This window comes from Bacillus nitratireducens (genome assembly GCF_036320425.1).
GTDB lineage: Bacteria > Bacillota > Bacilli > Bacillales > Bacillaceae_G > Bacillus_A > Bacillus_A nitratireducens.
Genome location: NZ_JAUMJO010000005.1, coordinates 288,358 through 342,800 on the forward strand (window position 1 = coordinate 288,358; position 54,443 = coordinate 342,800).

Here is a 54,443-nt window from a genome sequence, read left to right on the forward strand (position 1 = left end):
TTATGTGACGAAGCCTTTTAATTATGCGGAGCTTATTCTTCGTGTGAAAAATATGAGTCGGCGTGTGAGGAAGGAGGAAGTGTCTTCTACTCATGAGGTGATCCGAGCAGGGGAATTGGTAATTTGTCCAAAGGAAAGAAAGGTACATGTGAGTGGGCAAGAAATTCAGTTAACGTATCGAGAGTTTAATTTATGTCAGTTGTTTGTTTCGAATCCTCAGCGTGTGTTCATGAGAGATGAGTTGCTTGAGAAAGTATGGGGGTTTGAGTATATCGGAAATACGAGAGCGGTTGATATTATGGTGCAAAGACTTCGAAAGAAACTCAGGAATAGTGGGGAGCATATTAAGACGATTTATGGTGTTGGATATAAGCTTGATTGCTAAAAGGTGATGATATGTCTTTAAAACGAAATATGGTGTTTGGAATAGTTGGATTGTTGATTCCAATTCTTGTTCTTTTGTATGCGGTTGTTTATATTGCACTGGAGAAGAATGTGTATCATAATGCGGCAGATTCCTTAGAAAAGTTAAGTGTGGAAGCGCAAATTTATACGATGAATTATTTAGAGAAGGAAGCAGAAGTAGAGACGCTAGGTCCTAATTCACTTTTAATCGCTTCTTATTTAGCGAAGCGAATGGATGTCCGGGTACAGATGATTGGGAAAAATGGAGATGTTGTTGCAGATACACAAAAGGGAGCATTACTTCATCGAAATATCGACATTGAGAGTTCTTTGAAGGGAAAGAAGTCTTATGTTTTTGAGGAGGGAGACCCCGCTCCAATTCTTTTGTTTTCAAGTCCGGTTTATTATGGAAACGATGTCATTGGAAGCATTCGTTTCATAAATGAGCTAACGGATGAGAAGGAAGTTTTAACGAATGTGAGTTGGACGTTTTTAATGACATCTCTTTGCTTAGTGGCCGCCGGTATTTTCTTTGCGATTCGTTTGGCGAAGTCTCTTCATAAACCAATTGATCAGTTAAGGCAAATGGCGCATCGGCTTGCGAATGGAGATTATGAAAGTAAGATTGAGTTAAATGAGTATGTGGAAATTGCGCAGCTTTCAGCGTCCTTTAATGCGATGGCTGACGGAATTGAACTACATATTAAACAGTTGAAGGAAGAGAAAGAGAAGCAGAAAGATTTCTTAGATCGAATTACGCATGAGTTGAAAACACCGTTAACAGCGATTATCGGTTATGTAGATTTAATTCCGAAGTTACAATCTAAGGAGGATGTGCAGGAGAGTCTCCGTTATGTGGCTGTAGAAAGTGAGCGTCTATTATCACTTGTAGAGGAATTACTTAAGTCTTCAAAGTACGGGAAGAGTACGTTTGAAGTGTCACCTACAGTCGTGAATATAAAGGAATTGGCGGAAGAAGCAGTTTCGATTGTGAAACTCAGGTTGCGGCAGTTTGAAATTGAAGTTATGAATGAGTTAATGGAAGTACACGTCGTTGCGGATTTTGATAAGACGAAGCAAATTTTCTTGAATGTGCTTGATAATGCGATTAAATATAGTGATGCTACGCGAGTTCGTATGAATGTAATTATAAATGAGCAGGAAGCAAAGGTTTTTGTTCATGATGATGGTATTGGTATGGATGAAGGTGTGCTTGCAGAGTGGAATGAGTCTCCGGAAGGTAAGGTGCTTCCTTCTAGTTACGGGAATGGCTATGGTTTATACATTTGTCAGGAGATTATGAAGAAGCAAGGCGGGAGTATGCGAATTGAGAGTAGTGAAGAAATGGGAACTACAATATGTATGACATTTTTACTCCCAAGACGGATGGAAGACATAAAAAACTTGAAAGCGGTTAAATGATACATTTATGAAACAATTATGCGGTATTTTCGAAACAACGTTTTTTTATCTTGGAGGTAGGCAGAAATGAAAAGGCTATCATTTCAAATTCTTGTGTTTGTCTTTTGTATGATCGTTTCTCTTATTTTGTTTTATGTTATTGAGAAGCAAATATATAATCGAATCACGATTGTGGATGACAAACAAGCCGTTTTACAAAGAGTGAATGAATCCCTTCCTACTGAAGTGAAAGTAAGGCATGAGAAGTGGGGAGAAATTGTTGTAACGGATGAAGTTCGTTTGCATACGATTGTTTCATTCTTTGACCGAATTCGAGTAGAACCGAGAGAAGCGAGGAATCAAGAACAAGTATTTACTGGAGAAGTAACGTACTTGAATGGACATAAACGTACTTTTGCAGTAGGTGACTTGTTCCAGTATGAGGCTAATGTATACGGAAAGAATGGTACGGATCCGATGATCTCAGTATTGCAAACGTATTTGTTAAGTCTGTATTATACACCAGAGCGCATTAGTAATTTCTTTGCGGAGGCAAAGGAAGTTGTAGTGAGGCAAGGGGATGTAATACGTACTATAGATCTTACGCAAATATTTGATTCTATTCGATACGCAAAGCAAATTACAGATTACGGAGAAATTCAGAAATTATTACAATCACAGGATGAACCGACTGCTTATATTACTGCCTATAAAACAGGCAAGCGTGTAAAGAATGAGCGAGAGGATATTCTTACGATTTCTGTGTATCCATCGTACTTTGTTGTGCAATATCTCGGTGATAATAACGGGAATGTCATGTATATGAAAGGCTCTCTAGCAGAGTTATTCGTAAAGGAGAATGCGTCATGAGAAAGATAGCCTTTTTCTTCTTTTTGCTAGTAATTGGAGGAGCGATGTCTAGTTGCTCTCGAGATACAACCTCTATTAAATATAATAAAAGTGGTCTCCCTATTTTGGAGGATCGTCATCTTGTTGCATATGTAGCGGCCCGCGAGGAAGTTGGTGAGGCATTGCTTTCATCATTTTGTAAACCGCGAGGATGTACGTATGAATTTATTCGTCTTTCGACAGAAGAACTTCTTCGAAGAGTGGAAGAGGAATCTGGAAATCCGAAAGCGGATATTATTATTGGCGGTACAGTAGATGCACATCAAATGATGAAGCAAAAAGATCTGTCTATTCCTGTGACGAGCCAGCATGCGAATCGTATTTCAAAAACTGTTAAAGATAAAGATGGTTATTGGTACGGTTACGAAGTAGAGAAATTGGCAATCGCAATTAATAAAGAGCGGTGGAACGAAGAAATAGCACCGCTCGGTCTACCGTATCCATCCAGGTGGCAAGATTTATTAAACTCTGCGTACACTGGAAAGATTGTTATGCCAGATCCAAATGTTTCGGGTACTGCATATACGTTTTTTCAATCACTTATTGATACTTTAGGTGAAGAGGAAGCGAAGGCGTATGTGAAGCATCTTGCAGGACAGGTTGGAGAAGTAACCGTGAATGGTTACATACCAGCAGAACTTGTGGCAAGTGGTGAATATATGATAGGCATCAATTTTATGGGAGATCAGAGAATGCTTCAAAAACGAGGCTTTCCTATTTTAAGTAACGAACCTGAGCAAACAGGTTTGTCTGTCAATGCGATTTCAAAACTAAAACGTGCACCGAGTGGTATTATTGCGGATTTATTTATTGATTATTGTTTATCAGAAGAAGCGGGTCACATTTTAGAAAAAGTTTCGTTTGGCGTACCAACGATGTTTGCGAAGAATGAGAAAGAAATAGAAGGACAGCCGGTTAGAAGGACGAACCAAAATATATCAAATAGTGGAATAATCGAGATGTGGAATAGACAGCGTCTCTCTCAAAAGTGAGAAAAGGAGACGAGAGTATATGTTTAAATGGCTTAAGCCAGCACCTGCAATTGAGAGATTACCAGCGGATATGATCGCTAAAGTATATACATTACTACGTATTCGTGTGTTAATCGGAATCTCAGTTGGATATGCTGCTTATTATTTAGTTCGCAGTAATTTTACGTTATCAAGTACGTATTTAGTACAAGAATATGGTTTTAGTACAGCTGAAATTGGACTACTAGGTTCAGTAATGGCGATTGTTTATGGATTTAGTAAGTTCTTTATGGGGAATTTATCAGATAAAGCTTTTGCCCAGCGCTTTATCGCAGTCGGATTATTCTTATCAGGGCTTGTAAATATTTGTTTCGGGTTTGCATCTTCTTTTGGAATGATTGTTACATTACTTGTCCTGAACGGTATTGTACAAGGTATGGGAGCACCACCTTGTAGTATCGTTATGACGAAATGGTTCTCAAAGAAAGAACGTGGTACGAAAACAGGCATTTGGAATATTTCACATAACGTTGGCGGAATGCTTGTGCCACCACTTGTCGGAATCGGTGTAGGCATTTTCGGTGAAAGTCATTGGCAAGGCGGCGTGTTTATTTTCCCAGCGATTATCGCAATGGTAATTTCAGTTCTTGTTTGGATCAATGCGAAGGATACACCAGAGTCTGAAGGTCTTCCTCCAATTGATGAGTATCGTAATGACTATGAAAATCTTGAAAAAGCAGATAATGCTAACAAGATGTCACCAAAAGAAATTTTAATGAAATACGTAGTGAAAAATAAATTTGTATGGTTCTTATGTATTGCGAATGCATTTGTTTATTTAATTCGTTTCGGTGTTATTAACTGGGTCCCACTTTATTTAACGACAGTTAAAGGTTTTTCAAAAAATGAAGCACATGCAGCATACGCAATCTTTGAAGGTATGGCAATTCCAAGTTCATTAATTGTTGGTCTTTTAAGTGATAAATTATTTAAAGGGAAACGTATGCCATTGTGTATTATTAGTATGGTTGGAGTTGTTATTGGTACGTTTGTATATTGGCAAGCAACTAGCGTACTTGTTGTAAGTATTGCCGTTTCTATTATCGGATGTTTAATTTACGTACCACAGTTCTTAATCGGTTTAAGTGCGATGGAATTAGTACCGAAATTTGCAGTAGGTACGACAGTTGGTATGTGTGGTCTGTTCGGTTATGTGGGCGGAAGTCTTGTAGCAAACGCAGCAATCGGTGTTATTGTTGATCGTTCTGGCTGGGACGGTTGCTTCATCTTACTATTAACAGGTGCCGTTTTATCAACAATCTTCTTGTTCATCGTTCAACGTGGGCACGAGAGAAAAGATACAAAAGTAGCGTAATAGTTAGTTAGAAAAGCTATCCAAAGATTATTTTGGATAGCTTTATTTGTATAAAATAACAATCCCTTAAAACTATCTGAAAAGATAAGGTGTCATATTTCCGATCATTAGAAGTTTTGTTGCAATATAATTGATTGTGTAAAACGTTATAAAGTGGGTGTAATAATATATATAAGTTTACTATAAAGTATCATCATGTATAAATGGCTTCAGGATAACCGATAATGTTTGTAAAAAGCATAAGAGGAGAACAATACGCTATACCATATAAAATACAAAAATCACATCTTTTAAGATTTTATAAATGTTATTATAATATAAACTCCGACAGTGAAACATTCAGCTCCGTTAATGATAACTTCAGCATTGACAGTCGAACATTCAGCTCCGTTAATAATAACTTCAGCATTGACAGTCGAACATTCAGCTTCGTCTATGATGATATCAGCTTTGACTAGCAGAGTGTTATTTTAAATAAGATAATCTTTTTATTATACCATAAGGTCTTTGTTTTTATCCGCTGTCTATGGAGGAAATGTTTCTCTGCTTGTAATACAGTGAGACAGTTGTCTACTTATTTTTAAAAGGTTTTGTAGACATGTATGATTTTCTTTTGTTCGGAATAGCTATAAGTCAATATTTGTAGACAAAAAGAATATAGTCTCAAAAAACGTCTACTTTTCGAGACATTTTTTTTGAGACTATTGTCGCATGTTTTTATTCGGGTGAAACTTTAGTATAGGGGAGATGAACTTATAAACGTAGACTTTTTAATACTAAAGTGTAGGACTTATGCTTATATGGTTTATTCATTAATCACCTTGGTTGGAACGGCTGCTTCCTGTTGCTATTAGCAGGTGGCATTTTATCAACAATCTTCTTGTTCATCGTTCAACGTGGGCACGAGAGAAAAGGTACAAAAGTAGCGTAATGGTTAGAAAAGCTACCCAAAGATTATTTTGGATAGCCTTATTTATATAAGGTAATCTTTTCCTTAAAACTATCTTAAAAGATAAGATGTCATATTTCTAATCATTGGTATTTTTGTTACAATATAATCGAATGTGTAAAACTTTGTAAAAGTAATGTAATATTATGTAATTGTTTTTCAGAAAGTTTTATACAATTCGACTGTTTATTAAACTATTAAGTTATAAAAGGAGAGAGAATATGTTACCAAATACGGTTCGTACTCCAAACAAGAAGAAGAAATGGATTATTGTCGGGGTTATTGCACTAATTGTTATTGTAGCAGCAATGAATATTTTTGTTATGCAAGGTAAGAAGAAAGGTACGGCGAAGACAGATGCTGTAAGTTTTGAGAAAGTAACGGAGCGTAAACTTAATAATACGAAGTTAATTTCGGGTCAGGTGAAGCCGGGGAATATTGAAAGCTTCTATGCGGATCCAACTAAAGGAAAAGTGAAAGATATTGCGGTGAAAGAAGGGCAAGAGGTAGAAAAAGGAACGAAACTCTTCTCTTATGATAATGAAGAAATTAATCTACAGATGAAGCAAGCTGAGCTTGATCAGAAGATGGCTGATATGCGTTATGATCAAGGGAAAAAGAAGATTGATTCGTTGAAGAAAGAAATTAAGAAGGCAAAAGATAGTGGGGCTGGGAAAGAAGTAACAGACCCAATGGAAGAGCAAGTAAGTGAGTTAGAAATAGCGCAAAAAACAACTGACCTTGAGAAAGAGAAAGGGAAGTTACAGAAAGAAGAGTTAAATAAAAAGCAGAAAGAGCTTACGATTTATAGTAATTTTACTGGTGTTGTTCAAAAGTTAGATAAAGATGCGGCACAAAGTTCATCTCAAGCGTTAGGTGGACAAGGAAAGGCGTTTTTACAAGTTGCTTCTAAAGATCCGTTCCAGGTTCAAGGTACGTTAACTGAGCTTCAAAAGTCACAAATTCAAAAGGATCAAACATTTACTGTAACTGCGAAAGCAAATAATAAGAAGAAGTGGACAGGTAAGATTACAGAGGTAAGTGAATTCCCAACGAGTGCAGAGATGGCTCAAGCTGGTGGTGTAGGCGAAGCGACTCAAAATATGTCTCAATATACATATAAGGCAAGCCTTGATAGCCAAGATGGTTTATCTCCAGGTTATCACGTTTCATTGCAAGTAAATTTAGAGAATAAGACGATGATTGCTGTTCCAAGTAAGAGCATTGTAGAAAAAGGCGATGATGCATTTGTTTATGTTGAGGATAAAGGAAAGCTTCGTAAACAAAATGTGAAAAAAGGTTCTACTGATGGAGATTGGACAGAGATTGTTGAAGGCGCAAAAGTGGGGCAAAAGGTGGTTAAAAATCCTTCCGACGACGTGTATGACGGAATGGAAGTGAAAGAGAAATGATTACGTTAAATAATATTGCTAAGACGTATTATCAAGGAAAGCTTGCGGTACCGATTTTGCATGGTATTAGTTTAACGATTCAGAGCGGTGAATTTGTTTCGATTATGGGGCCGTCTGGTTCTGGTAAATCAACGCTTATGAATATTATCGGTTGTTTAGATCGTCCAACAGAAGGCGAATATATGCTGAATGATGTGAATATCTTAACAGCAGACGAATCAAAGCTTGCTTTAATTCGTAATGAGTATATTGGTTTTGTGTTCCAGCATTTTAATTTGCTGCCGCGTCTTTCAGCAGTAGAAAATGTTGAACTTCCGCTTGTATACGGTGGCGTGAAGAAAGCAGAGCGTCGTCAAAGAGCCCTAGAAGCGCTTGGTAAAGTTGGTTTATCCGACAGAGTTCATCATTTGCCAAATGAGTTATCAGGTGGACAGAAGCAGCGTGTCGCTATTGCGAGGTCGATTGCGAATAATCCAACGTTCATTATGGCCGATGAGCCGACAGGTGCGCTTGATACGAAGTCTGGTGAGCAAGTTATGGACATTTTCACGAAGCTCAATGCAGAAGGTACGACGATTGTTATGGTTACGCATGAAGAAGAGGTCGCGGCTTATTCTTCCCGCCGTATTGTACTGCGAGATGGGAAAATTACAGAAGATAGAAGGTGTGCGGTATGAGTTTACTAGATAGTATGAAAATCGCCTTATCTTCTATTCTAGCTCATAAACTGCGTTCTGCTCTTACGATGCTCGGTATTATTATCGGCGTTGGTTCTATTATTACTGTCGTTGCGATTGGGCAAGGCGGGGAAGCAATGTTAAAGTCAAAAATTGCTGGTTCTGGTAATAACCTTATGCCAATTCAGTTTAAGCCGGATATTAATGATGAGTTTAGTATGGGTGGATTTGAAATACCGAAGTTAACGGAAGAAGATATTCTAGAAGTAAGACAAGTGAAAGATGTTTCACACGTTATTACGACAAACCAGTCATCAGAGACACTGGATGTAAATGATAAAAAAGCAACGCTGAATGTCATTGGGCTTGATAATGAATATTTTGCGGTAAATAAAGTAAAGGTCGTAAAAGGACGTACTTTAAATGAATCAGATATTTCTCATGCGAATAACGTTGTGATGATTAGTACAAAAACAGAAGAGACGTTATTTAAGGACGTAAATCCAGTTGGACAAATTATCGAGATGAAGGGACAGCCGATGCAAATTATCGGTGTGTACAGATCTGATAATGAGTTTATGGGCTTTGAAATGGAAGAAGGGTTAATCCCGCTTACGTTATGGCCTGTTTTATACGGAACGGATGATATCCAAAGCATCGCAATTCAATCTAAAAATGTAGACAATTTAGAATCCGCTGGGAAACAAGCTGTTGATGTATTAAATAGTCGTAAGCCAAGTGAAATTCCAGGTAAATATGAACTAGTAAACTTAAAAGAATTCCAAGAAGGAGTTTCTAAAGTTACTAATATCATGACGATGATCATCGGCGGTATCGCTGGTATTTCATTAGTCGTTGGTGGTATCGGTGTTATGAATATTATGCTCGTATCTGTAACGGAGCGTACGCGCGAAATTGGGATACGTAAAGCACTTGGAGCAACACGTAGTAAAATTTTATTACAGTTTTTAATTGAAGCAGTTATGTTAACACTTCTAGGTGGTTTAATCGGAATTGGTCTTGGATATGGCGGGGCATATATCGTTTCCACATTTGCGAAATGGCCACCTCTCGTTTCATGGGAAGTTGTCGTTGGAGGCGTACTGTTCTCTATGACATTAGGTATTATTTTCGGATTAATTCCAGCAAACAAAGCTGCGAAATTAGATCCGATCGAAGCGCTGCGTTATGAATAAATTGTAGTAGAGAGGGATTCTCTACTACACATTACCGTTCTAGTGGGCGGTTCGTAGCCTCTAAATGAGGATGTGAACCGCCCGTTAGAACGGGTTATATAAATAGAGGGAGGCGTTATAATGGAAATGAATATTAATACGCAAGATGCAGGTGCGAAGAAGCCGTCATTATTTGGAATGGTTACTTCTCCAGGCTTACAGTTTGAGAGAATGAAGACAAAAAGCCCAGTCTGGGGAGGGTTTTTCTTATTTCTTTTAATGGGGACAATCTTATCAGCAGCGGTAGCTTATTTAGGGTTACTTAATACTCCGGAGCTAGCGAAGCTGGTTAAGGATGATACGACGGGGATAATGAAGTGGACTACACTTGGATTTGGATCTATTGGAGGTCTAGTTGGAACAGCTGTTGGTCTTTTTGTGGTAGCAGGATTTTATAAAGTTATTATGATGTTTATGAGCAATGATACTCCATATATGAAGATATTATCTATTTATATATATGCAAATGTTGTCTTTTATGTTGGTAGTCTTCTTAATGTAGCTTTAGGATATATTCTTGGTGGGAATGGTGCTGATAAATATACAAGTTTAGGGCCTTTATTTGAACAAGGAACAATTGCATATGGTATTGGTTCTGCATTTGAAGTCTTTAACATTTGGAGCTTAATTTTAACTGGCTTAGGCTTGCATATCGTTGCTGGTTTAAGTAAAAAACAAGCAATAATTTTAATTTCTATATTCTTTATCCTTACAATTGGGTTTAGTATGTTAGGTGGCATGTTCTCTGATTTTGGTGCATAACATATTATTTTAAAAAGGTGACTCTCTCGAGAGTCACCTTTTTTATTTTTACCCCTATTTCAAATACCCCCATCAGAATTTCAAATACTGCCTAGTATAACTTCAAGTTCCGTCAGCAGTATTTGAAATTACTCACAATGAAATTTCTTTTTTTATTTTATATTGTAGAGGTACCGCGGAATACTGAAGAGGTATACCTTTTAGAAACGGGTACTTTGTGAAGCCAGAGACTTTTGCAGATACGGTTGTTTTGTATGAAGGTATGATTGTAAATCAAATAAAGAGGTTAAATATTTACCAAGATTATGAAGAGTATTATCAATGTGGTTTAATTGGCCTTTGGCATGCTTATGAAAGATATGAGGAGGAGAAAGGTAGTTTTCCTGCTTATGCGGTTGTAACGGTACGTGGTTATATATTGGAGAGGTTGAAGAAAGAATGTGTAGTGCAAGAGAGGTATGTATGCACTGATCAGTATGAGGAACGATTTGAGTGTGAAGATGTAGGAACGAGGGCGAAGGACTTTATGAGTGTGTTAGATGATAGGGAGAAGCACATCATTTCAGAGCGGTTCTTTGTAGGGAAAAATATGGGGGAGATAGCCAATGAAATAGGGATGACGTATTATCAAGTGAGATGGTTATATCGACAAGCGCTTGAGAAAATGCGAGATAGTGTAAGGGGATAAGAATAATAAATAGAATGGAAGGCAAGGGAAATATTGCGTTCCAGTCTATTTGCTTTAATACAGTAAATGTGGCAAGAGGTTTTTTACGTGTAGTGAATCTTTCATGTTCATTCGGGATAATACATGCCCAGCTTTCAAGAATTGTTGCTGCAACTTATGAGGGCTGATTAGTATTGTTACGGTAGTTCCATTTGAAAAATGAATAATCGATGTTTTAGTTTTCCTAAAAAACTCTATATCATCTATATGGTTATAGAACAACCAAATACAGTTTGGAGAAGAAGGGGATTCTGTTGGGAAAACGCAAATATATTCTCTATGATTAATTGGAATCGGAACATTTCGTTTGAAATTAAAGTTTGCTTGGACTGCATGCCGTCTACCTTGATAAGTAGAATGAACATTTGTTAGACAAGATTTCTTTATAAGTTGGATAGCTGTTTGGCAAGAGTGCAGGGGGTCACCGCTACTGTCAATAATTGTTGTCCGGTAATAAGGGTATTTGCAAGGTTCGAGCATCATTGTAGAACGAGAAATAAAAACATCATTTTCTATCCATGATTCTTAATCATCCCTTATAGAGTTTAACTCGTATATAATTATATACGAATTATGTAAAGTCACTATTAATCTTCTGTTGCGTATTGTAAATTTTTACTGTTCGTTTACAATCAATAGATGATAGTCTTTCTAATTTGTATTGCTTGTACATATATATGAAAATAGAAAAGAGTAGGCGGTGATATAGCATGAAGAAAAAGTATATTATTATGGTTCTAGCTGTTGTTCTCTTAGTTTATTTAGCAAATAGTAATCCGGGTAAGGGTGAATATACGGATTGGGCAGCAAAACAATTTATGAAGCGTAATGATGTGAGTAAGAAGCTAGACGAGGTTGAGAAAGAAAACAAAGAGGGTATACTTGGCGATATAGCATCGGCGGGAAAGAAATTGGCAAATAAGTATGTTGAGCCACAAGTTGGATTATTAATCGATCATTATACAAAGCGAAATGATTATATTTTCTTCTCGACATATAAGACAGAGTTTGATGTAGGCGGAGAGAATTATAAGTATGTTTGCGTTGGTTTTTCAAACATCTTTATCCCGATTGAAATGCCGAAGAAAAAAGACGAATCTGCAAAATAATGCAGATTCGTCTTTTTGATTTACGGAGTAATCTGAACTTCAGATATGTTTTTTTCTATGAGGCGAGCTCCTTTTTTACGAGCATTTTCACCAATTGATGAAAATACAGATGAAGAAATAATGGTATCCATCACTTGATTTACGACTAGTTCATTTACTGGTGTCATGGGATTTTCGATAGAAAAGGCTACTGTTTTTCCATCTTCTTTCACGAAAATTAACTCTAGTACTTGCATGTTTTATTCCCTCCTTTTTATTTATCCAGCAACCGCCCGTTTGGTGTGGGCTAATAATCAGTGGGGTAAGCACCCCCCACTGATTAAAGTTTCACTTTACAGGTTAGAAAGATCTGACGTGCTTACAAGTTGTACAGCTTGAAGTGATGATTGTTGTAGTGAAGCAAGAGCACGTGCTACTTCATGCACTTTGCCTAAATCTGCATTTGTTTTCACACGTTTGAATTGTTTGTTCTTTAAAACTGTTTTACCGTTTTTGTCAAATCCTCCGTTTAATACAAGGCGTAAAGTTAAATCCATTACGATTGTTTCAACTGCCATGTTTATCACCCCCTTTCACTTTATAAATAGGGGGTAAATGTCATGTTTTGGCGTGAAATTTTTTCTTTTTTTTGTTACTCTTAAAAGACTAAGAGAGGAGCTTTCGGGAGAATGAATCGTAAATGGTTATTTTGGATTCCTGTATTACTATGGATGGGGATTATTTTCTATTCCTCAGCACAGCCATATAAAAAACAGGATATGCGCTCAGATATTGAGCAATATGTAAATGCTGAGTTTGTGAAAGAGCATTTTTCATGGGTATCTATCGATTATGGCGGAGGTACACCTGTTAGCATCGCAAATAAAGGTGTAAGTGGATTTGTTGAGTTTTTCCTTCGTAAAGGTGCTCATTTTATGGTGTTCTTTATGCTCGGTTCATTGACGTATTACGCTTTTCATCGATCGGGTTATTCGAGAAAAAGATGCTTTGTATACGCCCTCCTTTTCGTTGCAGGGTATGCAACATTTGATGAAATTCATCAATGGTTTACAGGAGATCGTACACCGATGTGGCAAGATTCATTGCTTGATACGTGCGGCGGGTTAACAGGAATTATAATAAGCAATTGGTTTTGGCATAGAAAAAGGAGCTAATCTCATTTAGAGATTTGCTCCTTTTTGATTTATACGCCAAGTAATTCTTTTAGTTCGTCTGTTGATAGTTCGGTCATCCAACTATCGCTTGTAATGACGGCGTTGTTTAATGATTGTTTTCTTTCTAACATTTCATCAATTTTCTCTTCAAGCGTTCCTGTTGTAATGAGTTTATGAACGTGAACGAAGCGTTTTTGACCAATACGATATGCACGGTCTGTTGCTTGGTTTTCTACAGCTGGATTCCACCAACGGTCATAGTGAATGACATGGTTGGCAGCAGTTAAGTTCAATCCTGTTCCGCCGGCCTTTAACGATAAGATGAAGATGTCATACGTTCCGTTTTGGAACTGCTCGATCATCTTGTCACGTTCTTTCTTCGGCACACTCCCGTTTAAGAAGAGGACACGCTGACCGAAAGTTTCTTCTAGCACACGTTTTAGCATGTTCCCCATGCCAATGTATTGAGTGAAGATTAGGCAACTTTCATTTTGGTCTTTTATATTTTCGATGAGCTCCATTAACGTTTTTGTTTTCATAGAGCGTTCGATGATATCTTGTGGTTCTTCTTCTTTCAAATAAAGGGCTGGATGATTACAAATTTGTTTTAGCTTGTTCAGCATAAGTAATATAAATCCACGTCTTTCAATTCCGCTTAATCCTTCTACATTTTGTAATGTATCTTGAACAAGTTGTTCATATAAGGAAGCCTGTTCACCAGTTAGTGGACAATAAGCTTTTTGTTCTTGTTTATCTGGCAAGTTTAATGCGACTGTTTGATCTTTTTTCGTACGACGCAGTAAAAATGGCGAGATAAATCGTTGTACTTGCTGGATTTTTCCTTCATCACGGTCCTTTTCAATCGGCGTGACGAAGCGGCGCTGGAATTGTCCTAAGCTTCCGAGATACCCATGATTGATAAAGTCGAAAATAGACCAAAGCTCAGCAAGGCGGTTTTCCATTGGTGTACCGGTTAAAGCAATTTTGTGATTTGCTTGTAGGTTTCTTACTGCTTTCGACTGTTTCGTATGCGGGTTTTTTATATTTTGTGCTTCATCTAAAATAACAGCATCCCAGCATAAGGTACTAAGTTCTTCTTCATCAAGCTGAGCTAATGCATAAGAAGTTAATACAACATCTGCTGATTGAAGGAAGTCTTTAAATGACTCATCCTTAGCTCGGTTACCCCCGTAATGTAACTGAACACGTAAATTTGGTGCGAAACGCTCAAATTCTTTTTGCCAATTTCCAAGGACTGATGTTGGTGCAACAATTAATGCAGGTCCTGTTTGGAGATTATTTTCTTTAGCGTATAGTAAGTAAGTTATCGTTTGAATACTTTTTCCAAGTCCCATATCATCGGCTAATAATGCTCCAAATCCAAGCTTTCGTAAGTATAGCAACCATTCAATACCGTGTTGTTGGTATGGACGGAGTGTTGCTTGTAGCGAAGAGGGTACATCTACTTTTGGAATATCTCCAATGTGCAGAAGTTTTTGGAAAAGCTCTTCATAATATCCATCTAGTTCAATTTCAATATCGGTAAACGGACTATCGTCTTCTACAATTTCTGTTTCCGCGGTGTTAGATAAATGTTGCTGCAACACGTCTTTCATTTCTAGTCCATATTTATCTGCACGGTTCATTAGTTTTTTTACTTCTTCAATAAAGGCAGGATCAAGTCTCATCCATTGACCATTTAAATTGAAAAGGCGTTTGTTCTGCTCAACAAGTTCAAAAAATTCGCTTTCTGATAAATCAATTCCGTCCGTTGAAATGCGCCAGTCGAAATTCACGAGCGTATTCATGCCGAAGAAAGATTGTGTTTGTGCTGTACTTTGCTTCAGCTGTACACGTAACTTCGGTTTTGTTGCTTTTAAATTTTGCCACCATGATGGTAGTAAAATTGTAATACCTGCTGCGAGTAATTCATTACTTGCTTCGGTTAAGAAGTTCCAAGCTTCTGTTTCAAAGAGTTCTTCCCTGAACTTGTCGTCCTCTTTTAGCCACGGTATGAGCCTACTGAATCCTTCTTGTGTTTCAAGAATACGTTCTTCGTAATCGTGCCATCTTTTTGGCAAGGAATCGATATTCTCATATACATATATGCGATGCGCACCACGTTTTGGCGTAACGATTGTTTCGAGCTTCCACATTTCAAATTCTTCTTGTGGTTCTTGAAGTCTTAATCCAACTATAAATGGAAGATCATCTTCAATGTAACCAATTTTTCGAAGCCAATCTTCTTCATGTAGTGCTGCTTCCAATTGTCTTTTCGTAAAGTCGTAATGTTCATATAGTCTCTTTGCATCTTCCCAGCCATCATTTGAGCGACTATCTTGCAAAATACTTTCGTTCACAGCTGAAGTGAAAAGTGATGCTAACGTGTCATCTTCAATTGGGGTATTCTGAACTTTCCAAGATGGCTGATGAGACCAACGCTCCATATTGGGTACGAAGCTTCCACTTACGAAAGCGTCCCATAATTCATTTGCATCCTTTGTAAGTGCTGTAATGGGACCGTTCATTTGCATATTTGCAAATGAGTTCATCGGTTTATTTGCGATGTATTCAAATGCTTGCACATTCGTTAGCATAACGCCTTGTTTACCTTCATACGTTGCTTCTTTTAGAAACGTGCCGTAGAAGGAAGTAGAGTGCCATGTGAATGCATTTTGTTTCCAAATTGCTACGGATAAGGGAGCACCGCTATCATCTTCTCCCCAAAGGAACCAACCTTGACTAACGTGCTGGAGCCTAATTGTTACTTCAGTTTGTATGATCATCGATTAATTTTCCTTTCCGTAATTCCTCTTGTAGTGCGCGCAGACGTGAATGTAAATTAGCAATGTGAATAATGAAGGCATCCCATTCATCAGTTCGTTGCAGTCGTTTATAAAGCATACGTAATTTCTTTAAGTAACGAACGGCACGTCTATATGATTTGCGATTCCGTTCTTCAATTGCTTCTGTTGCGGCAAGGTGATAAAGAGGAAGTGCTGCTTCAGGCGCTTCTTTTTCAATATCTTTCAATGGTTCTTTCAAAAGTTCGATTGCCTCAAATCCATATAAGAGATGCAGTTCTGCCCATGCACGGTATTGTTTTTTCGCTAGTACGTATTGTTCGTAATTTGCGAAACTATACGGTAATAGTTCTTGTAAAATCATTTCTAATCCCGCTTGTTCATTCGTGTGTGTTGCATACGTTTCATACATCATTACAAATAACCGAACGATATCTTGTATGAAGACGGTATTCTCTTGTTCGAGTATTGTTTTCTTTACTTGTTTATACGTAAAGGAAAGCCAGTTTTTCCCGCGATCCCACTGCATTGCACTTAATAACTCTTCTAACCAATAAAAATAAAGGCTTACGACAGAGGCAGGCTGTTTTTCGAGTAATTCCATTGCCAATAAATCTTCGCTATTTAAAAAGAGCAGGTGAGAAGAGGCTAATGCTTTGGAAAGTGGATTAATTTTAGTATCAATCCGTGTTTCTTCTTCTTTTAGCTGCTCTTCTGTTCTTAACAATTCACCCCATATGTGACGATAAATGAAGAATCGCTCTTGTGTATAGGCATCGGTAGAGAAGAATACTTCATGCGTGAGTCGAGCTGTTTCTTGTAAAATCGGTTCGGATTCCGCCGGAAGCGCTTCTGTTTTTAAGTCCCTAACGATAGATTCAACTTTATCAACGAATAGACGAACGACGTTAACTGGTTGGTGATAAGAATATAGTTTGTTTGCTTCAAATTCTTGAATTTCTTCTAATAATTTTTGAAAGCAATAAAGTGCCGCGTGCAATTTAAATAATTCATGAATAGCAATGACGCGTGGAGCTTTCCGTTCTAATTTTGTATAGAAGTCTGTAAAAAGACTCATAAGAAAATACATTTGTTTATAAGTGAGCCGAGCCTGTTCCTTTTTAAATGATTCAAATTCATTTTCAAAGTATGTGTGCCAGCTTTTATAATCCATTTCTTCAAAAGCTGATGATTGCAATACTTGTCTTGCAGTTCGAATAGGAGGAAGGGAAGGTTTCGTATTATTTTTAAATAAAGTTAATACGTCTCCTACCTGCCCAAAACTTGAAGCTGCAGATAGTAACACAGCAAGCATATGCTCACATTGCGTTGGCGCAAAGCAATCGCAATAGCTTTCAGCGACATTACGAATCGGGATGTGAACGCTATATACACTACCTTCAGCATCTACAGTTCCTGATAGCGTATAGCCATCAAAGTCAACGTTATAGACAACACCACTACGATATAGGTGCCGAGCTGTAGCGACATGCTCCTGATCAGCAACTTGCTGCGGATCAAGCCCTTGAACGAACTCATTCGCAATCATCATAATTTCATCTTTCGTAATTGAGTGTTGCAGCATAATATTCCTCCGTACACAGATTTCTTTCCTTTACCATTATAAACAAAAAATGCTCAAAACAGAAAAAATGAAATTCTAATTACACAATTAGAAAATCATGGTAATATATATGAAGTTAATTTTGCATATTACTATATATTTATAGGGAGAGAGTTAGCTTGTCAGATTTACAGACGAAATTAGGTAGTGGAATGAATAAGTTACAAGAGGGGATAGGACAAGGAAAGCAGAAGTTGCAAATTGCACAAGAAATTGTTCAATTGAAAAAGGGAATGCAAGTGCAAATGCAGATATCGCAGAGGTTGATGACGTAAATGATGGATTCCATTATGGTTTATTATTACTTGTGATTCCGTTATTCCTTATGTTTAGCGCAGGTAGAAAGTTAGCAGAATTACCGACTACTAATATGTATATTACACTAGCGGTATGCAGTGGCTCTTACACAATTATGATGATTGTAATGAACATAATTTCTAAGTTCCGAATTGATGTATCTGGAAATGTAATGAATTTATTCGAGGCAAGTGGCACGGTGCTATCTATGCAAAATTCATTTATATATTTAACTTTGTTTAGTTTCATTGTGACATATGTAGCGGCGTTCGCTGGAATGAAATTAGCTAAGAAATAGGGGGAGAGCATATTGAAGTTTTGTGGAACTTGTAAAAATCAGCTTGCAGACCGTTTGAACTTTTGTCCTGAGTGTGGAAGTAAAGTAGAAGAAATTGCTGATCAAACAGCTTCTTCTCATTCAGAAATGAGTAGAGAAACAAAGCGTGTGAAAAGTAAGAAAAACATGTTTTTACTTATAGGTTTTGTCATTGTTGTTGCTATTTTGTTTGGCGCATATAAATTTGGTGCAAGCAAGTTTTCGAAGGAAAAGCAAGTAAATGCAATGATTGAAGCATTCCAAAAGAAAGATGTGAATGCAATCGATGAGTTTTTGAAAGTAGACGATCCAAGCTTAAAAGTGAAGACAGAAGATATTAAAGCTTACATACGTTATTTAAAGGATAATCCTTCGTACAATAAAGCATTACTGTCTTATTTACAAAAAGAAACAGTAAATCAAAAGTTAGCAAGTGATAATGCATCTTTTAAAGATGGGCAAATTATAGAAGACGGGAAAGAGTGGTTCTTATATCCGAAGTATAAGTTCAGCATGAAATCTTATTACATGAGTGTTAGCACAACTGCAAAGAATGCTGAAATATATGTAAATGATAAAAAAGAAACAGAGCTTTCTAGTGGTAAAACCTCAAAAGAATTAGGTCCATACTTCCCAGGTGCTTATGTTGTAAAGGCGAAGGCGAAGACAGAACTTACTGAATTAGAGACAGAAAAAGAAGTAGATCTAGCAGACGAAAAGAATGGGACAGTAGAAGTGAATTTGTCACTTGAAGGAAATTATGTAACCATTTCTTCCGATGAAAGCGACGCAACTGTTTTTGTTAATGGTAAGAAACGCGGAAAATTAAGTTACGGTAGCTATAAACTTGGTCCTGTACCGACAGATGAAACGGTAGAAGTACATTTAGAGAAAAACACTGATTTTGGTGTCATTAAATCTGAAAGCATCAAAGTTGGAGACCAAAGCACATATTATTTAAGGTTCCCGAAAGAAGCTTCAAGCTCAGCAGTTGGTGACTTTGTACAAAATCATATTTATAATAACGTGCGTGCAATTGCATTAAATGATTTTAGCTTAATTGAAAGTGATTATGATAAGAGCGGGAAATCGTATAAGGAAGACCGTGATTACTTGCAATATCTACACAAAAAAGGAATTACAGAAGATTTATTAACAATGGAAATTCGTAATGTAGAGCGTCAAAGTGAAACGAAATATAAAGTAACGACATATGAAGAATATCATATTCGTTATGGTGATGGCTCTGTAAAATTCAAAAGCTTTAATAATGACCATATCGTTACTGTTAATGGAAATGGAAAGATATTGTACCATTCTCTTGGAGCGAATAATACGCTGAGGTCAGAGGAAGTATCTGGTCCGACTCGTTAATATAAGAGAGAGACTGTTCAATTTTGAACAGTCTCTTTTTTATGTAGCGCCGCTATTTTCAATCTTTGCCTGTGAATCGATATTTCATGTCGAACCGTTGATATATTGTAAGTTATGATAGATATATTCGAAAAAATCATTGATATAATTTTCTCTACTCGTGTTTACTAAGGAAAAATAAAAAGGATATCACTTAGTCGGAAAATTCTACTAGGTGATACCCTTTTTTGCAATTAGGATCGTGTTTGCTTTAATATCGCTTGTACATATGGATCCTGTAATATTTGTTCTATAAGCGGTAGCATTCCTTGCTCGAATGGAATATCAATAGGAAATGGCTTTTGAGAGCCTGGCTTTATTCCATATTGTACGATTTTGTAATGTGTATTTTCTTCAGACTTGAGCACAATTAATTTATAGCGATTGTCATCATTTGCGAGTGAGAAGTCAATTGCGATAGCATCATATGTTATATCATCTTTATATATGTACGGTTTTGGTGTACCGACCCAGTCTACCTTAGCTTGTAAATTCATGGACGTCACCTCCTTATATATATTATATAAAAAATAAAAGCCAGCTCTCAACAAAGAGAACCGGCTGTAATTTAGCAGTCATTGGTTATTTTAAAATTTTCACTTTAACAGTTTTGCGTCCCCATTTTTGGGCAGCGCTATCTGATCCAAGTAGAATGTCGATACGGTTACCTTTAATTGCACCGCCAGTATCTCCAGCGATAGCTTCTCCATAACCTTCAACCCATACTTTAGATCCTAATGGGATTACTTTCGGGTCAACAGCGATCATTTTCATGTTTGGATTCGCAGTTAAATCATGACCCATAGCAGTTAATACACGGCCGCCATATGTGCCACCGTTTTCACTCGGATGAGCTGTATATGCTGTAGCTACAACTGTTAACTCACGACCACCAGATGGTTCGCTAGTTTCAGCAGCTTTCACAGCAGGCTTAGTAGCCGTTTTTACTGGTGCAGGTGCTGCAGCTTTAGCAGGAGCAGGCGTTTCTTGTTTCTCAATAACAGGTGCTGTACCTGTTAAGAAAGGAACATGAACGTAAGCTGTTTTCCCGTTATATTCAAATTGTAACCACTCATTTTGTACTTGGTTCGTTGTTTCGATCATATCATCTTTCTTAAGCGTTCCAAGAATTTCTGAGTTTGTGTTCGCTTCAGCACGTACATTTAATACGTTAGCTGTTACATAGTAAGAGTTCTTTGTAAACTCTGTACTTACGAATGCGTCTTTACCATCTAATTTGATTTGTGACCATCCGTTTTCTGTATTTAGAACATCTAATTTATGACCATTCTGTAATTTACCGACAACTTTTGATTCAGTAGTAGGGTTTTCTCGTACGTTTAGTACGTCTGTTTTTACAACAGTTTCTGCATTAGCAGATGCGGTGAAAATCCCAAGACCAAAAACTGCTGCTGTTGCTATACCAATTAATTTTTTCATGATAGCCTCCATTGCGTTTGTTTTCGTGTCCTCATTATAGCAACAGATTTTTTCGGATTTGGGGAAAACACACAATTACAAACCATTCGTAATAAGTCGTTAACACTTTGTAATATAGCTAGAATGAGAGGAAAGCGTTTTTCATTCTATATAATTAGTAGGTTTCTAGTTATATTCAAAATATTTAATACAACATATTTTTTCGGCGTAAATAAAAATGTTACAAAGTTGTTACAGAATGATTACTATACAGTTACATTCCTTGAGTATTTTACCGTTTTATGGGTAATATAGTTATATAAACATAAACATCTCGTTTGTGAAGTTATAAACACGCGCTATATACTAGCAAAAAACCGCATAATTGTTACAAGAAGAAAGGGTTGTAAAGAATAAATCTGCCCTTTTTTAAAACTGTAACACATCCTTTTTTGGGAAAATCTCTTCCCATCCGCATTTTTCTCACACAATTTGACAGTAGGATTCCAATCTCGTAGCTCTTGCAGAGTGAAAAGGTTGTACGGAAGGTAAGGCTGTCCATAAGAACTCTAATTGGTGAAGGCAAAACTAAGAGAGCCGAAAGAAAATCATCACAAAAAACTATGGTTTTCTATCCGATTTAACATATCGGAATTTATGTTATTTACAAGAAATGAAACATACGAAGGGGGATTTGATGAGGAAACTGACGAAAACATTTATTGTCTCATTAACATTATGTATTGCATTTACACTTTGGGGGATTATTCCCGAATCTATTATTGGAAAAGGTAGCTTAGGAAATGTAACGACTGCAATTCAAGCTGCGTTAGTTAGTAAGTTTGGATGGTTCTATATTATTTCCGTTTCTATTTTCTTAGGAATTGCTATTTTCTTAATTGTTTCTAAGTACGGTTCGATTCGTTTAGGTAAAGATGATGATGAACCTGATTATAGTTATATGACATGGTTTGCTATGTTATTTAGTGCCGGCATGGGAATCGGTTTGGTTTTCTGGGGCGTTGCAGAACCGTTGAATCATTTATACACACCTCCGTTTGGAGAGGGTGCGACTGAAGAGAGTGCACGTCTTGCACTTCGTTTCTCATTTTTCCATTGGGGATTACATCCGTGGGGATTATATGCACTTGTAGCATTATGTATTGCGTATTTTACATTTAGAAAAGGAAGAGCGAGTACAATTAGTGCGACAGTGGGTCCACTATTTAAAGGCGGTGAACATGGCCGTATTGCACATACGTTTGATGTTCTAGCTGTATTTGCGACAGTATTTGGTGTGGCAACATCATTAGGACTTGGGGCGAAGCAAATTGCAGGTGGTGTTAGTTATTTAACATCCATTCCGAACTCATTACCGACACAGCTAGTAATCATAGGAATCGTAACTGTTCTTTATATGTTATCTGCACAAACAGGGCTCGATAAAGGAATTAAATATTTAAGTAATGCGAATATTATTTTAGCGTTTGCACTTATGATAATTGTATTATTTGCAGGTCCAACAAACTTTATTATGAATTACTTTACTTCAACAATTGGTTCATACATTCAAGAATTGCCAAGTATGAGTTTCCGTTTAAGTCCATTAAATGAAGGCGGAAATCAATGGATTCAGTCATGGACAATTTTCTACTGGGCATGGTGGATTGCATGGTCACCATTCGTAGGTACGTTTATTGCTCGTGTGTCACGCGGACGTACAATTCGTGAGTTTGTAGTTGGTGTGTTACTTGTACCAACAGTAATCGGTGCACTCTGGTTCTCAGTTTTCGGAGGAACGGGTATTCATATGGAGCTATTTGATGGTGCGAATATATATGGACAAATTAAAGAGATGGGCACAGAAGTAGGATTGTTTGCTATGTTAGACCAAATGGGTAGTATGGGACCGGCTTTATGTGTGTTAGCTATTCTACTTATTTCAACATTCTTTATTACATCAGCAGACTCTGCTACGTTCGTTCTAGCGATGTTAACGACACATGGTAGTTTAAACCCACCAAATCGCATTAAAATGGTTTGGGGCATTGTTCTAGCGGCATTAGCTTCGATCTTATTGTATGTTGGTGGATTAGAGGCGCTGCAAACTGCGTCGATTATTGCGGCATTCCCATTTGTATTTGTTATTTTCTTTATGATTGCAGCACTATTTAAAGAGTTGCAAAAAGAAGGGCGTATGAAGCAACATAAATAATAGAAGGAAAGGGGCTGATTTTATATTAGCTCCTTTTTAATGCACCTATTAGGAAAAGGGTGATATCAGCAGTTCGAAAAGGAAAATCGATATGTTTCGACAATATTCGATATTATGCAAATTATGTTCATATTTTTGACAAAAATATGTCGGAAATGTGTTGTCACTTTTATGTATATGTGCTATATTATTTCCTGTAAGCGATTTCAAATAGTTTTAAATCGCATTCAAGGGGGACATCTAGAATAATGAAACGTTACGAAAGAAAGTGGAAGCATATTTGTTTGAAACGTGTGGCACATCGCAATGTCCAAGAAAGCACGGAACCTAAGACTGAAACGCGCAAAGAGCAGCAAGAAAAGCAACGGGTTCTACAAAAATAGCAATCACTTTTTCGTATATAAATGAAGGTCGATCGTTCGTTGGGGGATGGACGTGAAATTACTTTCAGCTAAGGGGTATTGTCTGATATATAGTATTACGGTAAAAAATAAGCACAGAGCTTACGGCGCTCTGTGCTTATTTTTTATTCCGTAAAAGCCCGATTGATGAGGGCTAATAATCAGTAGGAAATGAATAACCCCCACTGATTAAAGTTTCACTTTATTTTTCCTTTTTAAATCGTACTGTTTTATCCCAGCCAATTACTTGTTTCTTGCTCTTTGCACGTAAGTAAAGAATGAGACTGCGAATGAACAAATACGTAAAGAGCTGTGCGTACGTAAAGTACATAATGACGCTTATGAAAATGTTGATTGGTGTAAAGGTTCGTTCGACGCTCTGGGCACTAAATAATTGAGAAACATATGTAATATATGCGACATACCACATAAATAGTAATGGAATGCTGTATTGAATTTGGAATATCCCGAGCAGTCCAATTACAAACCAAACGTTTGAAATAATTAAGAATAGCCAAAATACGACATATACTAAAACTTGCTGTAAGGAATGGACGAGTAGTTTTCCTTTAAAGAAGCTTAGCGAAGAAAACATTTTTTCTAAAATATATAAGTTTCCTTGAAGCCAACGTGTACGCTGTTTAATAAGAATTTTTAAATGTTCAGGTTCTTGTTCCCATGTAATCGATTCCGGGACGATTGGTAAGAGATAGCCTTTTTGGGTAATTCTCAATGTTAATTCGGCATCCTCTGCAATTGCATAAGGATCATAGCCGCCAAGTTCTTCTAATGCGGAACGACGAAGAAGCATGTTTGTTCCGGTCAGTGAGCCTGTTTGGAATAATAGCCAGCGTCCAGATTGCATAAGGAGCTGGAAAATCTGAAATTCTAATGAAATCATTCGTGTAAGCCAATTTCTCTTTTCATTTACTGTACGAACGTGTCCAACTGCTCCAACGGCATTCTGGATGGTTTCAGCATGTTCTACGAGCATTCGCAGTGCATGTGGTTCAGGTTGATTATCTGCATCGTAAACACAGAAGTATTCACCATCTGAAATGCTAAGACCGTAGTTTAATACACGCGATTTTCCTTTCGGTTCGCCAGGTGGTACACGAATGTGATGAATATGAGCATAAGCTTTGTCGAAATCATCGCCAATTTCAGGTGTTTCATCTTGAGAGTTATCGTTTAATAAATAAACGTTTAATTTGCCCGGGTATTCAATCTTTGCCATCGCTTCTAATGTATCTTTAATAACGACACCCTCATTATGGGCAGGTATTAAAATATCTACACTTGGATAATGTTCTAGCGTACGATCTTTTCGTTTACTATTTCGATGAATTAAGCCCGCGAGTGTTAAGAGAGAGTAGTAAACGAGTAGGCCTGAGAATAGAAAGGCAGTAAAAATAAGTACATATTTGATTGAAAATGTGATGCTAATCCAAAATACGAGTACGCAGAACAGAAGGAATAAAAGGAGTATAACGAGTGTCATCATAATAATGTCTGTCCTTTTGTGTTGATTTGTTCTCGTTTTATTTTAATGTCTTGAATTGCTTCAGCAGCAAGCCATTGCTCCATTTTTGGTTGTAGGCGGTTCATTACAAGATTAGCGCCTGCATCATTTGTGTTTTGCAGTAGAATGACCAGTGTATTGCTATTGTATTCAGCGGCAAGGTCAAAGTTAGCTCTTACTGTATCAACTAATAATGAAGCTACACGATCCATGACACTTTCCTTCGTATATTTACTAAAGGAAGTGAAATCAAAGAAAATAATAATGCCTGTTTCATTGCGACGATTCATCGCAGTCTTTAATAATGCTTGTCGTCTTTCGAATTCTTGTCTTGTTAATAATTTGGATTCTCCAATGTATTGCTCAAGCACCCGCACTCGTTCAGTTAGCTCTCTATTTTTAAGGATAACCTTTTTTAATAAGTGGGTTGAAATATAAACAAGGAAGAAGTTAGCTACCATCAGGAAGTGGGTAATGATATATTCCCATTGATCTGATGTACTCCATAAGTGAAGCCACGCTTCATAAAATAAATAGAATACTGAAATAATGGTTCCCAGTATAAAGAAAATAAATGCTGTTTTATCAGCTAAAAATAGGAATAGTACATTTATGATGACATATATAATTGTAAATATGAGCGCGCGCTCATATTTCGTCACATGTACAGTAGTAAAATAAAATAAAATTTGTAAAATCCACATAGAAAGGACTTTATAGGATTTATCTTTCACGAAACGTTCCTCCTTAAAGATAATTCATGCAGGATATTTGTAGTATGCACAATTATTATTAAATGGACCGTGTAGCTGGAATTCTTTTTTAGCCTACGACATCAAATAGTATCCCTTTTTTTGCAAGAAAAAATAAACAGACATACGAATTATTGTAATATATCATCTGGATATCTATATATATGGTTTTTAGTATATACGAAAATTATATTTATAGTATACAAAAAAGTCTCCTCTTTAAAAGAGGAGACTTTATATTAAATTATAGGAACATCATACCTGCAACTGCTGCGTTTAAGAAGTTCGCTAGTGTACCAGCGATAACTGCTTTAATCCCTAATTGTGCAATTTGTTTACGGCGAGTAGGAGCTAATGTTCCTGTTACACCTAATTGAATTGCGATAGAAGAGAAGTTTGCAAAACCACAGATTGCGAATGTTAAAATCAGATTTGTTTTTGCAGAGAACTCTGCCATGTGAGGACCTAAGTTTGCGTATGCAACGAATTCGTTGATTGCAAGTTTTTGACCGATAAAGCTTGCTGCTTGTATAGCTTCACCCGGTGAAACCCCGATTAAGATTGCAAATGGTGATAGTAAGTAACCGAAGATTAAATCAAGGCTAAGTTTAATATCGAACCAAGAACCGACCCATCCTAATAAGCCATTTAATAAAGCGATTAATGCGATGAAAGCCATTAACATTGCTGCTACGTTAATAACAAGTTGCATACCTTCAGATGCACCACGTGCAGCTGCATCGATAACGTTTGCATCTTCACGTTCTGTAGAAAGTTCAACGTTATTATCTACTTTTTCTGTTTCTGGCATAATTAGTTTTGCAATTAATAAACTTGATGGAGCTGCCATAATTGCTGCTGCTAATAAGTGTTCTAACGGAATTCCCATTGCTGCATAGCCGACAAGAACTGATCCGGCAACAGCTGTCATACCACTTACCATAATAGTGAAGAATTCACTGTTAGTTAAACGTGCTAAGTATGGTTTAATTAAAATTGGTGCCTCAGTTTGTCCTAAAAATACAGTTGTTACTGAGTTTAAACTTTCTGCTTTCGAAGTTCCAAGAAGTTTACTTAATGCGCCACCAACAATACTAACAAATTTCTGCATAATACCGAAATGATATAAGATTGCAACTAATGAACTAATAAATACAATTGGAAGTAGTGCTTGAATAACGAAGATAAATCCCCAAGGTCCTTTTGCGTTGACTAAATCCCCAGCAACGAACCTAATTCCCTCGTAAGAAAAATTAATTAATCCTTGAACACCGTCAGCAGCGTGTTTTAAAACTGCTTTTCCAGCATCCCATCGTAATACGATAAATGAAAATGACATTTGTAATGCTAGCGCGATTAAAATTGTGCGCCAATTAATAGCTTTGCGGTTGGAAGATAATAAGAAAGCGATTGCTAATACTCCAATCACGCCGCCAATTCCCCATAAAACATTCATGCAGTGTATGCTCCTTCCTCATAGTAAAAAAGTGTATAAACCAGTTGTCTATACTTTTGCGAATATAACATCTTAAGTAACTTATCATAATGGACATCGGAGGTCAAACGTCTAACGAAAAGTTTAAATAAAAAGAAAATTCTTTGAAAAAACACATATAAAATGAATTGACATGAAATAGGTTATGTTTTTTGTGGAAATATATACATTGTGATAACGTTTTGGACAATTTTTATAGAATATAGTGTATAAAATAGGGAAATGAACGCATAATTTTTGCGTAGAGAGAATGAAAGGGGATTACTATATTGAGCCCTTTAAAAAAGAGCCTTCTAGTAAACTAGAAGGCTCTGAAACTATCACTTAAGGTGCTTTTGTATACCCTAAGAAATGGCTTTTCCAATAAGAGTTGTTTAATGAAACGATTGCTACACCTTTATCTCCAGCTTGGATAAACGATCCACCTCCAAGGTAAATACCCATGTGAGAAGGACCTGCTTTATAAGTATTTTGGAAATAAATTAAGTCGCCTGGCTGTGGACTTGAAGTTTTTGGTAAGCTACTCCAATATCCTGCAACACTTTGGCGGCTAATGTTATGGCCAAATTTCTTAAATACGTGGTAGATGTAACCACTGCAGTCGACACCATTAGCAGAAGAACCGCCCCAAACGTATGGCACGCCTTGCATAGATTTCGCGTATGCAAGTATAGAAGAACTGTCACCGCTATTATTGCTTGTATTGTTATTGTTGTTGTTTTGATTTTCATTAGGCTTATTATCTACTGCGCCCCCAACTGGTGTTTTAGATAGGAAACGTGTTCCGATGTAACCAGTTTGACCATTGTAGTTAATTTTGCTCCATCCAGAGTTTTCAGAGATTACTTGAACCTTCTGTCCTTGTGGAAGTGCGCCTATGATTCTATAATTTGTACCTTCGCCGCTACGTACGTTTAGTGCAGAAGCATTAATGTAGTAGTCGCCAATTGCACCTTGGTTAGGTTGCTCAGGTTGTTCAGGAGTAGTAGTGCCACCTTTAACGAATTTTACGAATTCGCTGCTAACGTAGCCTGTTTTTCCCTGATAATTAACTTTAAACCAGCTACCTTCAGATCCAACTACGTTTAATTTCGTACCATTTAATACGCCACCAATTACGCTATGGTAAGTAGCAGGGCCCGTACGAACACGTAGTGATGTTGCGTTAACGACGTAAGTGCCACCAGTTTGAACAGTTACATTATTGTTTTGTTCCTGGTTGTTACCTTGCGTGGTGTTTTCGTTAGAACCGCCTTTTGTTACGTAGTCTTTACTTAAGTAAGCTGTTTGTCCTGCATAATTGATTTTGAACCAATCTTGAACTTCGCCTACAACTTGTACGACTTGTCCTTTTTTCACAGAACCTATAGTTGTATGAGAAGTGCTAGGACCTGTACGAACGCGAAGGGAAGATACGTTGACTGTATAGTTTCCACTTGCTGGCTTTACAGTATTATTCGTATTGTTGTTTGAAGAACCTGCATTAGAAGAAACACCAGATACGAATTCGCCACTTACATAGCCAACTTTTCCATTATGGTTGATTTTCACCCAACCATTTTCTTGACCAATTACGTTTAATGTTTGTCCTTCATATACACGTCCTGAAACAGAACTAGAAGTGTTAGGAGCGGTACGTACACGTAATACATCAGCAGTAACTTTATTGTTTCCACCTGTACTTACATTGTTATTTGTTTTTTCCCCATTTTTTGATACAAATTCACCACTCACATAACCTGTTTTCCCATTATGGTTAATTTTGAACCAACCATTTTCTTCTCCAATTACGTTTAATGTTTGACCATTATAAACGCGAGAGATGATGTCGTGAGAAGTACTTGATCCTGCACGAACATGTAGCACGCTAGCATTCACCGTATAAGATGAACTGTTTGATGTGGAAGCTTGGACAGTTTGTGTAGCAGCTTTTTGTTTATTTTGTTCCGGGGCAGCTTGAACGCTATCAAGTGTAGGTGCTGCTCCTCCTGCTACAGACACTGCCGCAAGACCGGCAAGGTATTTTTTCATAATTTGTCGATTCCTTTCTGTCTGTAATGTAGTGAAGAAATATTTACCAACTGTTAAAAATTCTAAAGAGCATGTCGATTACTGTCAAGACTTATGCGGGAATCTGAATATGACAAAAAGATTACAAGAAAAAATCAAGGTATAAATCTACACCTTGATTTTTATTTAAATACATATGTTGGATGTAGAGAGAATAGAAATTATTCGTGTTTAAGAAGATGACATGTTGGATTGTAACAAGCTTTGAGAAAAGGATTTTTGTAGCATTTTTGTGATAGGGCCAACTTGACCATCTTGAATTGCAGTTCCATCAAGGTGGGTCATCGGTAAAATTTCAATAGTCGTTCCCGTAAAGAAGCATTCATCTGCTTGATAAACATCGCGAATGCTGAACAGTTCTTCTTGTACAGGAATGCGAAGGGTTTTCGCTAAGGAAAGGACATATTGACGAATAATGCCATTTAAAATAAGGTGATTGGCTGGATGTGTGTAAAGAGTTCCATTTTTTATGAGAAAGAAATTAGAACAGCTCCCCTCAGTTACAGTACCGTTTCGTACGAAAAGAGCTTCTTTACAACCTTTGCGTTCAGCTTTTGTAGCAGCTAATACATTGGGTAATAAATTTAAAGATTTGATATCACAGCGTAGCCAGCGCGTATCTGGTTCTGATATAGCACGTACACCATATTCAATCCATAAAGCTGGTCTTTCCTTCTTTGTAATATAGGCATAGATTGTCGGAGGGACGTCATATGAGAATGCATGGGTACGAGCTTGTACACCACGAGATACTTGCAAATAAATAGTACCATCTTCGTGAAAATTATTACTTTCAATTAGTTTGTAAAGTAGGATAATAAGCTCTGCTTTTGAGAAAGGAAGTGATAATTCTATTTCTTCCATGGAGCGATATAACCTTGTGATATGCGGATCTAATAAGTGAAAGTTCCCTTTATATAGGCGAATAACCTCATAGACACCATCTCCAAACTGCAAGCCTCTTTCTTCAAGTTCTATGTACGCGCTATGTTTCGTTGTATCAATAACTGCATCATTCCATAGTACAAATTTTTCGTATGCCAATTTTCGTCCCATCCTTTCGTTAGTACATGAATAAAAAGCACTCTAGTTATTTTTATGTGAGCAATTCTCTTCATATGACGTATATGTATTTGAAAATTATAGAGAAGTAGTGGTGATTTATAGCATTTTGTATATACAAATTCGAAAATGAGAAATAAGAATCCTGCTTTTTGAAATAAAAAAAGCAACATTCGTATTGAATGCTGCACAAGGAGGGTAGCTATCTTTCGTAGGGACATCGTCTTATTAAAAGTTTTAGTAAGACAATTATAAGAAAGTTGAAAACAAATGGTGCACATATTTCTCTAAGGGATCTTATCACAGATGAGAGATAAGAAATATGTGAAACCTCGTTTACATATTTTATTATAAAGATACTTCATTAATGCAGTGTAAATATTCGGTGAAGGTTATGTAATTTTAAAGTTAATGAATAGGAGAGAAAGGATAGTAGAAAATAAAAAAAGAGGCTGAGATTACTCAGCGCTCTTCTTTTCTTCTTTAATAGCTGTTTTTACTTCACCAGTTTTGATCTTGTTACTTTCAGAGAAGCGAAGTAAGTCACCTTCAATGATTTTGTCAGACATGTTCAATTCATTTTGGGCACGATCAATAAGTGGTTGAGATTCTTCTTTCGGTAATTGTACAACTTCGCCAGTAGTACGGTCGTAGAATGTACTGTTCGTGTACATGTACTTATCTGTAACGAAGCTACCGTCACGAAGAACAACGAATCCTTTATTATCAGGTGAGAATACATCATGACCGAATTGAATTTGATTCGTAGAATCTACACCAAGTAAGTTTAGAATTGTTGGTTTAATGTCAATTTCACCAGTTGGTTTTGAAATTGTTTTACCTTCTTTTTGACCTGGAACGTGAATAAACATCGGTGTTTTTTGTAAGTTCATATGGTCAAATGTAGTGATTTCTTCTTTTCCTAAGAACTGTGCCATTGCACGGTTATGGTTTTCAGAAATACCATAGTGATCACCGTAGAATACGATCACAGAGTTGTCGTAGATGCCTTCAGCTTTTAGACGCTCAATAAAGTGTTTCATTGCTTCGTCTAAATAGCGAGCAGTTACCATGTAACGGTCAAATACGCCATCACCAGAATTGTATTCATCGATTAATTTCGTACTGTCATCATAAGTGAATGGGTAATGGTTTGTTAAAGTAAGGAAGCGAGTATAGAACGGTTGCTTCACTTCTTTTAACATATCGACAGACTGATCAAAGTATTCGATATCTTTTAGTCCCCAGTTTAGTTTTGTTTCTGGCGTAATTTTGTAGTCAAGTTCGTTGTAGTAACGATCATAACCAAGTGCCGGATACATAATATTACGGTTCCAGAATGTTGCGTTGTTTGCGTGGAATACCGATGTGTGGTACCCCTGCTGACGTAAAATTTCTGGAGTTGCTGTGTATTCGTTGTTACCGTGTGTGAAGAATACAGCACCACGGTCTAGTGGATACATTGAAGTATCTACTAAGAATTCAGCATCAGATGTTTTTCCTTGCCCAGTTTGATGGAAGAAGTTATCAAAGTAATAACTTTCTTTCGTAAATTGGTTTAAGAATGGTGTAACTTCTTGTCCGTTAACTGTTGCACCAATTAAGAATGTTTGTAATGACTCAAGAGAGACAACGATTACGTTTTTCCCTTTTGCAGTACCGAACATATTTGGATCTGGTTTACTTTGTGTTGTTTTTACATAGTTTTCTGTTTCTTGTAACTTACTACCGTCGGCAAATGCTTTTTGCGAACTTGATTTTGCTTGTAAGCCAAGATCGTATGCTTGGTGTACATATAATCCTAAGTTTTTAACAAGCATAACGCGGTCGAATGAACGTGTTAATAGTTCTGGACGCTCAGCTTCTGCAAATCCTAGGTTTACGAAGAAAATAGCAATTGTTGACACGAAGTATAGGGAACGCATCGGACGTGCTACACGCTCTGTCGGTGCAAAATTTTTCTTCTTCTTCAATAAAATGAAGAATACAATAATATCCGCAAATGCAAGGATGATTTTGTAGTTAAATAATTCTTTCACACTAGAACCTAAACTTCCGAAATTAGACGTTTGTCCTAGTACTGGTAAAGTAACGAAGTCATTGTAGAATCCGTAGAACATTACGTTACCAACAAGAATGAACGTTAAGATAAAGTTAATTCCAAGTGCTATATAGTTACGTTTTTTTCCTTTTGCAAATAATGCAAGTCCCACAAACAGTAATGATGCTGCTAATGGACTAATGAATAAAATGAATTCTTGCATGAAAGATTCAAGTTTTAAATCAAAGCTAGTGCGTGTAATGATGTAGGTTTTTAGCCATACGGCCAAAGCTACGAATAAAGTGAAACGCACATTTTGAAATTGTGATTTCAAGGTTTCTTTCATTCATTTCCACCCTTTCTCTATCAGGCTTGGTCGATTTTGGAGCGAAAAATGTTAAAATAAAAAATACATAGTTTCTTTTGCCATAATTAGAGCTTCTATATTCACCCATATACGACTTTAACTATGCATACCCTTTTTTGGTTTCTTTTGCTGCTCATAAGCATAACGTCATTTCTGTATTATACAACAAAATTCATTTCTGAGAAACACTATAACATTTTACATTTTTTGTATGTGATTTGTCACCACCAGAGAAAACTTTAACATTCGTTTATATGCCCGTCAACTAGAAAATATAACAAAAATAGAAAAGAATGTTAAGTGAAATTGAAAGTTTTTTGGTTGAGAAATATGGAATAGAAAATTTAAAACCGGTATCTAGAAAACTATTATATGAAGGAAAATATAGAAAAAATAACGAACACTTGTTCTTTTTGGCTTTGTTTGTTACAATTAAATTTCATTGGTAGATTATGTGTAATTTTGATGAACTTTTACTGATAACATATTGTAGCTTATTTTTTTTGAAAAATAGGGAGGCTTTTGAATGAAACAAAAATTTTCAGTTGAAGCGTTTTGGAAAAAAGTAAAACATGTTGCGAAGCAGGCAGGGCAATCGGTAATTTATGCGAGTTTATTGTTGTTTTACGTTTTGCAAAGACCTGATGTTCCAAAACGAGTGAAAATTATTGTAATTGGAGCACTTGCTTATTTCATTGCACCGATCGATGCCATTCCAGATTTCATTGCTGGAGTTGGTTATACGGATGATTTAGGGGCGTTAACGGCTGCATTATTACAAGCGTCGTTATACGTTAATGAAGATGTGAAAGATAAGGCACGAGTGAAGTTGGCAGAATGGTTTGGTTCGGATATAGACACATCATTTATCGATCAGAAATTAGATCAATAGGTGAGAACTGTCATAGAGTGGCAGGGCGAACGTAAGCGAGGAAGTGCATTATGCCATCAGGAAGAACGCATACGAAAATAAACTTAATATCCCTTCCGGTTGTTTTGTTTATGCTCTTTTCGTATGGATTAACAAGCTTTGATTTTTTATTAACTTTTGCAATTGGCTTTTTAATAGGTACTTCATTTTTAACGCCGGATTTAGATACGTATAGTAATGCCTATAATAAATGGGGATTCCTGCGTATATTTTGGTATCCATATAAGAAGGTCATGCCGCATCGCTCCTTCTTTACACATACAATTATACTGGGTGATGTGATTCGTATCGCATACATGTTAATCGTATTTTCTCCGTTTTTATTCCTATTAAATGTAATCGCACTCGATGGGAATTTAATAGAAATTGCGAAGAAACATGAGGTTGAAATTGTAACTTTTGTAATGGGCATTGTAGTGGCGAGTACGCTCCACATTATAGCGGATAAAGTGAATACACGCCGCAAGAAAATGATGAGAAAAAAGAAGAAACGCAGAAGATAAAGAAACCGTCCCAAAAGGTATTTTGGGACGGTTTTTTCTTATTAATAGGTAGGTTATGCTTGTCGCATTTTATAGTTAAGCTTTCAGTACTTTAATACCTTTTACGATATTCCAAATGAAGTAGTATAAGCTAACGATTCCGCAAATACATAGAACAATCATTGCTCCGATTCCAAGTGTTACATCTGGCTGATCAGATCCGATGCCCATAATTCCTAAAATAACTAATCCAATAAATGAAGCGGTGCTTGGAATGATATGTGTCCATAGGGCACGCTTTGCATGTGGTTTTGTTTCAGAATCGCCTACAATCCACACGATAATAGGGAATAAGATAGGCGCGAATAGTACGCTAAAGTATGATAAAGCTGCTAATATTTTGTTTCCGTTCATATATATCACCTCATAAGTAATGTCCGTTGTTTATACCTTTAGTATGTAGTAAATTTGGCGAGCTTCCTATCGATTAACATTACAAGAATGTGACTCTTTTGTAAGATTTCTATTTTAAATAATAAAATTTTCAAAAAAATCTTTTTAAATGAAAATTGTTGTGATAAAATTAATGAAAACGTTTTCTCGAACGTTTTTTTATTTTAGGTTTAAAGGTATGATGACCTGATAGTCTATTGATGGGGTTATGTTTATTTAAAAGGGGATTATTGAGGGGGAGAGAACAATGAACACATGGACACAAGTTTATGATCCGTTCGGGAACATTTGGATTTCTGCAGCGGTCGCACTTATTCCGATTATCTTTTTTTTCTTAGCTTTAGCAGTTTTCCGCATGAAGGGGTATGTGGCAGGATTTATTACAGTTGTACTTACAATTTTGGTGGCGTTATTTGCATATAAAATGCCATTCACAATGGCAATGGCAGCGACGGGATACGGTTTCTTATACGGATTATGGCCAATTGCATGGATTATTATTATGTCAGTATTTTTATATAAAATTTCTGTGAAAACAGGTCAATTTGATGTTATTCGTGCATCTGTATTATCAATTACGAATGACCATCGTTTACTTGTTATTTTAATCGGTTTTTCATTTGGAGCATTTTTAGAAGGAGCAGCAGGATTTGGTGCACCAGTAGCGATTACGGCAGCGCTTCTTGCAGGTCTTGGCTTAAATCCTTTATATGCGGCTGGTCTTTGTCTAATCGCAAATACTGCACCAGTAGCATTCGGAGCGATGGGGATTCCGATTACAGTAGCTGGACAAGTAACTGGTATTGATCCGCATAAAATCGGGCAAATGGCTGGACATCAATTACCGTTCTTATCATTATTTGTTCCGTTCTTTATCGTATTTTTAATGGATGGATTTAAAGGGGTAAGACAAACATGGCCTGCTCTATTTGTAGCGGGTAGTTCATTTGCAATTACACAGTTTATTACAGCGACATTTTTAGGACCAGAACTTCCTGATATTACGTCAGCACTTGTAAGTTTAGTGAGTTTATCTCTATTCTTAAAAGTTTGGCAGCCGAAAGAAATTTATCAATCTAAAGAAGCGAATAGTGAAGTAGCCGCGGCGACGACAACGACATCTATGCCGAAACTAACGGTAGGAAAAGTAGTAAAAGCATGGTCTCCGTTCATTATTTTGACTGTGATGGTAGTCATCTGGAGCCAGAGTTTCTTTAAAGCGTTATTCGCTCCGGGCGGCGCTTTAGAAATTCTCGTATTTAAATTTGAAGTTCCAGGCTTGCACAATTTAGTAATGAAAGCAGAGCCAATTGTAAATAAACCGACGCCTTATGAAGCAATCTTAAAATTAGATATTTTATCAGCGACGGGAACAGCAATTTTAATTGCTTGTATCATTTCTATCTTTATTTTGAAAATGAGTGCAAAAGATGCAGTAGTAACATTTAAAGAAACGTTAAACGAACTAAAAATGCCAATTCTATCTATCGGATTCGTATTAGGATTCGCATTTATCGCAAATTATTCTGGTTTATCTTCTACATTAGCGTTAGCACTTGCAGGAACTGGTGGACTATTCCCGTTCTTCTCACCATTCCTAGGCTGGATCGGTGTATTCTTAACAGGATCAGATACGTCAGCGAATGCACTGTTCTCGAATTTACAAGCAATTACAGCGCAGCAAGTCGGTGTATCTGAAGTGCTTCTCGTTGCAGCAAATACAACGGGCGGTGTAACAGGTAAAATGATTTCTCCGCAATCGATTGCGATCGCTTGTGCGGCAGTTGGTCTTGCTGGAAAAGAATCAGATTTATTCCGCTTTACAGTGAAGCATAGTTTGTTCTTCGTAATTATTGTTGGTATTATGACGTATGTTCAAGCATATTATTTAACGTGGATGATTCCATAAAGTGAAACTTTAATCAGTGGGGGTTTTGTTCATCCCCCACTGATTATTAGTTGAGCCCCACCTAACTTCTTTGTTTTCGCTGAATTTTGAGGTGGGGGTCTTACTGCCCGTTAATGCGGGATAAACAACAAAAGAAATAAACTTTGCATTTTTCAGATTATCGTGTATGATGGGAAAGTATTGAAAATTAAATCAGTGATAAACTAGGGGTGCCTAACGTATGCGTAGGCTGAGAGAGAAGCGCGTGAACTTCTTAACCCTTTGGACCTGATCTGGCTCGTACCAGCGTAGGGAAGTTAACGGCTTTACATAATTATGTCTTTATGAGCCAGGTCCTTGTTTTTTTATGGACCTGGCTCTTTTTATTTTGGCATACGCTGGCCATATCTCGTCCTTGTCACGTACAGGGGGGCAACAAAAGTTATGAAACAATCTGTTTCAGCTGAGCAAATTGAATTGAAATCGAGTTTACCAGGAAGTAAGAAAGTATATGTGGATGGACCACGTGAAGGTATGAAAGTACCGATGCGCGAGATTGCACAAAGCGAAACGAACGGTGTCCCAAATCCACCAATCCGTGTGTATGATACGAGCGGTCCTTATACGGATCCTGCGTATAAAGTGGAGCTGGAAAAGGGGATTCCAACGCCGCGTCATTCTTGGATTGTTGAGCGCAGAGATGTAGAAGGATACGAAGGACGTGAAGTGAAACCAGAGGATGACGGTGTGAAAGTGGCTTCGAAACATACACCTGTTTTCCCGCAAATGGATCGCCAGCCGCTTAGAGCAAAGCAAGGTGCAAACGTTACGCAAATGCATTATGCACGTAATGGCGTTATTACGTCTGAGATGGAATATGTTGCGATTCGTGAAGGGGTAGAGCCTGAATTTGTTCGTAAGGAAATCGCGGAAGGTCGTGCGATTTTACCAGCGAATATTAACCATCCGGAAGCAGAACCGATGATTATCGGACGTAATTTCCATGTGAAGGTAAATGCGAATATCGGAAACTCTGCCGTATCTTCTTCTATTGCAGAAGAAGTAGAGAAGATGACGTGGGCGACTCGCTGGGGTGCAGATACGATTATGGATTTATCTACAGGTAAAAACATTCATACAACACGTGAGTGGATTATTCGTAATGCTCCTGTACCAGTTGGCACTGTGCCTATTTATCAAGCGCTTGAAAAAGTAAACGGAATTGCAGAGGATTTAACGTGGGAAGTGTATCGTGATACGTTAATTGAGCAAGCGGAGCAAGGCGTTGATTACTTTACGATTCACGCTGGTGTATTACTTCGCTACATTCCAATTACTGCAAAGCGTACGACAGGTATTGTTTCGCGTGGTGGTTCGATTATGGCGCAGTGGTGTTTATTCCATCATAAAGAAAACTTCTTATATACTCATTTTGAAGAGATTTGTGAAATTATGAAGCAGTACGATGTTTCGTTCTCTCTTGGAGATGGATTACGTCCAGGTTCGATTGCAGATGCAAATGACGAAGCGCAATTCTCTGAGCTTGAAACACTTGGTGAATTGACGAAAATTGCTTGGAAACATGATGTGCAAGTTATGATTGAAGGACCTGGGCATGTACCGATGCATTTAATTAAAGAGAATATGGAGAAAGAACTTGATATTTGTCAGGGCGCGCCGTTCTATACACTTGGACCGTTAACGACAGATATTGCACCAGGTTATGACCATATTACCTCAGCGATTGGAGCTGCCATGATTGGCTGGTTTGGAACGGCGATGCTTTGTTATGTAACGCCGAAAGAACATTTAGGTTTACCGAATAAAGATGATGTTCGCGAGGGAGTTATTACGTACAAAATCGCTGCGCATGCAGCCGATCTTGCGAAAGGGCATAAAACGGCTCATCAGCGTGATGATGCACTTTCAAAAGCGCGTTTCGAATTCCGCTGGCGCGATCAATTTAATTTATCTTTAGATCCTGAACGCGCAATGGAGTATCATGATGAAACATTGCCGGCAGAAGGAGCGAAAACAGCTCATTTCTGTTCAATGTGTGGACCGAAGTTTTGTAGTATGAGAATTTCGCATGATATTCGTGAATATGCGAAAGAAAATGATTTAGAAACGACAGAAGCAATTGAAAAAGGAATGAAAGAGAAAGCGGTAGAATTTAAAGAAACTGGTAGTCATTTATACCAATAACACGTTACACCTCTTTACTTGATTGATCACACTGTAGTACCTAACTTAAATATAGAAGAAGCCCGCTTTGCTAAGACGGTAGCAAAGCGGGCTTCTGTTGTCTATAAGGTGAAGAATAGGTGTACCCAATAGTACAAGAGGAATAATGTGACGACCGTAGTGAGAGGAATAACGATGAGAGATACGCTTAAATAATCTTTCCACTTCACTTTAATTTTATTTTGTCTTAGGATATACATCCAAATGAGGGAAGCTAGCGTACCGATTGGTAATAATAGTGAACCGATGTCACTACCAATGATATTTGCGAGATAGATAGTTTTTAATGTGACTGGATCTAGGCCCATTTCTGTTAACGTAATGGTACCAATCATAAGTGCAGGGTGATTATTGAAGACGTTAGAGAGGAGGGAAACGAGTCCGCCCATTGCAAAGCTAGCATAGAGTAGATGCTGACTTACAATTGGCTCAAGCCAACTTACAAGTGCCGCTGTTAACCCTGCGTTATGAAGCCCGTAAATAATTACATACATAGAGAAAGCGAAAATTAAAATGTGCCACGGTGTCTTTTTCAAAATATCGACTGGGTTTGTTCGTAAGTAGTACCATCTCCAGATGAGAAGAACGAGTGAACCGAGTACAGCAACAATTTCGATTGGAATCGATAAGAAGGATGCAACGAATAGAAGACAGCGCATAAGGAAGACGAAGCCTAATACTTTTAACATGAATTTTGTACGTTTTTGTTTCGTATCAACAGAATTTTTTCCTTTTAACGGATGGAAGTTTTTCGTGAAGAAAATTTCTTCGATATCATATGAAGAAACAGGTAATCTTTCCGGGAGTTTTTTCTTTAAAACTGTATACATGAGCCATGACATAAATAATAAACCTAATGTTGCAGGTACAAACATCATAGCTGTATGCATATAAAGAGTCATATTAACAATATTTAATGCGATTAAGTTTACGATATTACTTACACCAATTGGTGCACTAGATGCAGTGGCGATTAAAGCGCCGCTTAATAAATAAGGGATTTGTTGATGAGGTTTTAATTTAAGGTTTCTCAGTAGTAAAATTAGGATTGGTGTTGTAATTAAAATACTACCATCGTTATTGAATAAAAGAGTCATAAGGAAACATAGTAATTGAATATACCAATATAAACGGCGACCGGATCCCTTTGCTAAATTTGCAAGTTTCGCTGCGGACCAGTGGAAGAAGCCGAAGCTTTCTAATATAACCGCCATAACGATGGTCGCTAATATTGTTATGGAGGCTCCTCCTATTTTACTAATAATATCTATGACGTCAGGTTTTGATACGAGTCCCGTAATGAGGATGATACCAGCGCCGATTGCTGCTGGCCACGCTTCATTTAAACCACGGGGTCGCCAAAAGATAACAATCATCGTTAAGAAGAATACAATAATAGTAATCCATATTTCAATGCTCATATTCTGCCTACCTTTCTATGTTTCCTTGAGAAAATGTGGCTTGTCTCAAGGTTATATTGGTAGTATATTCAGCAGGAAATAAGAGGAACTAGACATATAATGGAATGGAGTGAATATGTGTTTTTTGAGCTATAGGACAAGTATAAGTGGTAGTGTAATAACTATTAGGATAGACGTCTAATAAATGAGGGGCATTCTATGTATGAATGCCCCTCATTGCCCGTAAACGCCCGATTGGTGCGGGTTAATAATCAGTGGGGGATGAACAAAACCCCCACTGATTAAAGTTTCACTTTATTATTTTTCCTTCAAAAAAGTTCGATCCTTCAAGAATAAATTCCAGAAGAAAATGAATCCGGGTAGTAAAATTGCAATTCCGATTGCGTAAAGAATAAGAAGTGCATAGAATGTTTCGACCGTCGTAAAGCTCGTAAATACAGTTACATCTGGGTAAATGATATATGGTAAATGGGCGACGCCGTAAGCGTAGCTTGCAAATGCATATTGAGCGACGACAGCTAAAACTGCAATGCGAGGAAATCCTAGTGTGCCATACTTCTTATTTGTCCACCAAAGGGAGGAATATCCGATAACAAATAAAACGATAGAGACTGTAAACCATGGGAATTGCTTTATTAATCCTTGCATAAGCCAGTGTGTTTCAGGGTCCATTACAACGAGGGCAATAATAGCAGTGACGAGCGTTGCTGGACCAAGTATGATGGCATTTCTTCTATAAATTCTATATGCATCTTCTGAACCTTGTTCTCTCGCAAAATCAGCAAGAAAGAGAGATGATAGAAATAGTTCCGAAGTTAGTCCAAAGAGCATATAACAATAAATAACAGGACTAGAAAGAAGCTTTCCGTAAAGGAGCACTTCTTTTCCTTCAGACATCGTAATATAGGCACCTTCTGTAACGGGTAGAACGGTAATTAATAGAGCTGGGATTAAGAGCCCAGTAATACCTGAAATAATCCGAAGAAGGTGTTGGTACTTTGGCAGGGAGTAAGCAAATACCATAAATGTACTGCGAATCGCAACGAGTACTAAAATTAACATAACGGGTACGAACATAACGGTGGCAAGGGTAAAGGCCGCTTTTGGAAAGAAACCGAGAAAAGCGACAACGACAAAGACAAGAAACGTATTTGTTACTTCCCAAGTTGGTGATAAGTACCGATTAGCAAGCTTGGCAGCGAGCGTCGGATGTTTAGCGTATACCATGCCCCAAAAACCAGCTCCAAAATCAATGGACCCTAGTATGCTATATACGAAGATAAGAGCCCATAAGATGATGATTGCAATGCTTTCCTCATGCACGAGAATCGCCTCCTTCGTGATGTAAATCATTCTTTAACGGATGTTTCTTAAAGAATGTCCGTAGTACAAAGACTGTTAAAATACCGAGTCCAATATATAAAATGATGAATAAAACAAATAAAGGACCGACGAAATCAGCGCGTGTAGAAGCATCTACCGTGCGTTGCATGCCATAAATTGTCCATGGCTGACGACCACTACAACTAAAAATCCATCCAAATTCAATACCGAGCAACATAACGGGTCCACAGGCGGCAGCTCCCCAAAGAAGCCACTTCGGTAACTCTACTCCTTTTTTTCGGTAAACAAAGTACCAATATAAGAGGGCAATAGCTGCAACTGCAAAGGTAAAGGCAGCGGTGCCGACCATTAAGTTGAACAGTGTATGTGTGTAAAATGGTGGCCATGTTTCTTGTGGAAATTCCTTTAGCCCTTTTACAACGGTGTTAGGATCGAGTCCTACTAATAAGCTGAGCATGTTCGGAATTTCGAGTGCATAGTTTAGTTCAAGTGTATTCGGATCCACAACCCCGCCAATCGATAAAGGAGCGTGTGATGTCGTTTCAAACAAAGCTTCAGCAGATGCTAGCTTTTCGGGTGAATGTTTATGTAAGGCAATAGCAGATTCGTGTCCTGAAATCCACATCGTAGCACCTGTAATAAATGTAACGACAAGCCCTAACAGTAATCCTTTTTTATGGTAAGCAATTTCACGTGCACTCAAATTTTTATTTAATAATTTAAATCCAGCGATAGAAGCGATAACAGCTGCTCCGGCTGCATAAGCTGTAATAACGACGTGGAATGCACTTGTGCCAAAGCTTGGATTAAAGAAAGCTTTCCACGGATCAACGTTAAAAACTGAGCCATCTGGCCCCATTGAAAAGCCCGCAGGTGTATTCATCCATGTGTTTGCTGATGTAATAAGCACGGCGGATGCAGTGGCGCCAATCATAACGAAAAATAGCGAGATTAACCTCATAAATGGAGGTAATTTATCAGCTGCATATACATAAATAGACATGAATAAAGCCTCTAAAAAGAAGGCGAAAATCTCAATTTGAAACGGTACGGAAATAACTTGGCCAACGATTTTGGCGAAACCAGGCCAAAGAAGTGAAATTTGTACACCAACAATTGTTCCAGTTGGAATTGCTACACCGAGAAGGATAGCAAAAGCCTTCGTCCATCTTTTTGCCATAATGGCATAGTCGGAATCTTTCTTCCAGTGATAGAGTATTTCACTTATAAAAATCATCAATGAAAGTCCGACTCCAAGTGTTGCAAAGATAATGTGGAATGCTAGTGAAGAACCAAAAAATGCTCTTGCTAATGTTACGGTATCCATATGTATACTCCTCTTCTTTTTGCCATTATTTTCTGATTGAATTGGAAGATTTATTCAATAAAATGCCAAAAATATATATGCATTAAAAAAAGGGAATGTGTTAATGTGGTTTTTGAATATTCTAAAAAGAAAGAAATGTATATTAGGTAATATTTTGTTTGTTTTTTAGAGAAGAATATTTTATAATCTTTTATGCGAACATAAGTTCTGTTTTGTGATTGAAGAAGTTTATGTGAAATGGGGAGGGTGTTTTATGTATCCTGAAGTCATTAAAAAGATGGCATTTTCAAAAGAGCATAGAGATTTATTATTAAAGTTATATAATAAAGAAATTACGCGTCGTGAATATGATCGACTTGTGGAATCGCTATATAGACCTTCTAAAGAGGTTTGTGAGGGGTAATGCGAAAAAGACAATCTAAAGGATTGTCTTTTTTATATTCGCGTATGTTCTGATAAAATTAAGGTTAGCCTTACTAAGGAGGTGAAAAGTTTGCGGAAACGTTTATATATAGGGATTGGGGTTATTCTCTTAATCGCTTTAGGAGGAATTGTATTTTGGTCGGCTTTACAAGGAAGCCGTACGGAGCATTTTATTTTAAGGCATATGGTAAATGAAAATGGAACACTTGCAACCTACCGTTTAGCAGATACAAAGGCAGGAACAGGTGAGGCGAAAGGCCGTGAAGCTTTATCAGAATCGGCAGGACTATGGTTACAATATACGCTCGATAAAGATGATCAGTCACTATTCGATGAACAAGTAAAGGTTATTCAAAATAATTTTGTACATAAGGATCACATCGTTTTATGGAAAATCTCTGAAAAGGGAGAAATGCAGTCAGCCACCAATGCACTTATAGATGATCTTCGTATTATTGAACAATTATATCGTGCTTATGAAATGTACAAGGAAGAGCGCTATAAAAACCTTGCTGATCAATTGAGCAATGCTGTACTTCGTTATAATAAAAAAGATAATTATTACGTGGATTATTATGATGCAGATGCAGGTCAACAAAATAAATTTACAACAACATCTTACATAAATCCTCATGCATTCTCTTATATGAAAAAGTACGGAAAAATTTCTGCTGAGCAGTATCAGGAAGTTGTTCAGTTTTTAGCAGATTATCCGAGAGAGGGTTGGGCATTTCCGAAAGAGTATAAAGAAGATGGTACATTTACATACGATAAAGAAGTGAATCTTATTGATCAATCCTACGTTGCGTATCATCGTAGCTTAGGCGGTCTTTCATCAGATGCTTATTTGGAATTTATAAAGAAAAAATTCCATGAGGACGGAAAGTTATATGGTCGTTATAACTTAGAAACGGGAAAACAAACTGTAAACTATGAATCACCAGCATCTTATGGATTAACAATTTTGTACGTATTACAAACAGGTGATACAAAGTTTGCGAAGGAATTGTATGAAAGGATGACTACATTCCGAAATGATAATGTATTTAGTAGATATTATGGTGGATATGTAACTGGTGAGAATAACAATACGCATATTTTCGATAATGTACTACCACTTTTAGCTGAAATGGAATTAGATAAGAGTAAGAAATAAAAGGTGCCACCCTATGGGTATGGCACCTTTTATTTGTTGATAAATCGTCGATATAATTTCATGGCCTAATGTTGGAGAAGTAATCAATCACGAATTCACGAAATTGCTGGGCAGTTTTTGATAAGTAACGTTTCTTCGACCAACTTAAGCCGATGGTTCGCTCGCAATTGGGTTCAATAATACGTAACTTACTAGAGGCTAAAGTGGAGTTTTTTAATAAAGTTAAACTTGGGACAAATGCGATACCAAGACCTTGCTTAATAAGATCGCTAATAACGGTTGGTTCATCTACTTCAAAAGCGATATGTGGAGTGAAACCAGCTTCTTTACAAAATTCATCTGTTAAGTGTCGAAATCCGTAGCCAGTGTTCATACTAATAAAAGACTCGTCTTTTACTTCATGTAGATGGACACTTTCCCGGTTTGATAACCGATGGCCTGAAGGAACGACTAAGAAAATTTCTTCTGTAATAAGTGGTTCCCAAACGATCTCCTCGCCTTCAATTGGTACAGAAGAGATACAAAAGTCAATTTCTATATTATCTAGTTGCCGTTTCATAGAAGGAGTAGACGCGAGAAATTGCTGGAATCGAACGTTAGGATGTTCTAGTAAAAAAGAACCGAGTAGTTCTGGTAATATTCGCGGAATAGAAACGGCTAGCGTAATAGAGCTTTGTTGTAATGCAGCTAAATCTTTAATTTCTCGTTCGCCTTCACTTAATTCATGAAAAATGCGTTCTACTCGTTTTAAAAATACTTTTCCAAAAGAGTTTAATGTAATCTGTCGACCTTGGCGATCAAATAATGGAACACCTAAGTCCTTTTCTAGTCTAGCAATTGTTTTGCTGAGTGAAGGCTGCGCGATATGTAATTCTTCAGCTGCTTTTGTCATATGTTCTAGTCGTGCGACTGTCTGAAAGTATTTTAATTGAAGAAGTTCCATTTAGAATCTCCTTTCTATAGACCAAAAGGAATGAATTTATAATTAAAGATGTATTATACAGTATGGAAAGTGACGTGTATAGTAAATCTGTTAAACCATTCGAAGGGTGTTAAATTAGGAGAAGGAGTATGTTTCATGAAGGGAATTCAACTTATATTTAAAGATTGGAAGGCGATGTGGAACCATAAACATGGACGTATCGCTTTAATTTTTTTGTTAATCGTTCCTTTAATTTATTCAGGATTTTTCTTAGCTGGATATTGGGATCCATACGGAAAATTAGATAAATTACCAGTTGCGGTTGTGAATTTAGATAAGGGTGCTGCGATGGATGAAAAAACAATTCATGGAGGAGACGATTTCGTTAAAAATTTAAAAGAGAATAAGGAACTGGCTTTTCATTTCGTATCAGAAAAAAATGCTGATGAAGGGCTCAAAGAAGATAAGTATTATATGGTTGTTACGATTCCGGAAGATTTCTCTAAAAAGGTAAGTACACTTATGGATGAGAAACCAGAGCCGGCACAATTGCAGTATAAAGTAAATCCAGGTAAAAACTTTGTAGCAGCTCAAATTGGAACGACAGCTGTTGAAAATATGAAAACAAAAATCTCAAATAGTATTACGAAATCTTATACAGAAGGTGTCTTTTCAAAGTTTCAAGATTTGGCACAAGGGTTGAGTGATGCAAGTAATGGTGCTGAGAAGTTACATGAAGGAACGACGGATGCAAAAAATGGGGCGGATCAGCTTACAGATGGTATTCATCGTTTAAGTGACGGGACAGTGAAGTTGAAAGAAGGAAGTGGTAAGCTTGCCTCTAGCCAATCGGCGTTAACAGGGGGAGCAAATGAGCTTAGTCAAGGAGCGACATCACTTCATAGTGGTATGGAGTTACTAGCGCAAGGTGAAAAAACTTTACAATCAGGAGTTAGTGAATTAAGTGCCGGTACAAATGCATGGGTGAGCGGAAGTGAGAAACTTGCTGAAGGGCAAGTGAAAGCGGACAATGCAGCAAATAGTGTAAAACAACAATTAGAAGAGTACGTAAAAAGTCATCCAGAAGTGCAGCAAGATCCTGCTTTTCAAAAAATCGTTGCTACTTCTAATGGATTAGCTAAAGCAACAAATACTTTGAATAATAGCCAACAACAATTGACACAAGGAGCGAAGAAGCTTGCTGACGGTCAGTATAAAGTTGAAGAAGGCATGAATACATTCGGAGTTAAGTTAAATGAAGCTACTGCGGGAACGAAAAAGATAGCAGATGGCACTTCGAATTTAGCTGATGGATTTGCGAAGTGGGGGAATGGATTTACTTCTCTACAAGAAGGTGTAAATCAGCTTGCGAGTGGTGGAACGGAGCTAAATAACGGTGCTGAGAAGTTAACGAATGGACTTGTTAAACTTGACGAGGGTGCGAAAGAACTTTCCACAAAATTGGGAGAGGGCGCAGAGAAGATAGCGGGTGTTCGCAATGATGATGCACGCAATACGATGTTCTCAGAACCAGTTCAATTAGTGAAGTCAACAGTTTCTGACGTGCCTAACTACGGTTCAGGTATTGCACCATATTTCTTATCGCTTGCATTTTATGTTGGCGGAATTATGGCATCGAATATTTTACCTCTTGGCCGTAGACAGAATATGAAGGTAAGCGGAACGGTACATTTTGTTAATAAACTAGGGTTGGTATATTTAATTGGACTTATTCAAGCGCTACTTGTAGATGTAGTTGTGCTAGGCGTTATGAAATTAGAAGTTGCCAGTGTGCCGCTCTTTGTTTTATCTAGTATTGTTATTTCCTTTACGTTCATGACATTTATTCTTATGTTAGTGACGGTATTTGGTCTTGTTGGGAAGTTCGCAGCGGTAACACTCCTTGTCCTGCAATTAGCGACGAGCGGAGGTACTTTTCCAGGAGAATTAAACATAGCTGTTCTTAGCAAAATCGGACAGTTTCTCCCAATGTCTCATTCTCTTAGAGGATTACAAGATGTGATCTCTTTAGGAGATTGGTCGCAATTACAAATGCAAATTTTAATATTGTTATGTTACCTCGTTGTTGCCGGCGGAATTGCTTGGATTACGAGTCATATACAGCATAGAGAAACGAATACAGAACAAGTTTCTTAAAATGAAAAAAGCTATCCGATTTTTCCGGATAGCTTTTTCTTATTTCTTTTCCATAACTGCAAAGTAATTATTTTCATTATCAGCAAAATTGAAGGCTCTACCAGTAGGTAAATCTACAACTTGTCCAACTGTGACATTTTTCTCAGAAAGATCTTTATATAGTTGATCTAAGTTATTAGAGAAGAACATTAGAGACGGTGTATTTAAGTTTAATTCAGGTTGCATCTTCGCAATTAACGCTTTATCGTGAAGGACAATGCTTGTTCCAGCTTCTTTTGCCGGCGCAATTTCAATCCAGCGAAATCCTTGTCCGTTATTTTCTTCCGCAACGATTTGGAAGCCAACTGTTTCTGTCCAGAATTGTACTGATTCATCTTGATTATTTACATATAACATAATTTGTCCGATTTGATTAATCATAGGTGTCTCCTGCTTTCTTTTCTTATATAGGTATTATTATATCAAAGATATGGTTTGAATACTTTTTCATGATTCTTTCGAATGGCAATCTTGGCCCATTTCATATTTGTCGTAGGGGAAGGCCCTGTAATCCAAGTATGAAATGGTAGTATGCTGCAAATGACCATTGCTGAAATAGAGATTGTGGCCGTTAGTATAAATAATAATAGGCTATATACTATTGTGTTTTCTTGCAATGTGAATAAAGAAAGAAATTTTGTACATAGCTGTAAGAAGAAAAAATGAGCTAAATAAGCACCATACGTGTAATTCCCAATAAATCGTAAAGCTTTATATAAGAAACCGCGTCGCTGTACAATTGTAATAGATAGCACGTATAGTATGATAATTTCGCATACGATATATAGAAACATAGATGGTTTTAAATAAGTAGAAACAGTTAAATGAATAGAGTTCACGCCGTAAAAACTAAATAACTCATAATTGATAAATAAAAATAAAATAAAGAATAAGATTGTTATAAGCGGGATATGTTTCATGACGAATAAACGCCAAATTTTTAATGCGACAGCAGCTATTCCTCCCATGACGAAATAGAATGAGTAGAAGAAGAAAGAACGATCTGTATAATGTAAAATGGTTGAGCTCGTCAATTTCTCTCCATTAAAAATGTAGTGAGAAGAATACCACATTAAGAGGAAATATAGACAGGCAAAGATGGTCATATATTTATATATGTCTTTTTTATTTTCTGTTCGTTTTTGAAACCAATAAAATAGTGTGCACAGCAAAGGGAACAATAAGTGAATTTGGAACATCATAATAACGTACCAAAGATGAGGTGCAGCCGTTCCGAGTAATAAACTTTTTATTCCGCTTTGTAGTGTAATCATATCGTTTGTTGTTAATAAGTAAAGAATAGACCAGAAGAAATAAGGAATGAGTAAATGTGCGGCTTTTTCATAAATATATTCTGTGTAGGCTAGTTGCTTTGTATATTGTCGAATTAAGTGAAAGCCGACGATAAATATGAATGCAGGTGCTGAAAATTTTGCAAGATTGAATAGCATGCCCATAATGAGGGATTGCTCAAGTAAGACATTTCCTTGATTCATTGTATATAATAAGGAACTTTGCAAAACGACAGCAAGAAATGCAATGCTTTGCAAAACTTTAAATTCTGGTGCGCTTTGATTCATTATGTCCATCTCCTTTTTCATACATGATTATAGTACGGAGAATGGATAATAGGTGTGGAATATTTGTGAAGATTATAACAAATTTGTGGCAGAATGGATTGTTCCAATATATCTATCACAACAAAAAGAGGATGCTCGTTAGGAGCATCCTCTTTCTATATATTAAGCAAATTTATTTTTGATCCAGTTCTTACCTTCTACAAGACGAGCTGTCATTACGGCACAAGCGTTATCTCCTGTTACGTTTAACACTGTTGCAGGAGGGTCAATGATTGTACTAATTGCTGCGATAATTGGCAATGCTTCTGGCGGGAATCCGTATAGAGAAACGATTAACATTTCACCAATCATACCTCCGCCCGGAATAGCACCCATTACTGTTCCTACTAATAGAGAAACAACAAGTGCGATTGCCAATGTTTTCGGTCCTTCGAATTCCATGTTGAAAATACCGAATAAGAAAGCAATTTTTAATACGCCGCCTAAAACAGATCCGTCTTTATGAAGTGTAGACCCAAGAAGGACAACTGTTTCACGAACGTCAGAAGAAATACCCATTTTCTTCGTTGCTTCTAAGTTAGCTGGAATACTTGCGGCACTACTACAAGTTGCAAGAGATGTAACTGTAGGAGAGACCATGTTCTTCCAAAATACTTGTACACCTTGTTTGCGACCTGCAAGGTACGCATAGAATGTAAAGAATACAAAGAAGTAAATAAGAGAAGCTGGATAGTATACCATTGCTGCTCGGAAGTAAGTTCCAAGAAGTTGCGGTCCGAATTCACCAACTAATGCTGCGAAGTAAGCAGCTAGTCCGATTGGAGCGTAGTACATAATGAAAGATACAACTTTCATTGAAATTTCTGCACCAGCTTGTAAGAATGTAGCGAATGGTTTCCCTTTTTCACCAACTGCTGAAGTTGCAATCCCCATTAAGATAGAGAAGAAAATAAGGGCTAACATGTTCTCGCGAGATAGTAACTTTGAAAAGTCTGATACTGTTAGGATACCAACAATTTGATCAGCAACACTAACTGCTTTTTCAGCTTTATCAGGCTGTGTTAGTTCTAATACAACACCTTGTGCTGGCGGGAATACTTTCACGATAATAATCATAAAAATAGCAGCTAAAATACTTGTAAATAAGAAAGTTCCAGCCATACTAGACATAATTTTACCGAAACGTTTTAATCCATCCATATTAGCAATAGATGACGCGATGCTAAAGAATACTAAAGGTACAACAATCGTAAACATTAAGTTTAAGAAAATGTCACCAAGCGGCTTTAAAGCAACTGCATCGGCACCCATGAAATAACCAATGAAACCACCAATTAGGATAGAAGATAATAAAATAAGTGGAAAGCGATATGCCTTCATAAATAAACCCTCCTATCGATTATAAAAAAATCATACTGAATCATTATAGCGAGTTAGAGACGTCTTTACTAGGAAAATGCGATAGATGGAATAGCGTGAAAACCAAGAAATTTTTGTTTTTAAGCTCGGCATACAGTTAGAAATCTAGACATATATATTTGTAACCTAGTGGTGGCAAGGGCTGCATCATAAATTAGGCGTAGAAAAAGGGGGATGGAAGCGGGATGAATATTTTGCTTTGCTGTGCAGCGGGAATGTCTTCCAGTTTGATAGTTACAAAAATGGAGAAAGCAGCACAGACAAGGGGGATAGAGGTAAAGATTTGGGCTGTATCAGGTTCAGAAGTACGAAATCATATTGATGATGCAGATGTACTTTTACTTGGGCCGCAAGTACGCTATTTATTACCGAAAATGAAAGAATTATGTAAAGAGAAGGGAATACCTGTTGATGTAATTCAATCCGTCCATTACGGGCTTTGTAATGGAGAAGCTATCTTACAAGCAGCTTTGTCAATGAAACCATGAGGAGAGTGGGATAGATGATAGGGTTTTTAGAGAAATATGTGATGCCAGTGGCAGGAAAGGTTGCAGAACAGAGACATTTGCAAGCGATTCGTGATGGAATTGTTTTAACGATGCCTTTCTTGATTATTGGTTCTTTTTTTCTAATCATTAGTGCTCTTCCGATACCCGGGTATAATGATTTTATGGCAGGAATCTTTGGGAAGAATTGGAATGTAGCATTAGGGTACCCAGTGGGGGCTACTTTTAATATAATGTCTTTAATAGCTGTTTTTGGAATCGCTTACAGATTGGGCGAATACTATAAAGTAGATTCGTTAGCATCTGGTGCATTATCACTTGTGACATTTTTACTTGCAACACCATTTCAAGTTGCATATATCGTACCAAGTACGAAAGAAAGTATACTGATAGATGGAGCAATACCAGCTGCGTTAATGGGAAGTCAAGGGTTGTTTGTAGCGATGATTATTGCAATTATATCTACTGAAATTTATCGATTTGTTGTACAGAAAAAGATGATTATAAAGATGCCAGAGACAGTTCCGCCAGCAGTAACGCGTTCATTTGCTGCGCTTATTCCAGGCTTTATTGTTGTGACGGTTGTTTGGATCATTAGATTAATTTTTGAACATACGACTTTCGGTAGCATCCATAATGTTATAGGAAAGCTTTTACAGGAGCCTCTTAGTGTACTTGGGGCTAGCCTTTGGGGTGCGGTAATCGCAGTTATCATTGTCCATGTACTTTGGGCGTGCGGAATTCATGGAGCTGCAATTGTTGGTGGTGTAATGAGTCCGATTTGGTTGTCGTTAATGGACCAAAATCGAATTGCTTTTCAGGCTGGGCAAGACGTACCGAATACGATTACTGCACAGTTCTTTGACTTATGGATTTATATGGGCGGTTCTGGTGCAACACTTGCTTTAGTTGTAGGAATGTTATTATTTGCACGAAGTCAGCAATTAAAAAGTATCGGACGATTATCAATTGCGCCAGGTATTTTTAATATTAATGAAATGGTGACTTTCGGTATGCCGATTGTAATGAACCCACTTTTACTTATTCCATTTATATTGGTGCCAGTCGTGTTAACGGTTGTTTCTTATTTTGCAATGGAATGGGGATGGGTTGCACGTCCGAGCGGAGCTGCTGTACCTTGGACTACACCTATTCTTTTTAGTGGATATTTAGGATCAGGCGGGAAAATTTCAGGGGTTGTTTTGCAGCTCGTTAACTTTGCACTTGCATTTCTTATTTATTTTCCATTCTTAAAGATATGGGATAAACAAAAAGTAGCGGAAGAAAAGGGGGAGTAAAGAACTAAAATGGATACGATAGAGACGAAAGCTTTTCACTTAATTTTGCATGGTGGTAATGCGAGAAGTTGTTCAATGGAAGCAATTGATTGCGCAAAGCGCGGTGAATTTCAGGAAGCAGAAGCGAAACTACAAGAAGCTTTAAATGAATTGCAAGAGGCGCACCGCTTACAAACAGAGCTCATACAGAAAGAGGCTGCCGGGGAAAAAACCGAAGTTACCCTGCTAATGGTGCATGCACAAGATCATTTAATGAACGCAATTACAGTGAAGGAATTGGCGAGTGAGTTTGTAGAATTATATAGGAAGATGTCAGTAGCTGAATGAACCTTGCTTATGCAAGGTTTTTTTATGTTTTTAAAAGAGACAGTTATGACGAAAAGAGGGCCACTTACACAGAATTGTATGTGTTATTTCCAGATTTATGTAAAAATGAAAGGGCAAAGTGAGCTTTATTATATGGTTTATGATGACTTTATATTGGAAACGAAAAATAGCAAAATTAAATCATCAATTAAGATGAATAAACTATGTATGTGTGTGTACCATCAGTGGAGTATTATAAGTTCCACTGATGGTATTTTTATATTAACGAGCCTCCTTCTTTATGGGGAAATGGGGATGATAACTAATCGATAGTAACGAATTCTCCTACACCACGAATTAATTTTTTTATATGCATGCGTTCTGGTTTTAATACGCTTATTATAGAATCAATGGCTTTTTGAGGATCAACAGATGTACCACAAGTATAACAATCAATAGCTGCAAATTCCTTTTCAGGATAAGTGTGAATAGAGAGATGGCTTTCTGATAATAAAATTAATACCGTAACTCCATATGGGTGGAATTCTTTGTTACTTACATTTAAAACGTGAGCACCAGAGCGATTCGCAGCAGCAATTAAATGATGCTCTAAAAAATGAATATCATTTAATAGAGAAAAATTTACGCCCCATAAATCTACTATTATATGCCGACCAAACGTAGAATAGTCCATATATTTGTATCCTCCTTGTTAAAACTCCATTTCTATTTGGTAGCACTGATGTAGGGTAAGGTCAGATTCTGAATTTAAAACGGCATTATTACGGTGCTCTAACTGTTCTTCTTTAAATTGAAATAAAGGAGCAAGAAGAGAAGGTAATGTTCGAGGGGATGGTACTACGTATAATTGTTCAATTTGATCGAGTACAAATGAGGAGTTAGCAGCAATATGAAATCCCCAGTCAGTTCCGAAAGAAGGAACAATTGTATGATAGCTTTTTACAATTAATCCGGCATTTTCAATTGTGTTACCAATACTCCAATATACAAGGGGTGCATCAGCGGGTGAATTAGATTGGCAAACAAATGCACCATCCTCTGTTAGGAACGTAGCTATAAGGGCAAAGAGTTCGCTTGTATATAAAGTGCTTAATACTTCTGTCGCTGGATCAGGAAAATCAATAATAATTACATCATATAAAGAGGAAGGAGATTTCAAAAATTCTTTCGCGTCACATACATGTACATTTGCACGATCATCAAAAAATGCCTGTTGATTTAAAGAAACTAATTCTGGAACATTGCGAGCCATCTTAATCATTTCTTCGTCTAAGTCGACGAGGTCTACATGGGTAACCGTTTCATATTTTAAAACCTCTCTTAAAGCAAGACCATCGCCACCGCCTAATATGAGAACACGCTTTGGATCTATTACCTTTGACATAATCGGGTGAACAAGTGCTTCATGATAGATTTGCTCATCGACGGAACTAAATTGTAGTTGTTTATCCAAATATAGACGAATATCGCTTACTTGGAGTAAATCAATGTTTTGATAATTGCTTTTTTTTTCAAATAAACTTGTATGTTCACCAGCTTGTATTTCTTTTAGCGAAATTTCATCCCATACATCTAAGCTGTGCGAATCTGTGGGTACTATTATTACATTTTCTGATTGTACTTGCTTATCCTGCTTATCCTG

Annotated in this window: 48 protein-coding genes, 2 pseudogenes and 1 riboswitch (1 of these 51 running past the window's edge); of the genes and pseudogenes, 27 read left to right on the forward strand and 23 right to left on the reverse strand. The window is 37.2% G+C overall.

The genetic code is table 11. From position 1 onward, the window contains the following. The 10 genes from Q3V31_RS20270 to Q3V31_RS20315 form a co-directional block, all read left to right on the forward strand. Positions 1-385: the 3' portion of a response regulator transcription factor gene (locus tag Q3V31_RS20270; protein WP_329766612.1), read on the forward strand. Its footprint begins 287 nt before the window's first position; only the last 385 of its 672 coding nucleotides appear in the window; its start codon lies off the left edge, out of view; the stop codon is at positions 383-385. An 11-nt stretch (positions 386-396) separates the two neighbouring features. Further along, positions 397-1,827 carry a HAMP domain-containing sensor histidine kinase gene (locus tag Q3V31_RS20275; RefSeq protein ID WP_070145540.1) on the forward strand — a complete coding sequence of 477 codons (1,431 nt, stop codon included), beginning with the start codon at positions 397-399 and terminating at the stop codon, positions 1,825-1,827. Positions 1,828-1,893: 66 nt separating this feature from the next. Next, positions 1,894-2,676, forward strand: coding sequence for a DUF3919 family protein (locus Q3V31_RS20280; RefSeq protein ID WP_329766613.1), 783 nt, complete (start codon positions 1,894-1,896; stop codon positions 2,674-2,676). Continuing rightward, positions 2,673-3,707 (forward strand): ABC transporter substrate-binding protein, encoded by a 1,035-nt coding sequence (locus Q3V31_RS20285; RefSeq protein ID WP_329766614.1) that lies wholly within the window; start codon positions 2,673-2,675, stop codon positions 3,705-3,707. Before Q3V31_RS20280 ends, Q3V31_RS20285 begins: the two co-directional genes overlap by 4 nt. 19 nt (positions 3,708-3,726) lie before the next feature. After that, positions 3,727-5,061 carry an MFS transporter gene (pgtP, locus tag Q3V31_RS20290; RefSeq protein WP_016130900.1) on the forward strand — a complete coding sequence of 445 codons (1,335 nt, stop codon included), beginning with the start codon at positions 3,727-3,729 and terminating at the stop codon, positions 5,059-5,061. Between the two features lie 1,170 nt (positions 5,062-6,231). Then, positions 6,232-7,422: an efflux RND transporter periplasmic adaptor subunit gene (locus Q3V31_RS20295; RefSeq protein ID WP_329766615.1), complete on the forward strand. Its 1,191-nt coding sequence runs from the start codon at positions 6,232-6,234 to the stop codon at positions 7,420-7,422. Then, entirely contained in the window at positions 7,419-8,099 is a 681-nt protein-coding gene (locus Q3V31_RS20300; RefSeq protein ID WP_000631628.1) for an ABC transporter ATP-binding protein, read from the forward strand. The genes Q3V31_RS20295 and Q3V31_RS20300 overlap by 4 nt, the downstream gene beginning before the upstream one ends. After that, positions 8,096-9,295, forward strand: coding sequence for an ABC transporter permease (locus tag Q3V31_RS20305; RefSeq protein ID WP_016130898.1), 1,200 nt, complete (start codon positions 8,096-8,098; stop codon positions 9,293-9,295). The genes Q3V31_RS20300 and Q3V31_RS20305 overlap by 4 nt, the downstream gene beginning before the upstream one ends. Before the next feature lie 120 nt (positions 9,296-9,415). Beyond that, complete coding sequence (yknW, locus tag Q3V31_RS20310; protein WP_016130897.1) at positions 9,416-10,096, forward strand: YknW family membrane protein; 681 nt, start codon at positions 9,416-9,418, stop codon at positions 10,094-10,096. Positions 10,097-10,313: 217 nt separating this feature from the next. Then, positions 10,314-10,784: a sigma-70 family RNA polymerase sigma factor gene (locus tag Q3V31_RS20315; protein WP_289360800.1), complete on the forward strand. Its 471-nt coding sequence runs from the start codon at positions 10,314-10,316 to the stop codon at positions 10,782-10,784. 54 nt (positions 10,785-10,838) lie between these two features. On the opposite strand, the gene Q3V31_RS20320 is transcribed toward Q3V31_RS20315, so the two are convergent. Continuing rightward, entirely contained in the window at positions 10,839-11,306 is a 468-nt protein-coding gene (locus tag Q3V31_RS20320) for a competence protein ComK (RefSeq protein ID WP_329766616.1), read from the reverse strand. Between the two features lie 227 nt (positions 11,307-11,533). Here Q3V31_RS20320 and Q3V31_RS20325 point away from each other — a divergent pair, with 227 nt between their 5' ends. Further along, positions 11,534-11,932 carry a DUF4359 domain-containing protein gene (locus Q3V31_RS20325; RefSeq protein WP_002191205.1) on the forward strand — a complete coding sequence of 133 codons (399 nt, stop codon included), beginning with the start codon at positions 11,534-11,536 and terminating at the stop codon, positions 11,930-11,932. 20 nt (positions 11,933-11,952) lie between these two features. Here the strand turns inward: Q3V31_RS20325 and Q3V31_RS20330 are convergent, their stop codons facing one another. After that, entirely contained in the window at positions 11,953-12,168 is a 216-nt protein-coding gene (locus tag Q3V31_RS20330) for a DUF2922 domain-containing protein (RefSeq protein ID WP_016130895.1), read from the reverse strand. A 96-nt stretch (positions 12,169-12,264) separates the two neighbouring features. Further along, positions 12,265-12,489, reverse strand: coding sequence for a DUF1659 domain-containing protein (locus tag Q3V31_RS20335; protein WP_098216054.1), 225 nt, complete (start codon positions 12,487-12,489; stop codon positions 12,265-12,267). Between the two features lie 111 nt (positions 12,490-12,600). Here Q3V31_RS20335 and Q3V31_RS20340 point away from each other — a divergent pair, with 111 nt between their 5' ends. Further along, positions 12,601-13,086 carry a VanZ family protein gene (locus Q3V31_RS20340; RefSeq protein WP_016130893.1) on the forward strand — a complete coding sequence of 162 codons (486 nt, stop codon included), beginning with the start codon at positions 12,601-12,603 and terminating at the stop codon, positions 13,084-13,086. A gap of 29 nt (positions 13,087-13,115) precedes the next feature. On the opposite strand, the gene Q3V31_RS20345 is transcribed toward Q3V31_RS20340, so the two are convergent. Together Q3V31_RS20345 and Q3V31_RS20350 are read right to left on the reverse strand one after the other, a co-directional pair. Then, the gene (locus Q3V31_RS20345) at positions 13,116-15,872 is read right to left on the reverse strand and encodes a DEAD/DEAH box helicase (RefSeq protein ID WP_016130892.1); all 2,757 of its coding nucleotides are present in this window, start codon (positions 15,870-15,872) and stop codon (positions 13,116-13,118) included. Then, the gene (locus tag Q3V31_RS20350) at positions 15,856-17,475 is read right to left on the reverse strand and encodes an SWIM zinc finger family protein (protein WP_090813784.1); all 1,620 of its coding nucleotides are present in this window, start codon (positions 17,473-17,475) and stop codon (positions 15,856-15,858) included. Before Q3V31_RS20350 ends, Q3V31_RS20345 begins: the two co-directional genes overlap by 17 nt. Before the next feature lie 158 nt (positions 17,476-17,633). On the opposite strand from Q3V31_RS20350, the pseudogene Q3V31_RS20355 reads away from it, so the two are divergent. The 3 genes and pseudogenes from Q3V31_RS20355 to Q3V31_RS20365 all read left to right on the forward strand — a co-directional run. Further along, positions 17,634-17,765, forward strand: a pseudogene (locus Q3V31_RS20355) (zinc ribbon domain-containing protein); the annotation flags it as partial. Then, positions 17,723-18,109 (forward strand): annotated as a pseudogene (locus Q3V31_RS20360) (zinc ribbon domain-containing protein); the annotation flags it as partial. The pseudogenes Q3V31_RS20355 and Q3V31_RS20360, both read left to right, overlap by 43 nt. Positions 18,110-18,121: 12 nt before the next feature. Further along, positions 18,122-19,501, forward strand: a complete 1,380-nt coding sequence (locus Q3V31_RS20365) for a zinc ribbon domain-containing protein (RefSeq protein WP_090813785.1) — start codon at positions 18,122-18,124, stop codon at positions 19,499-19,501. A gap of 233 nt (positions 19,502-19,734) precedes the next feature. On the opposite strand, the gene Q3V31_RS20370 is transcribed toward Q3V31_RS20365, so the two are convergent. After that, on the reverse strand, positions 19,735-20,037 hold the full coding sequence (locus Q3V31_RS20370; RefSeq protein ID WP_044738119.1) for a DUF3910 family protein: 303 nt from the start codon (positions 20,035-20,037) through the stop codon (positions 19,735-19,737). A gap of 85 nt (positions 20,038-20,122) precedes the next feature. Next, on the reverse strand, positions 20,123-20,980 hold the full coding sequence (locus Q3V31_RS20375; protein WP_090813786.1) for a cell wall-binding protein EntA: 858 nt from the start codon (positions 20,978-20,980) through the stop codon (positions 20,123-20,125). A gap of 676 nt (positions 20,981-21,656) precedes the next feature. Between Q3V31_RS20375 and opuD the strand changes: the two genes are divergently transcribed. Both opuD and Q3V31_RS20385 read left to right on the forward strand, forming a co-directional pair. Beyond that, positions 21,657-23,174 (forward strand): glycine betaine transporter OpuD, encoded by a 1,518-nt coding sequence (gene opuD / locus Q3V31_RS20380; protein ID WP_001230126.1) that lies wholly within the window; start codon positions 21,657-21,659, stop codon positions 23,172-23,174. Between the two features lie 248 nt (positions 23,175-23,422). After that, on the forward strand, positions 23,423-23,557 hold the full coding sequence (locus tag Q3V31_RS20385) for a hypothetical protein (RefSeq protein WP_090813787.1): 135 nt from the start codon (positions 23,423-23,425) through the stop codon (positions 23,555-23,557). A 220-nt stretch (positions 23,558-23,777) separates the two neighbouring features. On the opposite strand, the gene Q3V31_RS20390 is transcribed toward Q3V31_RS20385, so the two are convergent. From Q3V31_RS20390 to Q3V31_RS20415, 6 genes are all read right to left on the reverse strand, one after another. Further along, positions 23,778-25,079, reverse strand: coding sequence for a glycosyltransferase family 2 protein (locus tag Q3V31_RS20390; RefSeq protein WP_000988777.1), 1,302 nt, complete (start codon positions 25,077-25,079; stop codon positions 23,778-23,780). Further along, positions 25,076-25,831, reverse strand: coding sequence for a diguanylate cyclase (locus Q3V31_RS20395; RefSeq protein WP_090813788.1), 756 nt, complete (start codon positions 25,829-25,831; stop codon positions 25,076-25,078). The genes Q3V31_RS20390 and Q3V31_RS20395 overlap by 4 nt, the downstream gene beginning before the upstream one ends. A 262-nt stretch (positions 25,832-26,093) precedes the next feature. Further along, a complete protein-coding gene (locus Q3V31_RS20400) occupies positions 26,094-27,305 on the reverse strand; it encodes a NupC/NupG family nucleoside CNT transporter (RefSeq protein ID WP_001101995.1) in 1,212 nt (403 codons plus the stop codon). A 363-nt stretch (positions 27,306-27,668) separates the two neighbouring features. After that, a complete protein-coding gene (locus Q3V31_RS20405) occupies positions 27,669-29,375 on the reverse strand; it encodes a C40 family peptidase (protein WP_090813789.1) in 1,707 nt (568 codons plus the stop codon). Positions 29,376-29,585: 210 nt separating this feature from the next. Then, entirely contained in the window at positions 29,586-30,470 is an 885-nt protein-coding gene (locus Q3V31_RS20410) for a D-amino-acid transaminase (RefSeq protein ID WP_002077948.1), read from the reverse strand. Positions 30,471-30,934: 464 nt separating this feature from the next. Next, positions 30,935-32,863 (reverse strand): LTA synthase family protein, encoded by a 1,929-nt coding sequence (locus Q3V31_RS20415; RefSeq protein ID WP_000665337.1) that lies wholly within the window; start codon positions 32,861-32,863, stop codon positions 30,935-30,937. A 547-nt stretch (positions 32,864-33,410) separates the two neighbouring features. Between Q3V31_RS20415 and Q3V31_RS20420 the strand changes: the two genes are divergently transcribed. Continuing rightward, positions 33,411-33,776, forward strand: coding sequence for a YkvA family protein (locus Q3V31_RS20420; RefSeq protein WP_090813790.1), 366 nt, complete (start codon positions 33,411-33,413; stop codon positions 33,774-33,776). A 50-nt stretch (positions 33,777-33,826) separates the two neighbouring features. After that, a complete protein-coding gene (locus Q3V31_RS20425) occupies positions 33,827-34,318 on the forward strand; it encodes a metal-binding protein (RefSeq protein ID WP_090813791.1) in 492 nt (163 codons plus the stop codon). A 75-nt stretch (positions 34,319-34,393) separates the two neighbouring features. Here the strand turns inward: Q3V31_RS20425 and Q3V31_RS20430 are convergent, their stop codons facing one another. Continuing rightward, entirely contained in the window at positions 34,394-34,711 is a 318-nt protein-coding gene (locus tag Q3V31_RS20430; RefSeq protein ID WP_329766617.1) for a magnetosome magnetite crystal formation protein family, read from the reverse strand. A 286-nt stretch (positions 34,712-34,997) separates the two neighbouring features. Between Q3V31_RS20430 and lldP the strand changes: the two genes are divergently transcribed. Both lldP and thiC read left to right on the forward strand, forming a co-directional pair. Beyond that, positions 34,998-36,659, forward strand: coding sequence for an L-lactate permease (gene lldP / locus Q3V31_RS20435; RefSeq protein WP_090813793.1), 1,662 nt, complete (start codon positions 34,998-35,000; stop codon positions 36,657-36,659). Between the two features lie 195 nt (positions 36,660-36,854). Beyond that, a riboswitch (TPP riboswitch) is annotated at positions 36,855-36,970 on the forward strand. Positions 36,971-37,082: 112 nt separating this feature from the next. Beyond that, positions 37,083-38,843 (forward strand): phosphomethylpyrimidine synthase ThiC, encoded by a 1,761-nt coding sequence (gene thiC / locus Q3V31_RS20440; RefSeq protein ID WP_090813794.1) that lies wholly within the window; start codon positions 37,083-37,085, stop codon positions 38,841-38,843. Between the two features lie 101 nt (positions 38,844-38,944). On the opposite strand, the gene Q3V31_RS20445 is transcribed toward thiC, so the two are convergent. From Q3V31_RS20445 to cydA, 3 genes are all read right to left on the reverse strand, one after another. Next, entirely contained in the window at positions 38,945-40,303 is a 1,359-nt protein-coding gene (locus Q3V31_RS20445) for an arsenic transporter (protein WP_090813795.1), read from the reverse strand. 297 nt (positions 40,304-40,600) lie between these two features. Beyond that, the gene (locus tag Q3V31_RS20450) at positions 40,601-41,626 is read right to left on the reverse strand and encodes a cytochrome d ubiquinol oxidase subunit II (protein WP_000544179.1); all 1,026 of its coding nucleotides are present in this window, start codon (positions 41,624-41,626) and stop codon (positions 40,601-40,603) included. Then, positions 41,619-42,974 carry a cytochrome ubiquinol oxidase subunit I gene (gene cydA / locus Q3V31_RS20455; protein ID WP_000381948.1) on the reverse strand — a complete coding sequence of 452 codons (1,356 nt, stop codon included), beginning with the start codon at positions 42,972-42,974 and terminating at the stop codon, positions 41,619-41,621. Before cydA ends, Q3V31_RS20450 begins: the two co-directional genes overlap by 8 nt. Before the next feature lie 253 nt (positions 42,975-43,227). Here cydA and Q3V31_RS20460 point away from each other — a divergent pair, with 253 nt between their 5' ends. Both Q3V31_RS20460 and Q3V31_RS20465 read left to right on the forward strand, forming a co-directional pair. Beyond that, positions 43,228-43,377 (forward strand): hypothetical protein, encoded by a 150-nt coding sequence (locus Q3V31_RS20460; RefSeq protein WP_000283176.1) that lies wholly within the window; start codon positions 43,228-43,230, stop codon positions 43,375-43,377. A gap of 90 nt (positions 43,378-43,467) precedes the next feature. Then, positions 43,468-44,553: a transcriptional regulator gene (locus Q3V31_RS20465; RefSeq protein WP_139265945.1), complete on the forward strand. Its 1,086-nt coding sequence runs from the start codon at positions 43,468-43,470 to the stop codon at positions 44,551-44,553. Between the two features lie 58 nt (positions 44,554-44,611). Here Q3V31_RS20465 and Q3V31_RS20470 read toward each other — a convergent pair whose 3' ends face one another. Further along, on the reverse strand, positions 44,612-45,496 hold the full coding sequence (locus Q3V31_RS20470) for a LysR family transcriptional regulator (RefSeq protein WP_090813797.1): 885 nt from the start codon (positions 45,494-45,496) through the stop codon (positions 44,612-44,614). A 135-nt stretch (positions 45,497-45,631) separates the two neighbouring features. On the opposite strand from Q3V31_RS20470, the gene Q3V31_RS20475 reads away from it, so the two are divergent. Beyond that, the gene (locus tag Q3V31_RS20475) at positions 45,632-47,632 is read left to right on the forward strand and encodes a YhgE/Pip domain-containing protein (RefSeq protein WP_329766618.1); all 2,001 of its coding nucleotides are present in this window, start codon (positions 45,632-45,634) and stop codon (positions 47,630-47,632) included. A gap of 39 nt (positions 47,633-47,671) precedes the next feature. On the opposite strand, the gene Q3V31_RS20480 is transcribed toward Q3V31_RS20475, so the two are convergent. From Q3V31_RS20480 to Q3V31_RS20490, 3 genes are all read right to left on the reverse strand, one after another. Next, positions 47,672-48,052 carry a VOC family protein gene (locus tag Q3V31_RS20480; RefSeq protein WP_000609851.1) on the reverse strand — a complete coding sequence of 127 codons (381 nt, stop codon included), beginning with the start codon at positions 48,050-48,052 and terminating at the stop codon, positions 47,672-47,674. Positions 48,053-48,093: 41 nt separating this feature from the next. Further along, complete coding sequence (locus Q3V31_RS20485) at positions 48,094-49,251, reverse strand: acyltransferase family protein (RefSeq protein WP_090813799.1); 1,158 nt, start codon at positions 49,249-49,251, stop codon at positions 48,094-48,096. Positions 49,252-49,413: 162 nt separating this feature from the next. Beyond that, on the reverse strand, positions 49,414-50,631 hold the full coding sequence (locus tag Q3V31_RS20490; protein ID WP_000649360.1) for a dicarboxylate/amino acid:cation symporter: 1,218 nt from the start codon (positions 50,629-50,631) through the stop codon (positions 49,414-49,416). A gap of 224 nt (positions 50,632-50,855) precedes the next feature. On the opposite strand from Q3V31_RS20490, the gene Q3V31_RS20495 reads away from it, so the two are divergent. The 3 genes from Q3V31_RS20495 to Q3V31_RS20505 are packed head-to-tail and all read left to right on the forward strand — an operon-like array spanning position 50,856 to position 52,801. Continuing rightward, positions 50,856-51,158, forward strand: coding sequence for a PTS sugar transporter subunit IIB (locus Q3V31_RS20495; RefSeq protein WP_001023562.1), 303 nt, complete (start codon positions 50,856-50,858; stop codon positions 51,156-51,158). A 14-nt stretch (positions 51,159-51,172) separates the two neighbouring features. Beyond that, on the forward strand, positions 51,173-52,474 hold the full coding sequence (celB, locus tag Q3V31_RS20500; protein WP_000578975.1) for a PTS cellobiose transporter subunit IIC: 1,302 nt from the start codon (positions 51,173-51,175) through the stop codon (positions 52,472-52,474). Between the two features lie 9 nt (positions 52,475-52,483). Then, positions 52,484-52,801, forward strand: coding sequence for a PTS sugar transporter subunit IIA (locus Q3V31_RS20505; RefSeq protein ID WP_000379630.1), 318 nt, complete (start codon positions 52,484-52,486; stop codon positions 52,799-52,801). Positions 52,802-53,102: 301 nt separating this feature from the next. Here Q3V31_RS20505 and speD read toward each other — a convergent pair whose 3' ends face one another. Next, positions 53,103-53,474 carry an adenosylmethionine decarboxylase gene (speD, locus tag Q3V31_RS20510; RefSeq protein ID WP_071734664.1) on the reverse strand — a complete coding sequence of 124 codons (372 nt, stop codon included), beginning with the start codon at positions 53,472-53,474 and terminating at the stop codon, positions 53,103-53,105. A gap of 18 nt (positions 53,475-53,492) precedes the next feature. Next, positions 53,493-54,443: polyamine aminopropyltransferase (locus tag Q3V31_RS20515; RefSeq protein WP_329766619.1), on the reverse strand; the 951-nt coding region annotated here is incomplete at its 5' end.

Coding starts and splice junctions, on each gene's coding strand:
- Q3V31_RS20275 (WP_070145540.1), top strand. CDS start 397: ATGTCTTTAAAACGAAATATGGTGTTTGGAATAGTTGGATTGTTGATT.
- Q3V31_RS20280 (WP_329766613.1), top strand. CDS start 1,894: ATGAAAAGGCTATCATTTCAAATTCTTGTGTTTGTCTTTTGTATGATC.
- Q3V31_RS20285 (WP_329766614.1), top strand. CDS start 2,673: ATGAGAAAGATAGCCTTTTTCTTCTTTTTGCTAGTAATTGGAGGAGCG.
- pgtP (WP_016130900.1), top strand. CDS start 3,727: ATGTTTAAATGGCTTAAGCCAGCACCTGCAATTGAGAGATTACCAGCG.
- Q3V31_RS20295 (WP_329766615.1), top strand. CDS start 6,232: ATGTTACCAAATACGGTTCGTACTCCAAACAAGAAGAAGAAATGGATT.
- Q3V31_RS20300 (WP_000631628.1), top strand. CDS start 7,419: ATGATTACGTTAAATAATATTGCTAAGACGTATTATCAAGGAAAGCTT.
- Q3V31_RS20305 (WP_016130898.1), top strand. CDS start 8,096: ATGAGTTTACTAGATAGTATGAAAATCGCCTTATCTTCTATTCTAGCT.
- yknW (WP_016130897.1), top strand. CDS start 9,416: ATGGAAATGAATATTAATACGCAAGATGCAGGTGCGAAGAAGCCGTCA.
- Q3V31_RS20320 (WP_329766616.1), bottom strand. CDS start 11,306: ATGATGCTCGAACCTTGCAAATACCCTTATTACCGGACAACAATTATT.
- Q3V31_RS20325 (WP_002191205.1), top strand. CDS start 11,534: ATGAAGAAAAAGTATATTATTATGGTTCTAGCTGTTGTTCTCTTAGTT.
- Q3V31_RS20330 (WP_016130895.1), bottom strand. CDS start 12,168: ATGCAAGTACTAGAGTTAATTTTCGTGAAAGAAGATGGAAAAACAGTA.
- Q3V31_RS20335 (WP_098216054.1), bottom strand. CDS start 12,489: ATGGCAGTTGAAACAATCGTAATGGATTTAACTTTACGCCTTGTATTA.
- Q3V31_RS20340 (WP_016130893.1), top strand. CDS start 12,601: ATGAATCGTAAATGGTTATTTTGGATTCCTGTATTACTATGGATGGGG.
- Q3V31_RS20345 (WP_016130892.1), bottom strand. CDS start 15,872: ATGATCATACAAACTGAAGTAACAATTAGGCTCCAGCACGTTAGTCAA.
- Q3V31_RS20350 (WP_090813784.1), bottom strand. CDS start 17,475: ATGCTGCAACACTCAATTACGAAAGATGAAATTATGATGATTGCGAAT.
- Q3V31_RS20370 (WP_044738119.1), bottom strand. CDS start 20,037: ATGAATTTACAAGCTAAGGTAGACTGGGTCGGTACACCAAAACCGTAC.
- Q3V31_RS20375 (WP_090813786.1), bottom strand. CDS start 20,980: ATGAAAAAATTAATTGGTATAGCAACAGCAGCAGTTTTTGGTCTTGGG.
- opuD (WP_001230126.1), top strand. CDS start 21,657: ATGAGGAAACTGACGAAAACATTTATTGTCTCATTAACATTATGTATT.
- Q3V31_RS20385 (WP_090813787.1), top strand. CDS start 23,423: ATGAAACGTTACGAAAGAAAGTGGAAGCATATTTGTTTGAAACGTGTG.
- Q3V31_RS20390 (WP_000988777.1), bottom strand. CDS start 25,079: ATGATGACACTCGTTATACTCCTTTTATTCCTTCTGTTCTGCGTACTC.
- Q3V31_RS20400 (WP_001101995.1), bottom strand. CDS start 27,305: ATGAATGTTTTATGGGGAATTGGCGGCGTGATTGGAGTATTAGCAATC.
- Q3V31_RS20405 (WP_090813789.1), bottom strand. CDS start 29,375: ATGAAAAAATACCTTGCCGGTCTTGCGGCAGTGTCTGTAGCAGGAGGA.
- Q3V31_RS20410 (WP_002077948.1), bottom strand. CDS start 30,470: ATGGGACGAAAATTGGCATACGAAAAATTTGTACTATGGAATGATGCA.
- Q3V31_RS20415 (WP_000665337.1), bottom strand. CDS start 32,863: ATGAAAGAAACCTTGAAATCACAATTTCAAAATGTGCGTTTCACTTTA.
- Q3V31_RS20420 (WP_090813790.1), top strand. CDS start 33,411: ATGAAACAAAAATTTTCAGTTGAAGCGTTTTGGAAAAAAGTAAAACAT.
- Q3V31_RS20425 (WP_090813791.1), top strand. CDS start 33,827: ATGCCATCAGGAAGAACGCATACGAAAATAAACTTAATATCCCTTCCG.
- Q3V31_RS20430 (WP_329766617.1), bottom strand. CDS start 34,711: ATGAACGGAAACAAAATATTAGCAGCTTTATCATACTTTAGCGTACTA.
- lldP (WP_090813793.1), top strand. CDS start 34,998: ATGAACACATGGACACAAGTTTATGATCCGTTCGGGAACATTTGGATT.
- thiC (WP_090813794.1), top strand. CDS start 37,083: ATGAAACAATCTGTTTCAGCTGAGCAAATTGAATTGAAATCGAGTTTA.
- Q3V31_RS20445 (WP_090813795.1), bottom strand. CDS start 40,303: ATGAGCATTGAAATATGGATTACTATTATTGTATTCTTCTTAACGATG.
- cydA (WP_000381948.1), bottom strand. CDS start 42,974: ATGGATACCGTAACATTAGCAAGAGCATTTTTTGGTTCTTCACTAGCA.
- Q3V31_RS20460 (WP_000283176.1), top strand. CDS start 43,228: ATGTATCCTGAAGTCATTAAAAAGATGGCATTTTCAAAAGAGCATAGA.
- Q3V31_RS20470 (WP_090813797.1), bottom strand. CDS start 45,496: ATGGAACTTCTTCAATTAAAATACTTTCAGACAGTCGCACGACTAGAA.
- Q3V31_RS20475 (WP_329766618.1), top strand. CDS start 45,632: ATGAAGGGAATTCAACTTATATTTAAAGATTGGAAGGCGATGTGGAAC.
- Q3V31_RS20480 (WP_000609851.1), bottom strand. CDS start 48,052: ATGATTAATCAAATCGGACAAATTATGTTATATGTAAATAATCAAGAT.
- Q3V31_RS20485 (WP_090813799.1), bottom strand. CDS start 49,251: ATGAATCAAAGCGCACCAGAATTTAAAGTTTTGCAAAGCATTGCATTT.
- Q3V31_RS20490 (WP_000649360.1), bottom strand. CDS start 50,631: ATGAAGGCATATCGCTTTCCACTTATTTTATTATCTTCTATCCTAATT.
- Q3V31_RS20495 (WP_001023562.1), top strand. CDS start 50,856: ATGAATATTTTGCTTTGCTGTGCAGCGGGAATGTCTTCCAGTTTGATA.
- celB (WP_000578975.1), top strand. CDS start 51,173: ATGATAGGGTTTTTAGAGAAATATGTGATGCCAGTGGCAGGAAAGGTT.
- Q3V31_RS20505 (WP_000379630.1), top strand. CDS start 52,484: ATGGATACGATAGAGACGAAAGCTTTTCACTTAATTTTGCATGGTGGT.
- speD (WP_071734664.1), bottom strand. CDS start 53,474: ATGGACTATTCTACGTTTGGTCGGCATATAATAGTAGATTTATGGGGC.